Below are 57,671 nucleotides of genomic sequence, written 5' to 3'. Positions count from 1 at the left end.
CAACATATCCGTAGCTGTTGTCAATCGAGCGACAGCGTTGGAACGGTTAAACGAAAATAACGATGACCTCGTGATCATGGGCATGGTGCCGCAGGGCCGCCCACTTACTTCTCTCCCGTTTCTGGACAACGAACTGGTACCTGTGGCTGTGGCTGGCCACCCCTTGCTTAAGCAAAACACTGTCACCGCAGAGGAATTTTTGAATAGCAAGCTCCTGACTAGAGAGCCAGGATCTGGCAGCCGGTTGGCACTGGAAGTCTACTGCCAGCAACACCATTTGAAAATCAATCCAATTATGGAATTGGGCTCCAACGATGCGGTTAAACATGCGGTGTTAGCGGGCTTGGGTATAGCCGTGTTGCCCAAGTTAAGCATTCTTTCTGAGCTAGCCTTGGGCTCCTTGGTTGCTCTTGATATATCAGGCTTCCCGCTGAGGCGGAGCTGGTGTGTGGTCTATCCGCAGGGGCGTTACCCAACGCCTGTGATGAAGGCTTTTGTCGACTACGTTCAGGAGAATATTGCCCAGTTCGAGCAGTTGTTCGGGAGGTTGGCTGGCAAATAGTATTAGCTGAGTTCCGGATGCCAATATGATGGTTTTCAGGAGTTATATTGGTGTTAGACAGGGTGGGTTTGTGGCCCCTTCCCAAAAATCTCGTAGGCCAAGGACGGCCGGAGAGAAGCGCACAAGGATGTGCTCGTAGCGGTTTTTGGGAAGGGGCCACAAACCCGCTCCACCTCAAAACTAACAAGCTTGGGTCGGAGTCAGAAACCCCGACCCAAGCCAATCAACCACCAAGCTTCCGAACAAGAATCTCATTAAACAACTTGGGATTCCCTTGGCCTTTAGAAGCCTTCATTAAAGGCCCCATAAACCCACCCAACATCTTCTTCTGCTTCTTAGGGTCAGCTTCCTCCTGATACTGAGCAACCTGATCCGGCATCCCAGCCAGAACCTCATCCACCATCTGCTCCAAAGCACCGGTATCAGAAACCTGCTTCAAGCCTTGAGCTTCAATAATGGCATCCGCATTATCCGCATCCCCATTCCAAAGCGCTTCAAATACCTTCTTGGCTCCCGAGGACGACACAGTGTTATCGGCAATACGCGCCACCAACTGGCCCAGCTGCGAGCCAGTGATAGGCGCCTGAACCACGGTTTTGTCCTCGGCATTCAGACGTGCAGAAAACTCACCCAACACCCAGTTAGCGGCCAACTTGGCATCTTTACCCTGACCTACAGCCTCTTCAAAAAAGGCTGCAATCCGGGCGTCGTCACTGAGCAAGCGAGCATCATAATCGTTGAGGCCATACTGCTCCTTGAATCGAGCCTTGCGCTCATCGGGCAGTTCCGGCAGTAAGTCGCGAGCGCTTTCAATAAACGCATCGTCGATTACAACGGGCAATAAGTCCGGGCAGGGGAAGTAACGGTAATCGTTGGCTTCCTCTTTGCTGCGCATAGATCGGGATTCGTCGCGATCGCCGTTATAAAGACGGGTCTCCTGAATAATACGACCGCCATCTTCCAGAATATCCATTTGCCGCTCTACTTCATGGGCAATGGCCTGCTCCATAAAACGGAACGAGTTCAGGTTCTTGGTTTCTGTGCGAGTGCCCAGCTCATCCGAGCCTTTCGGTTTGAGAGAGATGTTCACATCGAAACGCAAGGAGCCCTGACTCATATCACCGTCACAGATGCCGATTGATGACACCAAGCTGTGCAGCTTCTTGGCAAAGGCAACGGCTTCTTCCGCACTATTCATATCCGGCTCGGTAACAATCTCAATCAGCGGCGTGCCTGCGCGGTTCAGATCGATGCCCGTCATGCCATCAAAATCTTCGTGCAACGACTTGCCCGCATCTTCTTCCAAATGGGCATGGTGAATGCGCACGCGCTTGCTGCTGCCATCTTCCAGATCAATATCCACAAAGCCGGGTCCGACAATCGGGTGGTCCAATTGTGTGGTTTGATAGCCCTTGGGCAAATCCGGGTAAAAGTAGTTTTTACGATCGAACACCGAACGCCGACCGATCTCGGCGTTCACCGCCAAGCCGAACATGACTGCATAGCGGAAAGCCTGCTCATTCGGAACAGGCAGGGTGCCCGGCATCGCCAGATCAACGGCACTCGCTTGAGTGTTGGGCTCGGCACCAAAGGCGGTACTGGAGCCGGAAAAAATCTTGGTTTTGGTGGCAAGCTGAACATGAATTTCCAGCCCGATCACAATATCCCATTGCATAACTGTTCTCCTGATACGGGCTTACTGGGGAAGCTTCTGGTGCCAGTCGGTAACCTGCTGATACTGGTGCGCAGCGTTCAGCAGACGGGCTTCTTCGAAATAGTTCCCGATAATCTGCAGCCCCACTGGTAGGCCGTCTACAAAGCCTGCTGGCACAGACATAGCAGGCACACCCGCAAGATTCACCGCGATGGTGAAAACATCTTCCAGATACATGGTCACCGGGTCGCTGGTTTTCTCACCTTGCACAAATGCGGGGGAGGGCGTTACCGGGCTCATCAGCACATCCACTTCGTTAAAGGCGTTAACGAAATCCTGCTGAATCAGGCGGCGAACCTTTTGGGCTTTGAGATAGTAGGCGTCAAAATAGCCTGCTGAAAGCGCGTAGGTACCAACCAGAATACGGCGCTTCACCTCGCCTCCGAAGCCTTCTGCCCGAGTGCGGGTATAAAGGTCGTTGAGATCTTTTGGGTTGTCACAGCGGTAGCCATAACGCACGCCGTCAAAGCGCGACAGGTTGGCGGAGGCTTCGGCAGGTGCAATCACGTAATAAGCGGCAATGGCCAGCTTCGCATGGGGCAGTGATACTTCTTTTACCGTAGCGCCGAGCTTCTCGTATTCCTTCACTGCATTGCGAACCTGCTGCTCCATCGCAGGGCTGAGCTGGTCGGAGAAATACTCTTTTGGAAGACCAATGCGAAGACCTTTTAAAGGCTCATTCAGAGTGGCGGTATAGTCCGGCACCGCACGATCAACGCAGGTGGAATCCTTTGGGTCAAATCCGGCCATTACATTCAGCATCAGCGCATTGTCTTCAGCGGTGCGCGCCATAGTGCCGCCCTGATCCAGACTGGAGGCAAAGGCAATCATGCCGTAACGGGATACCCGGCCATAAGTGGGTTTAAGACCAGTGACTCCGCACAAAGCAGCAGGCTGACGGATGGAACCGCCGGTATCCGTAGCCGTGGCTGCAGGCACCAAACGAGCAGCTATGGCTGCTGCAGAACCGCCGGAAGAACCGCCGGGCACGCGCTTTTCGCCATTGCCCAAGCCCCAAGGATTGGTCACTGCGCCGAAAAAGCTGGACTCGTTGGACGAGCCCATGGCGAATTCGTCCATATTGGTTTTGCCAAGACATACTGCGCCAGCAGCGCGAAAGTTGGCGGTTACGGTGGCGTCATAGGGCGGCACAAAGTTGGCCAGCATCTTGGAGCCGCAGGTGGTGGCTACACCATTGGTGCAAAAAATGTCTTTATGGGCAAAGGGTACGCCGGTCCAAACGCTGGCTTTACCCGCAGCACGCTGCTCGTCTGCCGTTTTGGCATCTGCCAGAGCCTGATCTTCGGTAACGGTAATAAAGCTATTGTATTGGCGGTCTTCGGCCTTAATGCGATCGAGGAACTCACGGGTCAGTTCCACGCTTGAAATCTTGCCGCTTTCCAGCTCGCGGGAAAGCTCTGCTACGGATTTGTTATGCATGTTCAATCCTGATAGTGGGCTGATTATGGCTACGACAGATCACTCGATAACGCGTGGCACGAGATAAAGGCCGCTTTCGGTGGCCGGGGCAATAGCCTGAAAGGCTTCCCTTTGATTCGTCTCGGTCACTTCATCGGCCCGCAAACGCTGTACAGCATCAAGCGGATGAGCAAGGGGCTCTACGTTATTGGTATCGGCGGCGCTGAGCTGGTCAACCAGACTGAGGATGTTGCCTAGGTCGTTCTCCAGTGCTGGTATCTGCTCTTCGTCGAGGCGAATACGGGCCAGCACGGCGACTTTTTCAATGTCTTCGCGGGAAATGGTCACGTTGACTCCAAAGTATAAAACAGCGTTTTTAAGAAGGTCGTTATGGTAACAGATTCGTGGCTGGGCGGGAGGGGGGCGAAAACCTACTCAATTGGCCGGGTATCATCCAACAAATCTTCGGCTGCTGTGTCGCTTCGCTCTTCCCGCACTTGCCGGGAAATGTGGGTATCTGGACGCACATCCAGCAACTCTTCAGTTGGTAATTCGGAAGGTGGCGGGGTTTTCGACGGTTCTTGAGTCTGCATTGGCTGTTCGGGAACATCGATGGGCGCCAATGTGGCGGGCGTTTGATCAAAACGTAGCCGGTAGATGGGTTCAGGTAAGGTAAAGCCTTGCGTTTCAAGTGCATTTTTGGCGGCGCGAATCGAAAGGCTGCGGGCTTTACCGTAATCGGATTCGCGTTGATCAATCCACGCCATGAATTTAATCAGAATGTTGGAGTCCCCCACGGATTCGATGATGCCGTTGGGCTCCGGCTCGTCCAACACCCAGTCCAGTTGCTGCAGTGCCACCAAGCCGACTTGTATCGCAAGGGCCGGATCATCCTCCGCGTCGACGCCTAATACGAAGTCAAAACGGCGCTGAGGGTTGCGGGAGTAATTTAGGATGACCGCTTTGAACACGGTGGCGTTTGGGATGCGTAGATGGTTGCCTTCTAACGTCATTAAAACCGTTGAACGGGATGTTAGCCGAACCACAACGCCCTCGTAGTCGTTGATAAGAACATGCTCTTGGGCCCTGAATGGCTGGCGAATGCTCAGCATGATGCTGGAAATGTAGTTTTCCATGGAGTCTTTAACGGCAAAGCTGATGGCTAACCCCAGTACGCCTGCACCCCCGAGTAGAGTGCCCATCAGCGCTGTGGCGCCAAGAATGTTAAGGGCGAGCAGCAAGCCCAGAAGAATCGTTACCAGCCTGACTGCGTGGCCCGCGAGCTCGGCGAGAAAGGGGTTTTTGGTTATTCGTGACCAGAGCGGAGTGTGCCCAGCCAGCCGGTGTCCGGCAAAGGCTACAATAATGAAAATGGCTAGAGCCACCAGTAATAGAGGTAAGGCTCTTATCCATTCCCGCAGGGAATTCTGTAGTGAATCCCAAAGCGGGTTGAGATTGTCTTGTAAATCCAGCGTGCGAACGATTCTATCGTCAACGGCGATGGCGCCTTCAACCCGTTCAGACAGCTTCAGTGCTCTTTGGGCTTGAGCTTCGTTGGCAATTTGGCCTGACAAGGCCACAACACCGCTGTTGACGTCAACCTGTAAGGATTCGAATTGAGGGATCTGTTCGAAAATACTGGTAATGCGTTGAGCAATCAGTTTGTCGCTCTCGGCACCGGGCTCCAGAGTGATGGTGCCGGTTGGCTCACCATTACCCTGCTGAGCCAGTGCCAATGAAGAGGCCCCTGTCGCAAGAAAAAGTGCCAACGCCAGCAATAGATGCAACGGAGTAGTAGATGCGAAAGTGCGTACTGCCACGCTAATCTTTGATGGTGTCAAAGGCAGCCTCGATTCTGGCGGATTTAGTAAAAGGTGTATGGCTTTTTAGGCCGACTTTAGTGTGTAGCAAAGTTCAACTCAATGTCTGCGTCAACCAGCAAATTGAGCGCTTGCGGAATCTGGTGCTGCAAGTGCATGAACAATTGTTCATGCTGGGCAGGATATCATTTGCCTTAACAGCAGGCTGTGCCTTGCCTGAGAGGGGGGGCACTGCTAAAGTTGCCGCATCTTTCTGCAACCGCAACTCTTAGGTTGAAACTACACGAATGTTGATTAAAAGACTCCGAGGCTTATTTTCCAGCGACCTGTCCATCGATCTGGGCACCGCCAACACCCTTATTTTCGTGCGTGACCGCGGGATTGTGCTGAATGAGCCATCCGTAGTAGCCATTCGTACCAGTAATTCCCAAAAAATGGTTGCCGCTGTCGGCGCCGAGGCAAAACGTATGCTGGGCCGCACGCCCGGTAACATCACCGCCATTCGCCCCATGAAAGATGGCGTAATTGCCGATTTTGTGGTGACCGAAAAAATGCTTCAGCACTTTATTCACAAAGTGCATGAAAACAGCTTTATTACCCCAAGCCCACGGGTTCTTGTGTGCGTGCCGAGCAAATCCACCCAAGTAGAGCGCAAAGCCATCCGTGAATCGGCTCTGGGCGCAGGTGCTCGGGAAGTGTTTCTGATTGAAGAGCCCATGGCGGCTGCAATTGGTGCCGGGCTACCGGTAGAAGAAGCCAGTGGTTCAATGATTGTGGATGTTGGGGGTGGTACCTCCGAAATCGCTATTATCTCCCTAAACGGCATTGTTTACGCTGATTCCGTGCGGGTGGGTGGTGATAAGTTTGATGAAGCCATTGTTACCTATGTGCGTCGTAACTACGGCAGCCTGATTGGTGAAACCACCGCCGAGCGCATTAAGCATGAAATCGGGTGCGCGTACGAAGGTTTGGAAATTCTCGAAATCGATGTGCGTGGTCGCAATCTGGCAGAAGGGGTGCCTCGCGCCTTCACACTCAACAGTGAAGAGATTTTGGACGCCCTGCAGGAATCATTGGCTCAGATCGTACAGACGGTTAAGAGCGCGCTGGAGCAGTCACCACCTGAACTGGCTTCTGATATCGCCGAGCGTGGTATTGTTTTGACCGGAGGCGGTGCATTGCTGCGTGGACTAGACAAGCTGATCAGTGAAGAAACCGGGCTGCCGGTGATCATCGCAGAAGATCCGCTGACCTGCGTTGCCCGTGGTGGCGGCAAGGCTCTGGAACTTATTGACCAGGGTGGCATTGGAATGTTCTCCCAGGAGGGATAATCCTTTGGGGAGGGATCGCCATTAAAACCATTTTCGTTCAGGGGCCGGTACCGGGCCTCCGGCTTTTGCTCGTTATTATTGTATCGGCGACGTTAATCGTTGCCGATTATCAGTTTGACCGTGTAACTCCTATCCGCAGCACCTTGGCAACCGGCCTCACGCCAGTCTATTGGCTGGGCAACGCTCCCTATCAATTTAGTGATTGGGTTGCCGGGCTTTTCACCACTCGCGAAGATGTAAAGCAGGAAAACGAAGACCTCAAAGCCCGGCTGCTTATTCTTGAGCGCAGGGCCCTCAAATACGCTGCTTTAGCCTCTGAGAACAACGAACTCCGCCGCTTGATGAATTCCTCGGAACTCCTTGATGACCGGGTTATCGTCAGCGAGGTCGTGGGCGTGTCGCCCGACCCTTATTCCCATGAAATCGTTATCAATAAAGGCCGGAGCGATGGCTTGCAAGTGGGGCAAGCCATACTGGATGCCCACGGCCTGATGGGGCAAGTGGTGCAGACCAGTCAGGTTACCTCCCGCGTACTCCTCGTTTCAGACAGCAGTCACGCTGTGCCGGTTGAGGTTGTGCGCAACGGGCTTCGGGCAATTCTTCTGGGCACCGGCGATTCCGACACTCTTGAACTGGTTCACGTGCCAGACACAGCGGATATCCGGGAAGGAGATTTGTTGGTGAGCTCCGGGCTTGGTGGGCGCTTTCCTAGAGGGTATCCGGTTGCGGAGGTGAGTCTGATCAACAAGGAACCGGGTGAGCCTTTTGTTGATATACGCGCTCGCCCTAAAGCACAGTTAAACCAGAGCCGCCTGGTGCTGGTGGTATTTCCGCCATCAAGTGAATCCCCGGCGGATTCCGAGGCGAATATTGATACGCCTTCTTTTAGTCCGGCATACGAAACGGCGCAGGAGGGGCAGGGCTGATGCTATCCGTTATCAGTTACCCCGTATTTGTTCTGTCTGTAGTCGCATCTTTAGTGCTGAGTATTTCGCTCTTCCCCGCAGGTTGGTTTGAATTTCGTCCCGAATGGCTTGGGCTGGTGGTGTTTTATTGGACCTTCCGCACACCGGCGCAGTTCGGCATAGTGCTAGCTTGGTGTTTAGGGTTGCTTCTCGATGTGCTCGAGGCAACTCCTTTGGGCGTGAATGCACTGGCAATGGGGTTGATCGCATTTCTGGTTCTCACCATTCACCAGCGGTTGCGAATGTATCCAATGCCGCAGCAATGTTTGATGGTGTTTTTGTTGCTGGGTATCAATCAAATGCTGGTGCACTTTCTCAAGCAAATGTTTGGCGGCGAAGATGCCGGGTTCAGCTACCTTTGGCCTGCACTCACCAGCGCTTTGCTATGGCCAATGTTCTGCATACTGATGGATAACATTAACCGGAAGCTGGGGTAGCCATGACTTCGATTATTCTTGCCTCAGCGTCGCCACGCCGCTCGGAGTTGCTTACGCAGATTGGTGTGGCGTTTTCTGTGCAGCCTGCACACATTGACGAAACGCCGCGAGCATCCGAATCACCGGGCGATTACGTGGAGCGGCTTGCCCGAGAGAAAGCTCTGGCGATTTCAGCCGATTTTCCGGGTGATATTGTTCTTGGCTCCGACACTTCTGTGGTTCTGGAAGGCGCCATTTTGGGTAAACCATCTGACGAGGCTGAGGCCACAATTATGCTGACGCGGTTATCTGGCAAAACCCATCAGGTGATGACAGCCATTGCAGTGACCAAAGGCGAACACTGTGAATCCCGCCTAGTGGTTACAGATGTGAGCTTCCGGGTACTGTCGCAAGGCGAGATTGCAGCCTACGTAGCCACAGGTGAGCCGATGGACAAGGCCGGTAGTTATGGAATTCAGGGGCTTGGTGGTATTTTTGTGAAGCAACTGAAAGGGAGTTACAGTGCGGTTGTTGGGCTGCCGTTGCAGGAAACCGCCGCCTTGCTGGCCAACGCTGGCTGTATTGTATGGAAACACTGGCCGAGTAGTAGGGAGAGCCAATCATGAGCGAAGAAATCCTAATCAACGTAACGCCGGTTGAAACCCGGGTCGCCTTGGTTGAGAACGGAATGTTGCAAGAGGCCTACATAGAGCGTGCCAGCCGCAAGGGAATTGTGGGCAATATTTACAAAGGCAAGGTTGTGCGCGTGCTTCCCGGTATGGAGGCGGCGTTTGTTGATATAGGGCTGGAGCGTGCGGCGTTTATTCATGCTTCTGATGTGGTTCCAAACCAGTCCAGCACAGCCGACTCCAGTGATGGCCCAAAAGCCGTTCCCGATATCCGCACCTTGCTGAGGGAAGGGCAATCACTGGTCGTGCAGGTCACCAAAGACCCTATCGGCACAAAAGGCGCACGCCTGACCACGCAGCTTTCAATCCCCTCCCGGTATCTGGTGTTTATGCCAGATGTTAGCCATGTGGGCATTTCACAAAGAATTGAGGATGAAGCCGAGCGCAGCCGATTGAAGGCTCTTGTTGAGGAAGGCGCCGCGGCGCACCCGGATATACAGGGTGGGTACATCATCCGAACGGCGGCTGAGGCGGCAACGTCTGAAGAATTGCTCGCCGATATGAACTACCTGCACCACCTGAGCCAGTCCATCCATGACCGCATTGCCAAGGTGCAGGCGCCTGCAGCCGTCTACAAAGACCTGCCCCTGTTCATTCGCACTATTCGGGATCTTATTCGGCCGCAGACGGAGAAAGTACGCATAGATAGCCGCGAGAGTCACCAGCGGGTTATGGAATTTGTTGATGAATTTGTCACGGAATTTGCCGACAAGGTGGAATACTACCCGGGTGAACGGCCCATTTTTGATCTTTATTCGGTGGAAGATGAAATTCAAAAGGCTCTGAGCCGCAAAGTGCAGCTTAAATCCGGTGGCTACGTGATCATTGATCAAACCGAGGCCATGACCACCATCGACATCAACACCGGTGCTTTTGTGGGGCATCGAAATCTCGAAGAAACGATTTTCAAAACTAACCTTGAGGCTGCCCGGGCAATCAGTCGTCAGCTGCGCCTGCGTAATCTCGGTGGCATCATCATCATCGACTTTATTGATATGGAAGATGTTGAACACCAGCGCCAGGTGCACCGGATGCTGGAAAAGATGCTTGAGCGGGACCACGCCAAAACCAAGATAACCGGCGTGTCTGAGCTGGGATTAGTGGAAATGACGCGAAAGCGAACCACTGAAAGCCTCGGTCAGGTTTTGTGCGAACCCTGTCCAATCTGTGATGGCAGAGGCTTCCTGAAAACCAGCGAAACCGTGTGTTTCGAAATTTTCCGGGAAATTCTTCGGGTAAATCGGGCCTATGATGCCGAGAGCTATCTGGTGATGGCATCGCAGAGCGTGGTAGACCGCCTCGTTGATGAAGAATCTGACAACGTGGCAGATCTCGAAACCTTCATTGCCAAGACTGTCCGCTTTCAGGTGGAGCCGTTTTATAGCCAGGAGCAGTACGATGTGGTTTTGCTCTGACTCCGAGGCGACATATCGGCGTAGGGGGTGATTAAAAGTGACACCCCGGACGCCTTCCTCCGAACGCCCACCGCTTTTGCCGGATAACTGCCCGGACAGTCAACCTGTGCGCTTAATGGCCGTTTTAACCAATGCCGTTTGGTGGCTGTTGCTGGTTGTGCTTGTGCTACTCGCGCTCTACGCGGGCATTGGTCGCCAGCTTACGCAAAATGTGGACGCCTTCCGGGATGACCTTTCCCGAGAACTCTCCACGCGCTTAGGTCACGAGGTCAGCATTGGAAGCCTCTCTTCGCGCTGGTTCTGGCTCGATCCCTCGTTTACCGCACAAAACATAGACGTGACCAACCCGGATTCCGGAGTGCGGGTGGTGAGCTTGCAGCATTTAACCATCCGCTTTGATGCTCTGGCATCGTTATTGCGTTTTCGAATCGTGTTCGAGGACTTTGAGGCCGACGGGCTTGAATTGACGCTGAACCAGATGGATAGCGGTGAAGTGGGGGTTCGGGGTGCTGATTTCCCGGAACCCCTCAACAATCGATTCCGCCATTGGCTCGAAGTTGCCGGGAAATGGCTGTCAGATCCCTATATAAAAGTGACTCGGGTGAACCTAGGCATTCGAGATAATCAAGGTCAGCTTCGCCACCTTGATATACCGCAGCTCGATCTGCGATATCAACAAGGCTTGTTCCGTGCATCGGGGCGTGCCATGCAATCTTCCACAACCCAACAACTTGCCAGCTTTACTCTGGTTGGAAAACACTTCTTCCGCGGCGATTTCAGTGGCCAGCTCTACCTTGATGTGGATTCTGGCCGCCTGTTTGATGGCTTGATTGACGAATACCAATGGCGAGATATCCGTGTTGAAGGGTTTGATCTGGGAGGTGAAGCCTGGCTGACTTTTCGCAAAGGTATCTTGCAACAAGTCAGTGGCACCGTAAGAACGCCCTACTTGCAGCTGGGCGTTGACGGCGAATCCTTGGCTCCCCTAGAAGATATCAGCGCACAATTTGGCTGGCGCCGCCATAGTGCCGTGATGGAAAACCCGGACGAGGATAATGACCGACCAGAGACCATCGGTGAGTGGCACCTTAAACAGCTAGCCTGGACCTGGGATGGGGACGAGGTACCGCCGTTCAGCCTGAAGCTGCTCCCGGAGCCCGACGGCATAACCATCACCGCCGACGCTTTGCCTCTGCGCCCCCTAAGACGCCTAACTGCCAGACTCCCGATCCTGCCCCCATGGGCTATTGACGCGCTTAACGACTATCGCCCAGTGGGTTTTCTGGATGGTATGAAGGTTCGGGTGCCGGGGAGTGGAGACAATACGTTTGAGTTCTCAGGCCGATTACGGGATGCAGGGGTCGCGGCATACGATGGTGCGCCGGCAGCGAGCGGGGTGAACGGCTTTATATATATGGATCAGGTTGCCGGATATGTGCGTGCGCGTTCAGGAGTGCAGCCGGTAACCTTAGGGTTCCCGGAGTTGTTCAGCGGCGAATGGGCTTTTCCCGAGTTGTCTGCCACGGTCGCCTGGCGCTTGGATGGCCCGGTAACCCGGGTTTATGCAGATGACATACGCCTGAGCTATGGGGAACGTACCCGTTTGCGCGGTGCTTTCGATCTCAGGCTAGATGAACAAGGCGAAGACAACCTCGGCCTTCGTGTGGGCGTCGAGAACGGTGAAGCTTCCATGCTATCGGCCTTCGTTCCACAAAAAGTGGTGGATGCAGGGCTCTATGAGTGGCTGACCACAGCCATTACGAAAGCTGATGTAACATCAGGTGTTTACTATGGGCACGGCCAAATTGGCGAAGACTCCCCCTCGGGTTCCTTTGTATCCTCCATGTGGTACGAGTTTGAAAACGCCACCGTTCGCTACGACGACCAATGGCCGGAGGTAACGGACGCAAAAGGACGCGTTGATGTACAGAACGGCGACACGTTGGTGTCTCTGGCAACCGGAACAACCGGTGGCTTGGCATTGGAGCCAAGTACCGTAGCGGTTATCCCTGAAAAAGAGAGTGCGCTGGTGCGCGTGAATGTTTCAGCGCCGGTGCCGGCTAATGCCATCGTGTACTGGATGGCCAACACCCCGTTTGGCGATATGGCTGGCACCGAGGCCGCTAATTTGAAGTATGGCGGTAGCTACAAGCTCGATCTAGCCATTGATCTGCCGCTGCAAGAGAAGGCAATTCCGGTGGTCGAGGCGAATATACGCACAAGAAACGGCTCGATAACCTATCCCGATGCGGATCTGCGTTGGGACAGAATCTCCGGTGGTCTGACTTATCATTCTGTAAAAGGCTTTTCGGGAGCACCCTTGCGAGCAAACTTTCTTGGTGAGCCGGTGACTGTTGCGCTCAGTCAGCCCGGAGCGGCACGTGCGCTACGGATCGAGCAAACCGGCACTCTGTCTGTTCCTAGCGTACTCCGCATGGCAGGTATGGCCGACCAGAAGTCTATTGACGATGATTCCACTAGCGGCCAGTACGGGCTCAAAGGCACGTTTGAATACTCTGCACAACTGGATATTTCGGAGGAAGGGCCCCCGCGTTTGACAGTTCGTTCCAATCTGGAAGGCCTCACTATCGATTGGCCAGAACCTTTTTCCAAAGAGGCAAGCCAGGCCGCACCTCTGGTCGCCGAGATAGATACTGAGGCGGAAAGGGCGCTGGGCATTTCGGGAACATGGGAGAACCGTGGGGCCTTTGATTTGTTGTGGAAAGATTCTGGGGTTGAGCTGACTTTAGAAGAGCTTCACCTAGGGGGGCAAACCCTTACAAACATAGAGTTAGAGGCTCTTGATTTGGGCGACCGTTGGGTTTTAAGTACCATTTCAGAGCGGGCGATTGGCCGGGTTGTTATTCCTGACGATCGAAGCCTGATTACCGCTGATTTTGCTGTAGTGCGTTTGGTGCGGGACGAGACAGCAGCAAAGGAAGCCCCTGAACTGTTAACTATAGAGCAGCAACTGGAAGCCTTTCGTTCTATGGATATCGGAAGCTGGCCAGATGTGGATATCGCGATCTCCGATCTGCGCCTTAACGATGAAAGCCTTGGGCGCTGGTCTTTCCACATACGGCCCGAGCACCAGAGGCTCAACATAACCGGCATCGAAGGTCGCCTCAAATCGATTAGGCTACTGGGCGATATGTCGTGGAGTGTGGTGGATAATCGAGAGACCAGTCAGTTTGCCGGTTCGATTACGGGTGGCGCTCTGGCAGATCTTGGCGAGCTGTTTGATGCCGAAGTGCCTCTCTCCAACAAACAGACCAATATTGAATTGGATTTGGCTTGGCCCGGGCGCCCGGATGAGTTTGAGCTTGCGAGCCTGAGCGGAAATGTCAGCTTTCGCTTAGATGACGGCGTTATTCTGGAGAGCAACAATAGCGCGCAAGTGTTTAGGATATTCAATCTGCTTAATGCCGATACGCTTTGGCGCAGGCTCAAGTTGGATTTCTCTGATTTGTATGAACGGGGTGTCGCTTTCGATGCCATCTCGGGTCATGCCCGCCTTGAAGATGGCCTGCTGACGATGAACCCGGAGCTGCAGGTGGTGGGGCCTTCAGGTGCTTTCAAGCTCAGCGGTAGCACCAGTCTCGCCCACGAGGTATTTGATATGCGGCTGGTTGTGGTATTGCCGCTAACCCAAAACCTGCCCTTGGCCGCCTTGCTGATGGGAGCCAGCGCACCCATTGGAGGCGCGCTGTTTGTGTTGGACAAGGTGCTGGGTGATCCCCTAAGCAGGCTTACAAGCGCCACCTATAACGTGACGGGAACCTGGGACGACCCTTTGGTGGATCTACGCAGCGTATTCGATACGGGTGACTAACCGTACGACGCTGGCAGAATCAGGCCTCCGCTTCGTCAACGCACTCTCGCAAGTAGCGGAATAGCTTGCGGGCTTGCCCGGTATTTTTCTGTTTTTCCATATCCTTGCGCGCATTGCGAACAAGATTGCGTAGGTGCTGTATGTCTGCACCTGGGCAGTAATTGAAGAATTCCCCAGCGACCGAGTCGCCCTCAGCAATCATGCGGTCGCGCCAGCGCTCAGCCAAGTGGTGGCGGCGCGTGTGTTCCTCGCTCCCCGAATCGAAAGCATCAATAGCTCGCTCCACCGCCTCGGGATCATCTTCTTGCCGGATAATTTTACCAATGTACTGCAGGTGGCGGCGCTTGGCCTCGTTTTGCTTGATCCTTCGGGACTCTTCAATAGCGCTTCGAAGCGTGTCACTGATGGTCAAGGTATCAAGCTGTTCGTTACTCAGCTCCAGCATGCGCTTGCCAATACCTTGGAGTGCATGCATATCCCGTTTAAGCTGAGACTTGCTTGGCCCCGAGTATTGCGGTGCCTCGTCGTCTTGGTGGTCGTCGATCATGATTTCATCCAAATTTGCCGATTCAGGCGTAAAAAATGGTCGCAAGGCCGAGAAAAGACATAAACCCGACCACATCTGTGACGGTTGTCAGTATAACGCTGCCTGCCAGTGCGGGGTCGATGTTACGGGATTTTAGGAACAGTGGCAGCACTGTACCCACCAGTGCCGCTGCAACCAGATTAATAATCAGTGCAGCGGCAATAATGGCGCCTATTAATAAATCCTGAAACCACATGGTGGCCGCCGCTGCCACCACGCCAGCCCAGAGCATGCCGTTGAGAATACCGGAAAGAAACTCTCGGTTCAGCAGCCAGCCGACGTTGGTGCCGCTGATTTGGCCAACCGCCATGCCTCTAATCACCAGTGTTAAGGTCTGGCTACCTGCGATTCCGCCCATGCTCGCCACAATGGGCATGAGCACCGCTAGCGCAACCACCTTCTCAATCGTGTCTTCAAACAGACCAATCACGCCAGAAGCAATAAAGGCGGTAAGCAGGTTAACGCCCAACCAGACTGCCCTACGGCGGGTTGTTTTCCATACTGGCGCAAAGGTATCTTCGTCGTCATCAAGACCGGCCATACTCATCAACGAATGGTCTGCGTCTTCCCGGATAACATCTACCACGTCATCGATGGTGATTCGGCCCAGCAGGTGCCCCTCCTGATTCACTACCGGCGCGGAGATCAGGTCATAGCGCTCAAACAGAGTGGCTACCTTGGTGTCCGAAAGTGTGACGGGTATAGGTTCAATGTCGGTATCCATTACCTCGCGAACGGTGGCCGCTTGATTGGATACAAGCATTTTGGTGATAGACAGCATACCGATGAACTCGTCGCGCCGGCTTACCACAATCAGGCTGTCGGTCATCGGGGGCAGCGCACGGTGGCGGCGCAGGTAACGTAAGACAACGTCGATACTGATATCAGGGCGGACAGTGATGGTGTCCGTATTCATCAGACCGCCAGCGGTGTCCTCCGGGTAGGATAGGACTTCCTCAACCCGCTGCCGGTCCTGATCATCCATGGTGTCCAGAACTTCTTGGATGACTTTGTCTGGCAGCTGTTGCAGAAGGTCGGCGAGATCGTCCGACTCGAAGTCTTCAATGATATCCGCCAGTTCCTGAGCGTTCAGTCGGCTCAGGTATTCGGCCCGAATATCCTCGTTAAGATACTGAAGAACGTCGCCTTCCAACTGCTTGTCGACCAGATTCCAGAGCAGGGCTCTCTGGCGCGGTGGCGATGATTCCAGTAGGTGAGCAATATCGCTGGGGCTTAGACCGCCGTTGAGAATGCGGGCAACCTGCTTTAGCGCACCACTATCTAGCGCTTCACTCAGTGAGCGTAAACGTTGGCGGGCTTGGCTTTTTTCCAGAATATCGGACATGAATCACCTACAGTCAGAAAACGCCTGCATTATAACGGAGTTAGCCGGTGCACGTGAGAAAGAGTTAGAGGAATGTATCGGAGAAAAGGGGCAGGTTGCTGCGAAAAAGAGCGGTTTACTCGCCTTCGCCAAAATAGTCATTAATCAATTCGGACAAGGCCTCAATCGCTTTTTGCTCATCCGGCCCATCGGCCACCAATTCCACTTCGGTACCTTTGCTGGCGGCGAGCATCATCACCTGCATGATATTTTTTGCGTCCACCTCGCGGCCTTTGCCACAAACTTTAACGGAGCTGTCGAACTGCGAAGCTGTGGCCACCAATTTCGCAGTAGCCCGAGCGTGTAGGCCAAGCTTGTTAATAATAACAATGGGGTGACGTATCACGGTGAATCAGACCTCGTTCCTGTCCTGCAGGTGGGGCAATTCGGTATGGCGTACTTGCACATTGCTGGAGTGCTCGCGGAAGTGCTGCCCCAACTGCTCGCAGATATACACAGACCGGTGTTGGCCGCCAGTACAGCCGATAGAAATGGTCATGTAACTGCGGTTGCTGTCGGCGAAGGACGGTATCCAGTTTTCCAGAAACGCAATCAGATCATTCACCATTTTACGGCTAGCGGATTCGTTCTCGAGAAACTCGATAACCGGCTGATCCAGCCCCGTGAACTTGCGCAGGCTGGTATCCCAGTAGGGGTTGGGCAAACACCGCACATCAAATACGTAATCCGAATCCAGAGGCACGCCGTGTTTAAACCCGAAAGACTGGAACAGTAGCGCCAGCTCCTGATCTTTCCGGCCTGCAACCCGTTGCTTCACCATATCCCGAAGCTCATACATCGACAGGCCGGTGGTGTTGATGTACAAATCTGAAAGTTTCGAAAGCGGTTCGAGCAGGTCTTTTTCGTTGGTAATGGCTTCTCTTAGGGAGGTCTTGTCGTCGCTCAACGGGTGTTTGCGCCGTGTGGCGTGGAATCGTTGCAGAAGAGACTGCTCGTCGGCGTCAAGGTAGATGATCTCTACCTGAATCTCTTCTTTGCGGAGCTTGCGGTAGATCTCCTCAAAATTAGCCAGCTCGCCAGACAGATTCCGGGCATCAATGCTGACAGCCATCTTGTCGAGCCGCCCTGGGGCGCTCTGGTTTGCAGCTTCCCGTGTAAGAGGGAACAGAAGCCCGATAGGTAGGTTATCAATGCAGTAGAATCCCAGATCTTCCAGCACGTGAAGAGCGGTACTCTTGCCGGAGCCAGACCGGCCACTGACGATGATCAGCTTCATGATGAAACAGCCTGTTGCCAGAGTGAATATCAGCCGCTTGTTGCGGTCATGCGTTGGTAAAGCGTTTGCGCATCTTCGCACTGCCGAAGACTGTCGCAGAACGTGCGCTCGTTGAATTTTTCGGCGAGCTGGCTCAGTAACTCAAGGTGTTCGCTGGTGGCTTCTTTGGGCACAACAAGTGCAAACACAAGATCCACCGGCTGGTTATCGATTGCATCAAAATCAACGGCCTCTTCCAAAGTCATCAGTACGCCGATGACTTGCTCAAGCCCCTCCAGACGACAGTGGGGAATCGCAATCCCCTGGCCGATTCCGGTGCTACCAAGCCGCTCGCGAGCAATCAGATTGTTGAAAATCTGGCCTTCGCTAACAACATCGTTGTGCTGGCGAATCTGCTCGGCAATGAATTCCAGAACCCGTTTTTTGCTGGATGCGGGCACCTTGCATAGCGTCAGTTCCGGCGCAAGGATGTTGTCTATTGTTAGGGATGTGTCGCTCATGAATCGACCGCGCTTCTGTTAAAAAAAGCTGCGACACGTTGCCCGCGCCGCAGCCTGATTAGATGACATGCCTGAAAACTATCGCCTAGCGGGCGGTGTTTCCCTGCATCCTGTCCAAATTCTTCTCTTTATGCTTGATGATCTGTCGGTCAAGCTTGTCGACTAGACCATCGATTGCCGCATACATATCTTCACTTTCAGCTTTTGCGTGGATTTCACCACCCACCACGTGGAGCGTCGCATCCGCAATCTGTCGAACCTTATCCACTTCCAGAGTTACCTGGCAGTTACTAATGTGGTCGAAGTGCCGCTCAAGTCTTTCAAATTTTTCAGCTACATAGTCTTTCAGGGCTGGAGTCAATTCTACGTGATGGCCTGAAATGTTGAGTTGCATAGACGTCTCCTATTGTCATCCGTTCCGGCACTAGTGGCCGGCCTGAGTGCCGGAGCATGGCTGCACCAGCGAAAAATCCACGTAAATCTATTTTCGGTGCCGAGTTTAAACCAGTCGCTTGCGCTCATTCGAAGGCGGAATGTGCATCGCCTCGCGGTATTTTGCAACCGTGCGACGCGCCACCTTAATACCCTGTTCCCCCAGCATGGCTGCAATTTTGCTATCACTCAATGGCTTTTTCGGTGTTTCTGCCGCGATCAACTTTTTGATCATTGCACGGATAGCCGTTGATGAGCATTCTCCACCTTCATCGGTACTGACGTGGCTGGAGAAAAAGTACTTCAGCTCGAATACTCCCCTGGGTGTGTGCATGTATTTCTGTGTGGTTACACGGGAAATAGTCGATTCATGCATCTCCACAAGTTGGGCGATATCCGAGAGAATCAACGGCTTCATTGCTTCTTCGCCGTGATCCAAAAAACCTTGTTGATATTCAACGATTCGGGTTGCAACTTTCAACAAGGTTTCGTTGCGGCTTTGCAGGCTTTTGATAAACCATTTTGCCTCCTGAAGCTGATCGCGCAGGTAAGTGTTGTCAGCACTGCTGTCTGCACGCTTTATTAATGAAGCATAGCTGGCATTTACGCGTATGCGTGGTGCAATTTCAGGATTTAGCTCGACTCGCCAGCGGCCATTGTGCTTGCGCACAATAACATCCGGAATGACGTAGTCCGGCTCAGTGCGGTCAATGATGTCTCCCGGGCGAGGGTTGAGGCTGGTTATCAGCGCGAGTACATCGCGTAGCTGGTCTTCTTTTAGGCGGCTGCGGCGCAGTAGTTGGGCGTAGTCTCGGTTGCCTAGAAGGTTTATGTAATGAGTGATGACCAGTCGCGCCTGAGCGAGCCAAGGGGTTTCTGGCGGCAGTTGGTTCAGCTGAATCAGCAGGCAGTCCTGGAGGTCTCGGGCGAAGACCCCGGGTGGATCAAAGTACTGCAGCCTGCGTAATACGGCCTCTACCTCATCCAGCTCCAGTGGGTCTGCATCTGTATCGTCCGACAACCCGCTGTAGATTTCCTCTACCGAGCTGGTGAGGTAGCCTTGCTCGTCTACGGCGTCCATGAGCGCATGGGCAATGGCTTGATCTCGTTCGCTCAAAGGCGTGAGGTTCAGTTGCCACTCAAGATGGTCTCTAAGGGTTTCGCTAGGGGAGTTCCGGGTTTCGAAATCGTGATCGCTTTCGTCTTCGTTGCGCGCCGCCGGGGCAGGGGCAGACTGATAAATATCGTCCCAGGCCGTATCAACGGGAAGGTCGTCAGGAATTGTGTCGGGAATGTCGTTTTCAGATTGCCAGTCAGGACCGTTTTCGCTCTCATCCCAGTCCGAGCCGGATGCATCTGTTACCGGCTCAGGTGAGCTCTCGTCCGAGGCTTGGTCCTGATTCTGCTCGCCGTCGGCAGCAGGCATATCGACTTGATCGTCGTCTTCTTGGGATTCCAGCAGGGGATTGGATTCCAGAGCCTGCTGGATTTCCTGCTGGAGGTCGAGTGTCGATAACTGTAGAAGCCTGATCGCCTGCTGCAGCTGGGGCGTCATTGTCAGGCTCTGACCCAGCTTTAATTGTAATGAGGCTTTCATAACCATTGCTCAGGATCCGTCACTTATACCCGCTCCGAATTTCTTGCATCGGCAAAAAATCTTTGTATGTCGGCTACTTGCCGCCACCTAAGTATACCCTAGCAAGTTCTCTGCCGAGTTTACTTGCTCCGGGTCAGCAAAACAATCGAGCGGTCGGTCTGGCGTAGCGAAAACCAAGTCTAAAGACGAAACTCGTTGCCAAGATAGACCTCTTTAACCAGTTGGTTGGCAAGAATGGTTTCGGAGTTCCCAGAGGCGATAATGTGCCCGCCAGAGACAATATAGGCGTTCTCACAAATATCCAGCGTTTCCCGAACGTTGTGGTCGGTTATCAATACACCAATGCCTTTGTCTCGCAAGTGGCGGATAATCTGTTTGATGTCACTTACGGAGATGGGATCTACGCCTGCGAATGGTTCATCCAGCAGAATAAAAGCAGGCTCCATTGCCAAGGCCCGGGCAATCTCTACACGGCGCCGTTCACCGCCAGAGAGTGCCATGCCTAGACTGTCGCGGATGTGGGTAATGTGGAACTCTTCCAGTAGTTGTTCAAGCTTGCTTAAACGCTCGGCCCGAGTGAGTTTTTTGCGGGTTTCCAGAATCGCCATAATGTTGTCCCGCACCGACAGCTTTCGGAACACCGACGCCTCTTGCGGCAGATAGCCAATCCCTTTGCGTGCCCGGCCATGCATGGGGAGAGGTGTAATGTCTTGGCTGTCGATGGTTATACGGCCATTATCAGCGTTTACTAGCCCTACGATCATGTAGAAACATGTGGTTTTGCCCGCACCGTTGGGGCCAAGCAGGCCGACGATTTCACCGCTGCGAATTTCCAGCGAAACGTCGATAACCACCTTTTTTTGCTTGTAGCTTTTCGCCAGATTGCTCGCTCTGAGAACTGCCATCGGATTCCTGTTTACTGTGATCAGCTGTTATTGGGTGGAGCCGGAACTGTTGCCGCGGGGCTGGATAATCATCTCGACCCGGCCCGAGCCGCCACCGGTATCCTCACCGCCCTCTGCGGTAACCACGCGTTGCTCGGTGTCATAGCGAATAATATCGCCTCGGAATATATTGCCATTCTGCTCAATGACTGCATCTCGTTCAAAGATGAGCTCCTTGTCAGTGGCGGACCAGACAATGTTTCGGGCTCTGGCATCGGTTTCACCTTCGCCGCCGGCAACCGGTTGCTGGTAACGGGCAGGGGAACCGTTGGCTTCGATGCGGTTGAGGCCTTCAGCGCTGCGGTACAGCACGACCCGCTCAGCAGTTAGCCGGGTGTTGCCTTGTGCCAGTTCAACCGCCCCGGTGTAGGTGGCAATGCCCTGACCGTCGTCCAACCGGGCGCTGTCGGCGCTGACCGTGATTGGCTGATCGGAATCAAGATCAAAAGCCATTGCAGGGCTGGCAAGGCCTACAGCCAAAAAGGCCGCCAGAAGCTTGCGCATAAGATTATTGAGCGGTTTCATAGCGTCCTTTTACCTGAGAGTTGAGCTCCAGAATTCGTTCGTTGATCCACGCTTTCATCCCCGTCGCACTCGTAGTGCCAACACTGTCTGTAATTTCAACCGGATCGCCGGTGTAAACGGTGCCTTTTTTGTTGTCTAAAGTAAGGCTTTCGGTTTTGAGTGTGGCTTCCCGGTCTCCAATTGTTCGCACGACACTAACCTTACCGGTGAGATACAGCTGGTCTTCGTTTTGTCGAAGCTTGCCGTTATCCGCATTCAGAATCCAGGGTCCTTCTCCGGTGGTGCCAAACAGTTCTGCTTTGGGGAATTCCATAGTGGCCACATTGCCCTCTTCAAACTGCTCTATGCGCGGGCTTGTAAAAACGATCTTGCGGTTGCCAGCTTCATCGTAAGATGTGTAGCTGCCATTAATGACAAAGCCGTCTGGCTCTGCATCACCCCGGAGCTTTTTTGCGTCACTGTAGCTACTAAGCGGTGGTTCATCGCCTTGCCAAAGCAGAAAAAAAGTGGCGGCAATGGTTATTGCCAAGCCTAGCATGCGCAGTCTTGGCTTATTTGCCAGAGCCAGTTTTGACAGGCGGCTACTTTTGGCACTTTCTGCCATGCTTACGGCTCCAAATACGGTGTCAGGGCCGCACTTAGGTGCCCCCCTGCTGTCAGCAACAGATCGCAGAGTTCGCGAACTGCACCATGGCCTCCGCTGGCCTGAGTGCAGTAATCCGCATGCTCTTTGATCAGCCAATATCCGTTGGGTACCGTCACACCTAAGCTGGCGTAACGAATGGCGGGCAAATCCGGTAGGTCGTCACCCATGTAAGCAATGGCGTTCGGTGTAATGTTTAAAGCGCTGGCCAGCTCTTCCAGTGCGACCTTCTTGTCTTCACGCCCTTGCATTAAATGGGGGATTTTAAGGTCAGTCATGCGCTTTTCAGTCAATGGCGAACTGCGGCCAGTAATGACCGCTACGGTAATTCCGGCGGCCATCAGCTGCTTCAGGCCAAGTCCATCCAGAATATTGAAGCCTTTAAGTTCGTCGCCTGTCGCGCTGAAGTAGACCGTGCCATCACTCATGATGCCGTCAACGTCTAAGGCAAGCAGCTTGATGCCTACCGCTTTTGCAAGAAGCGGTTCTGGCCAGATATCTTTCAGCGGGCTTTTCAGTTCTGCCATGGAGTTGCCCTTATGATGTGTATTGCTCAAATAACACCGGCGCGCAGCAGGTCATGCATGTTGATAGCTCCAACAAGCGCACCGCTTCCGTCAGTAACGGGGAGCGCGCTGATTTTTAAGCCTTCCATAATATTAAGCGCTTCGGCAGCCAGTTGATCCGCTTGAATGGTTTTGCCATTTGGCGTCATTACATCCCGTATGGGGGTAGTGTGAACGTCAATGGATTTATCCAGCGTGCGGCGAAGATCGCCGTCTGTGAAAATTCCGGTCATAGTGCCGGTGGCGTTCACCACCGTGGTCATGCCCAGGCCCTTTCGGGATATCTCCAGCAAAGCGCCGCTGAGGGTAGTGTCTTCATCAACCATGGGAATGCGGTCGCCAACGTGCATGATGTCTGATACCCGTAGAAGAAGCTTCCGCCCCAGACTACCGCCCGGGTGCGAGAACGCAAAGTCTTCTGCGCTGAACCCCCGGGCTTCAAGCAAAGCTACCGCTAAAGCATCGCCCATTACCAGTGTAGCAGTGGTGCTGGATGTCGGCGCCAGGCCAAGCGGGCAAGCCTCTGTTTTAACGCTGACATCCAAATTCGCCACCGCTTCTTTCGCCAGTGTGGACTCCGGGTTGCCTGTCATGCTGATTAAGGGGGCGCCCATTCGTTTAATAAGTGGCAAAATGGTAACCACTTCGCTGGTGTTGCCGCTGTTCGAAATGGCAATAACCACGTCTTGGCTGGTAATCATCCCCATGTCGCCGTGACTGGCTTCCCCTGGGTGAACAAAAAAAGACGGGGTGCCGGTGCTGGCAAGTGTGGCTGCAATCTTATGGCCAATGTGGCCGGATTTTCCCATGCCCGTCACAACAACCCGGCCTCTGCATGCCATGATAACTTCACAGGCACGTACAAAATGATGGTCTACGCGGTTCTCTAGGGCGCTAATGGCATCACGCTCAATGCGTATGGCCTGAAGTGCGGAGTTCCGGAAATCCTGTGCTTTGAGTTCAGTCATTGGGCGAAGAGCCTACTTTCTCGTTAATGCTTTCTATTTGAAAGACGGGGGCGCGAGTCGGTTGAAGGAGTATAACATTTCCCGCGGGTTGAGCAGTTCGGTTACGGCAAGTTCAGCGAAATTGATCATTGCTATCAATTCATTTTGGGAACCTTAGATTGAGCTTGAAGGCTCCTTGGCATAATGTAGCCGCTCCCCCGAAGCGAAGCATTATCGATTCAATAGGGCGTTATGGGGTGAAAGCTAAGGGCTTATAAGGTAAGAGCTATGGGTTTGGGTTCGTACATATCATTAAAGGACGTCGTGTTTTCCCGCTCCGGGCGCCGGATTTTTAACGGTGTGTCTGTGGACATTCCCCGTGGAAAAATCACCGCTATTATGGGGCCAAGCGGTAGCGGAAAAACCACCCTGTTGCGCCTGATAGGTGGCCAACTGCGGCAAGATTCCGGGAGCTTGACGGTGGATGGCCACGCGATCTCCGAACTCCGCCGCAAGGAGCTTTATAAGTTTCGGGAAAAAATGGGCATGCTGTTTCAAAGTGGTGCGCTGTTTACCGATCTGAGCGTGTACGAGAACGTGGCCTTCCCGATGCGGGTGCATACTAAACTGCCGGAAGACATGATAAACGACATAGTGTTGATGAAGCTGGAAGCCGTTGGCCTGCGCGGTGCCCGCAAACTGATGCCGTCGGAGCTCTCCGGCGGTATGAACCGGCGCGTGGCGCTTGCCCGCAGTATTGCGCTGGACCCTGAACTCATTATGTACGACGAGCCCTTTGCCGGGCAGGACCCGATTGGGATGGGTGTGCTGGTGAAGCTGATTCGCGATCTCAATAGTTCCATGGGGTTGACCAGCGTTTTGGTCTCCCACGATGTTAAAGAATCTCTCAGTATCTGCCACTACGCTTGCATCATTGCAGACGGCAAAGTAATCGGAACCGGAACGCCCGAAGAGCTTCAGGCGCACCCGTCAGAGCAGGTGCAGCAGTTTTTGAACGGACATCCTGACGGCCCGGTGCCGTTCCATTACCCATCTTCGGCAGCCACCGAAGACTTCGGGCTTGCCGGAGGTGCTTCGTGATTGACAAAATCGCGTCCTTCGGGCGCAGCGGCATAGACCTTGTTATATCGATTGGGCGCGCAGGCCGGTTTCTAGGGGGCGTGCTTTCAGGCGTGCCTCGCCCTGTAACGGGCTTCCCGCTTTTGTTGAAACAGTTGTATTCGGTTGGCGTGCTTTCTCTGGCCATCATTGTTGTGTCCGGCTTATTTATCGGTATGGTGCTGGGCCTTCAGGGCTACACCATACTCAGTGATTTTGGCTCCGAAGCCGCCATTGGGCAGATGATTGCGCTTACCTTGGTGCGGGAGCTCGGGCCCGTGGTAACGGCGCTGCTATTTGCAGGCCGTGCAGGTTCTGCACTCACAGCTGAAATCGGCCTAATGAAAGCCACAGAGCAGCTCTCCAGTATGGAAATGATGGGCGTGGATCCACTGCGCCGGGTTATCGCCCCAAGACTCTGGGCGGGTTTCATAGCCATGCCAGTATTGGCTATCATTTTTTCAATGGTAGGCATTTGGGGTGGAATGTTGGTTGGCGTGGAGTGGCTTGGTGTTTTTGAAGGCTCTTACTGGGGCAACATGCAGGCCTCCGTGGATTTCCGGGATGACGTTATAAATGGCGTAATAAAAAGCGTTGTATTCGGTTTTGTCTGTGCCTGGATTGCTGTTTACCAAGGCTACGACTGTGTGCCCACCTCTGCAGGAATTAGCTCGGCCACCACAAAAACTGTGGTCTATTCCTCGCTGGCTGTGTTGGGTCTGGATTTTGTGCTGACTGCCGTAATGTTCGGCAACTTCTGATTAACGATTGACGAGATAACACCGGGAGCCGGTAATGACACAAAGAACAACGGATATCGCAGTTGGGCTATTTATGCTTGCCGGGTTGGCTGCGCTGCTGTTTTTGGCGCTGCAGGTAAGTGGGTTGTCACCCAAGTCGGCCAAAAGTACCTACACCGTTTATGCTGACTTTAACGACACCGGCGGTATAACGCCCCGTGGCAGGGTTTCTATGGCGGGTGTAACGGTAGGTAGTATCGACTCCATTACCCTCAACAAAGAAACCTTTCAGGCGCGGGTTGCCATGTCTATTCATGGCGAAGTGGACAATATTCCGGCAGACAGCGCTGCAGTAATACGTACATCCGGTTTGTTGGGCGAACAGTACATTGATATATCCATTGGCGGCGACATGGACTCCCTCAAACCGGGCGATACCTTTTACGCCACTCAGTCTGCTATGAACATTGAGCGACTGATCAGCAATTTTGCGTCTGGCAAATAAGCCAGTTGAGCACCAGAGCAGGAGAAGCCAGATGATTGCATTAACACAACGAATGTTTCTCGCCCTGACACTGATGGCGTTTTGTGTGGCATCAGTTCAGGCCGGTCCAGAAGAAGATTTACAGCAGTACGTAGACGAAAATACCCAACGGTTGGTGGAAAAGCTCATGGCTGAGCGCGGCCTTTATGAGCGAGACCCCGAAGCGTTTTACCAAAATATGGATGACGCGCTGGAAGGTTTTGTTGACTTTCGCCGAATCGCGGCCAGAGTTATGGGTCGTTATGCGCGTCAAACGACCCCTGAGCAGCGGGATGAGTTTGTGGCTAAATTTAAGCGCAGCCTGTTCGACAGCTACGCACAGGCATTAGTGAGTGCTGAAAATTTTAAGATTAATGTGAATAGCGCCACGATTAACCCTCAGGACGAGAACCGCGCATCTGTGGCCATGGAAGTGGTCACCGCTTCCGGAAACCGCCATGCCGTTACCTATTCCATGTACCGCAAGGAAGATAGTAAGTGGATGATGGAAAATGTGATTGTTGAAGGGGTGAATATCGGGCTTGCCTTCCGGGACCGCTTTACCCAAGAGATGGAGGCCAATCGAGGACAGGTTCAGGTTGTGATTGATGGGTGGAGCGATGCCGTGAAATCACTCAACCTGGAAGATGAAGTGAATAAGTCATGAGCACTGAATACCCAAGTGTGCAGCTGGAGGCTGGCGTGCTGTCTGTCTCCGGCGCAATCGATGCCCATAATGTCGCGCCACTGCGCGCAGAGGGCGAACGCTTGATTGCAGCCACCAGCGAGGGGGTGGTGGTGGATCTTGCGGGCTTGGCTACGACCCACAGCGTTATCCTTTCAATGCTACTTTGCTGGGCTCGGCTGGCGGAAAAGCAGGGCGTTTCTCTATCGTTCACTGGCGCTCCTGATCGTCTCGTTTCGCTTGCCGCTTTGAGCAACCTCGCGGATTGGTTACAATCCCGCCCCTGATTTCTTAAATACCTGAGGATTTACTATGGACGCCACCGAAGTCACCCAGTTGGTCAAACAAGCACTGCCCGATTGCGAAGTGCAGGTGCAGATCGACGGTAACCATTACATGGTGGTTGTTATAGGTGAGGTTTTTGAAGGCCTGTCGAGCATAAAGCGGCAGCAACTGATCAACAAGGCGCTATTCCAGCAAATTATGGATGGCACTATTCACGCCCTTCACCCGAAACCTTTTACACCGGCTGAATGGGCTGCGCGCCAGGGCTGAGCTGCTCGCACACGACAGGATTACTATTGTGGATAAACTTTTAATCCGGGGCCGTAAGCCTCTGGACGGCGAGATCCGAATTTCGGGTGCAAAAAACGCCGCGCTTCCGATCCTTGCTGCAACCTTGCTGGCAGATGAGCCGGTAACGGTTGGCAACCTGCCGCATCTGCACGACGTCACCACCATGATCGAGCTGCTGGGCCGCATGGGCGTGGATCTGATGATTGATGAAAAAATGAGCGTGGAGATTCACGCCAATACCATCACCCATTTCCACGCACCCTACGAACTCGTCAAGACCATGCGTGCCTCTATTCTGGTTCTTGGCCCGCTGGTGGCGCACTTCGGAGAAGCGGAAGTATCTTTGCCAGGCGGCTGTGCCATCGGCAGTCGTCCGGTAAATCTGCACATCCAAGGCCTTGAGCAAATGGGTGCACAGATCAAGGTAGAGAACGGCTATATCAAGGCAAAGACCAACGGTCGCTTGAAGGGTGCGCACATCTTCATGGATGTGGTGACGGTAACCGGCACTGAAAACCTATTAATGGCTGCAACCCTCGCCGATGGCAAAACCATTCTTGAGAATGCTGCCCGCGAGCCAGAAGTGGTGGATTTGGCCGAGTGCTTGATTGCCATGGGTGCGAAGATCACCGGTCACGGCACTTCGACCATTGAAATTGAAGGCGTTGAGCGTCTGCACGGGTGTCACTACAACGTGTTGCCAGACCGCATCGAAACCGGGACCTATCTTGTGGCAGCGGCAGCAACGGGTGGCCGAGTAAAATTGAAAGATACGCGCGCGGATCTTTTGGACGCAGTGCTGCTCAAACTGGAAGAGGCTGGCGCTCATATCACTTCCGGTCCGGACTGGATTGAGCTGGATATGAAAGGCCAACGGCCAAAGGCAGTCAACATTCGTACCGCGCCTTACCCGGCTTTTCCAACCGATATGCAGGCTCAGTTTGCTGCCATGAACGCCATAGCAGAGGGCACAGGCACTATCATAGAGACCGTATTCGAGAACCGCTTCATGCATTTGCAAGAGCTGACTCGAATGGGTGCTGATATTACTCTTGAGGGTAACGCAGCCATTATTAAGGGTGTTGAGCACCTTACAGGCGCGCCGGTTATGGCGACGGATTTGCGCGCTTCCGCTAGCCTTGTTATCGCAGGCCTATTGGCGGACGGAGATACGATTATTGACCGTATCTACCATATTGACCGCGGTTATGAGTGCATTGAAGAGAAACTGCAACTGCTGGGTGGAAGCATCCGCCGTTTGCCAGCGTGACAGACACAAACGGGAAACCGGAAGGACGCATGACAGATTCCATTACCATCGCCTTGTCGAAGGGGCGAATCCTGGAAGAAACTCTGCCATTACTGGCGGAAGCCGGGATTGAGCTAGTTGATGATATTAAAAAATCCCGCAAACTGGTGTTTCCCACCACAGATCCGAGTGTGCGGGTACTTATTCTGCGCGCAACCGATGTGCCCACTTATGTGCAGTACGGTGGTGCGGATTTAGGTGTAACGGGTAAAGATGTGCTGATGGAGCATGGCGGTGAAGGGCTTTATGAGCCACTGGATCTGAATATTGCCCGTTGTCGTTTGATGACGGCTGGGCCTAAGGGCGAAACGCCCCCTGCCGGGCGCATCCGTGTAGCAACCAAGTTTGTTAATATGGCGCGCCGATATTATGCGGCGCAGGGGCGGCAGGCGGACATCATCAAGCTTTATGGTGCGATGGAGTTGGCACCGATTTTGGGTTTGGCTGATGAGATTGTTGATATCGTAGATACCGGCAATACGCTGAAAGCAAATGGTCTTGAAGCCCGTGAGCTGATTGATCACATTAGCACGAGGCTTGTGGTGAATCGTGCTTCGATGAAGATGAAGCATCAGCAGATTAATCCCATCATTGAGAAGATGGCGGCTGCCGTCGATAAACGCAGATAAAGTTAATAATCCAAAGCAGGATTTGAGAAATGACCGTTAACATCAAACGATTAAACGCCTCCCAAAATGACTTCGATAGCCAGTTAGCCATGCTGCTGGCTTGGGATGACAGTGTTGATCATCAGGTGAACGAGTCAGTGCGTCATATTCTGCATCAAGTGAAAACTCGCGGTGATCAGGCGGTTCTGGAGTTTACGGAGAAGTTTGATCGGCTGAATGTGAGCAGCGTTGCGGAACTGGAAATGAGCCAGAGCCGTTTGCAGCAGGCTTTGAAGGCCATTCCGGAAGATCAGCGTGTGGCGCTGGAGCAGGCTGCGGATCGGGTGCGGGATTATCACGAGCGCCAGAACCAGAAGTCGTGGCAGTATCAAGACGAAGACGGCACTGTTCTGGGCCAGAAGGTGACGCCGTTGGATCGTGCCGGGCTGTATGTGCCGGGCGGTAAAGCGGCCTATCCTTCTTCCGTTTTGATGAACGCTATTCCCGCCAAGGTGGCTGGTGTAGGCGAAGTCATTATGGTTGTGCCCACTCCGGATGGTGTGGTGAACGACTTGGTTCTTGCCGCCGCCGCTATCGCAGGTGTTGATCGTGTATTCACCGTAGGTGGTGCGCAGGCTGTTGGAGCTCTAGCCTACGGCACGGAAACCATCCCTGCTGTCGATAAAATCGTTGGGCCTGGGAACATCTTTGTTGCCACAGCGAAGCGGGAGGTCTTTGGCACCGTGGGCATCGACATGATCGCTGGCCCTTCGGAAATTCTTGTGATCTGCGACGGCAAAACCGACCCGGATTGGATCGCGATGGATCTGTTTTCTCAGGCTGAGCACGATGAGCAAGCTCAGTCCATATTGATCAGCCCGGACGCCGATTTTTTGGATGCCGTCGAAGCCAGTATCAACAAATTGCTACCCACCATGGAGCGAGCTGACATTATCCGCACCTCCATGACTGACCGAGCGGCATTGATACAGGTTGCAGACCTGAGCGAAGCGGCCAAGGTTTCCAACCGCATCGCTCCCGAACACTTGGAGCTATCGGTAGAAGCTCCAGAAGCCTTATTGGATGAAATCCGTCACGCTGGCGCTATCTTTATGGGCCGTTACACTGCTGAAGCTTTGGGCGATTACTGTGCTGGCCCGAACCACGTTTTGCCCACCAGCGGAACAGCCCGGTTCTCCTCACCGCTGGGTGTATACGACTTCCAGAAGCGTTCATCTATTATAGGTTTCAGCGCCAAGGGCGCTGACCGGATGGGCCGTGTTGCGTCGGTTTTGGCGCGAGGTGAGGGGCTTACTGCCCATGCTCGTTCAGCTGAGTACAGGATTAAAAACGATGAGTAAATTCTGGAGTCCAATGGTGGAAGGTCTGGTTCCTTATGTGCCAGGCGAACAGCCAAAAATGGCCAATCTGGTAAAGCTTAATACCAACGAAAACCCTTACGGGCCATCACCGAAAGTTATAGAAGCCATTCAAGCCGAGCTCAATGACAGCCTGCGCCTCTATCCGGATCCCGAAGGCGAAAGCTTGCGTCAAACCATCGCTGACTATCACAGCGTAAAACCCGGGCAAGTATTTCTCGGCAATGGCTCAGACGAAGTGCTGGCTCACATATTTTATGCTCTCTTCCAGCACGGCCAACCCATCCTGTTCCCGGATGTAACCTACAGCTTCTACCCGGTGTACTGCGGTCTTTATAATATTAAAGGCACCAAAGTACCCCTCACAGACAGCTTCGAAATCAATCCGGACGACTACAAACAGCCCAACGGTGGGATCATCTTCCCCAACCCCAATGCGCCCACGGGCCGTTATCTTGGGCTGGAGCATGTAGAGACTATCCTGCGGGCCAACTCTGAACGTGTTGTCGTGGTCGATGAAGCTTATGTGGATTTTGGCGGCGAATCCGCCATCAAGCTTGTGGATCAATACCCCAATCTGCTTGTTTGCCAAACGCTTTCCAAAGCCCGTTCATTGGCTGGCTTGCGAGTTGGGTTTGCTATCGGTCACCCGGGTCTGATCGAAGCGCTAAATCGCGTTAAAGACAGCTTCAATAGCTACCCGTTGGACAGACTGGCGCAGGCTGGAGCAAAAGCCGCTTATGAAGATCAAGAGTGGTTCCAGAAGTCCTGCGAAGGTGTAATCTCCGAGCGGGAGCGCGTGACTAAGGCTCTGGAAAGTCTGAACTTTGAAGTGTTGCCCTCCAAAGCCAATTTTGTGTTCGCCCGCCACAAAGAAAAGTCCGGTGAAAGTCTGGCGAAAGCGCTCCGAGAGCAGGGCATCATTGTTCGCCATTTCAACAAGCCAAGAATCAGCGAGTTTTTGCGGATTACCATTGGTACCTCAGAGCAAAATGACGCATTGATCTCTGCTCTTCGTTTACCCTAGCCTTAAGGTTCACGGTAAGAGCGAGGCGCAGCGAGGCTTCCAGGAACCGCTACGAGCACATCCATGTGCGCTTGTCGTCGGCCATCCTTGGCCGCCGGCATTCCCGGAAGCCTCGCTGCGCCCCGCTCGCCTGAATTTCGGTGATATACGCGGAGAAAACGCATGACAACACGCGAAAGCATTCTTGCGGTTCTGAATGAATGGCTGCAGCCTGAGAACTTTCAGGACTATTGCCCCAACGGCCTGCAAGTCGAAGGCAAAAGTGAGATAAACACCATAGTCACCGGCGTAACCGCCTCCCGTGATCTTATAGAAGCTGCCATAGCAGCCAATGCCGACATGCTGATCGTTCACCACGGTTACTTCTGGAAAGGTGAGGATCAAAGAATTCGAGGTATGAAGCGTGAACGTTTAAAGCGCCTGTTGGACAACGACATCAACCTTGTTGCCTACCACCTACCGCTGGATGATCACCCAGAATATGGCAACAACCGCCAATTGGCAGATATCCTCGGTATTGAGAACCCCCGCCCGTTAAATGGACTGGTGTGGGAAGGCGAGCTGCCGGAAGCTATGAGCCCCGAAAAGTTTTCCCTTCATATTGCCCGAGCGCTCCACCGCGAGCCGCTAAAAGTCGGAGCCGGGAAGGCCGACATTAAACGGGTGGGGTGGTGCACCGGCGCTGCTCAAGGTTTCATCAATGCAGCCATTGATGCTGACCTCGACGCCTATCTCAGTGGCGAGATTTCCGAACCCACCACTCATACTGCCCGCGAGTGCGGAATCCATTATTACGCCGCAGGTCATCACGCCACAGAGCGCTATGGAGTGAAAGCACTGGGAGAGGCGCTAGAAAAAGAATTTGGAGTCAAACACCGTTTTATCGACTGCGATAATCCAGTTTAGATAGCTGCCCTTACTCAGGCCTCGGCAGCCTTATCACCCTTCTTTAAACCAAAGTCCTCAGAAAGCGTCCCGGAAGTCTTGGGCGCGTAATCTCTGGGTGGCTCAAGACCATCTTCACTGACCTCCTCCAAGCGCTTGCGGGAAGTCTGCTCAGCAAGCTCGGCCATCCAGTCTTCATCGTTGCAAAGACGATTAGCCCCGCGAGCCATATGCTGGTTCACATCCCGGTAAACATCATTGAACCGGCGCAGCAAATCCGCGGACTCCATAAAATGCTCGTTTACCTGAGCCTGATAGCGGGTGTACTCGTTACGCAACTCTTCTGCCTGTTGTTCCGCACGGCGCTGCCGAAGCGAAGAACCTTGTCCCGAACGGCCAAAAACCACTCCGATGACAATGCCAACAATCAATGCGGCAATCGCTGCCAGAATCAGGTTTGTCATATGCTGTGTCGTCCTGTTGCCTTAAAAATGAGCCAATCCGTACCAATGAGTATAACGCCCGCAGCCCCATCAGCCCATGCCTGAATGCTGCGCCAATCGTCGTATTGCCCAGCGGCCCGCCAGCGTGGCGAAAAAAGCGTAAATACGCGATAATGCGCCGCCAAAATCAACGATCAGACCCCGGGAATTCCTGATGACAGATTCTATGCCTTCTGAAAGCACTGCAAACCAGACACCTTGGCAGCGTTACCAAAAGGATCTTGAGCGCCCGGAGTTTCACAAAGACCCTGCACAGGCCGATGCCGTCCAACGCCTGCAGACACTGTACGACAAACTGGTGGAAGCGGAAAGCGAACGCAGCAAACCCGTAACCAAATTGCGGCGCAAGTTTAAAAAAGGGAAAGAAGAGCCCGTTAAAGGCCTTTACTTCTGGGGTGGTGTAGGCCGTGGCAAAACCTACTTAATGGACACTTTTTACGAGTCCCTCCCGTTTAAGCGCAAGATGCGCGTGCATTTCCATCGCTTTATGCAGCGTGTTCATCAAGAGCTGAAAAGCTTTAAAGGCGAAAAAAACCCCTTGGATTTGGTGGCCAAAAAATTTGCCGATGAAGTCCGTGTAATCTGCTTTGATGAGTTTTTTGTTTCCGATATCGGCGATGCCATGATCCTCGCAACCCTGATGGAGGGGCTGTTCAAGCGGGGTGTAACACTGGTGTGTACGTCCAACATTATTCCCGATGGCCTATATAAAGATGGGTTGCAAAGGGCGCGCTTCTTGCCAGCCATTGCGCTTGTAAATAAATACACAGATGTGGTGAATGTAGACGGCGGCGTAGACTATCGTCTGCGAACGCTGGAGCAAGCCGAACTCTATTACTCGCCGCTGGGTGCCGATGCTGACGCCAGCTTGCGACAAAGTTTTGAAGCGCTGGCGGTTGAAGCCGGCAAGCACAGTAAAAGCATGGAAATTAATGGCCGTAAGATTCCGGCCCAAGCGCACGCGGATGATGTGGTTTGGTTTGATTTCAAAGACGTGTGTGACGGGCCGCGCAGCCAGAATGATTACATTGAAATGGCTCGCCAGTTTCATGCAATCCTTATCAGTAATGTGCCTGTGCTCGGAGGTGACAAAGATGACCAATCTCGTCGCTTCGTAAACATGATTGACGAGTTTTATGATCGCAATGTGAAAGTCATTATCTCCGCTGCAGCACCTATCACAGAGCTATACTCCGGCGGACGCTTGAGCTTCGAGTTTGAACGCACGGAATCGCGCCTTCTGGAAATGCAGTCTCAGGAGTATCTGGAAGCACCGCATAAGCCCTAACCGTGGAAAAAACCATCAAAAGCAAAGTGGTTGCATCCGGAATTCTTGTCTATAGTGAATGCGTGCGAGTAAACCCGACACTGATCGGAGCGGTGAGCAGGTAGTGAGAGCAAAATCATACTTTTGACTGATCAAAGCACTGGACAGCGTTAGCTATAGTGCCTACATCACGAGCACTGTGCATGAAGCCTCCAATACTTCGTGAATACCAATAATCAGAGCAGCGACTCAGAACAACAATGGAGTAGCCTTCCAATGACAAGAAAAACACATCAATGGCAGCGTTGGACAAGATTACCGCTTGCCGTGGCAGTGGCGGCCGGTATGTCCGGCCACGCATCTGCATACTCTTTTTACATCGGGGATGTGGAAGCGCAGTTCAACACCACGCTCTCTGCTGGCGCAGGGTGGCGAGTTGCCGAACGCGATCAGCGCCTGATAGCACAGGGTAACTTGGGCCCGCAGTTTGCTAACACCACTCAGGGTGCATCAACAAACAACTACGATGACGGTAACCTGAACTTTGATAAAGGTGATACCTACTCCAAGATTGTTAAAGGTAACAGTGAGCTGTTCCTTGATTATGCAGTCGATAGCCAGTACCTGACTCGTGTCGGTGGTTTGATTCGCGGTCGTTACTGGTATGACTTTGAACTAAAAGATGAAAGAAGAGCAGTTGATGATGTTGGTCAGCGCCGTGAACTCAACAGCTCTGCCAAAGGCAACGCATCGGGTGGTGAAATTCTCGACGCTTATGTGTTTACCGACTGGTATCTGGGTGATGTTCCCCTGAGCGTACGTTACGGTAAGCAAGTGCTGAGCTGGGGTGAGAGTACCTTTATTCAGGGAGGGATAAACACGATCAACCCTGTTGATATACCCGCTTTCCGTGCACCTGGCTCTGAGCTCAAAGATGCTCTTCTACCTGTTGAGATGTTCTACATGTCAGCAGGTGTTACAGAGAACGTCACACTGGAAACGTTTGTACAGACAGATTGGGCGCCTGTCCGCCCGGATGACTGCGGAACATTTTTCTCTACTAATGACTTTGCAGCCGACGGCTGTGGCCCGGTATTGCTTGCAGGTCAGCTGCCAGACTCTCAGGCTCTTGCTCAAGGGTTTATAGCCCCGCGTCTTGCTGATGAGGAAGCCGGCTCAAAAGACCAGTTTGGTGTGGCAATGCGCTGGTATGTGCCTGCGCTGAACGATTCGGAACTGGGCTTCTACTACATCAAGTACAACAGCCGTCTACCTTATGTAAGCGGTACTATCAAAGATACCGGCGAACAGTTTCCGAGCTACTTTATTGAATATCCGGAAGATATTAACCTTTACGGTATCAGTATCAACACCAACACTCCGGGTGGTTGGTCATTGGGCGCGGAGTACTCCTATCGCGACAAAATGCCTCTGCAATGGAACGCGTTTGAGCTGATATACGGTGGTATTAGATTACAAAACCCAGTCGACGGCAGCCCAGTCAGTAAGTTGGAGCAGCAACGCCTTGAAGAAGCGGGTGGTACGCTTTTGCCAGGATCCAAAGTCTCGGGTAACGACCGGTTTGGCGTTTCTCAGGTCCAGTTCACACTGATTAAGTTCTTTGATCAGATTATGGGCGCAAGCCGTGTGTCGCTGATTACAGAGTTTGGCGCCACTTACATTCATGACTTCCCAGGTCTTGATGAGGCTCGTTACGGCCGTTCAGGTACCTTCGGCCTTGGCACATTGCCAACGGATGATGGCAGTGGAAACATGGTTGACGTTTGTGCGGCAGGCATCAACATCAACGCAAGCTACTGCACGAATGACGGGTTCACCACAGACTTTTCCTGGGGCTACCGTTCCCGTCTGGTATGGAGCTACCCGAATGCCTTTGCGGGTATCAACCTATCGCCGCAGTTGGCTTGGAGTCATGATGTAGAAGGTTATGGCCCGCAGCCCGGTGGTGCCTTTAACGAAGGTAACAAGGCGATTGGCTTGTCCGTTGAAGCGGTTTACCAGAACAAAATTACCGGTAACATCGGTTACACAAACTTTTTCGGTGGCAAGCCGTATAACGAGTTGACTGACCGGGATTTCGTGAGTGCTAGCGTTTCCTACTCATTCTAAACCGTCAAGAATTCGTTTAACGAGGTATTTTAAATGAAACTAAACAAGAAACTACTGGCCACGGGTGTTCTGGCGGCGAGTCTGTTTGCAGGTCAGGCTTGGGGTGCAGTTTCTGCCGAAGAAGCGGCTAAGCTGGGTGACACGCTAACGCCCATGGGTGCAGAAAAGGCAGGTAATGGCGGTGCTATTCCTGCGTGGGATGGCGGCCTTACAACACCACCAGCCGGGTACAAGGGCGACGGCATTTATGTAAACCCGTTCCCGAACGAGAAGCCACAGTTCACCATTGATCAGAGCAACGTTGCAGACTATGCCGACAAACTGTCCCCCGGGCAGGTAGCGATGATCAAGCAGTATTCAGACTACGTCCTCCCCGTATACGAGACGCACCGTACAGGTGCCTATCCGGAAGACGTAATGGACGAGACCATTAAAAACGCGACCAAAACGGAATTGATCAAGAATGGTAACGGCATGGCTAACTACCAGAGCGCGACGCCATTCCCGATTCCCCAGAACGGATTGGAAGTGATCTGGAACCACATCACCCGTTACCGTGGTGGCTCTGTTCAGCGTAATGTTGGGCAAGCAACGCCTACAGCAAACGGTGCTTACTCCATCGTAAAGTTTCAGGATGAGCTAAGCTGGAGAACCTACCTGCAAGATTACGAGCCTGGCGAAGATGCCAACGTGTTGTTCTACTTCAAGCAGGCTATTACTGCTCCAGCACGTTTGGCTGGTAACGTATTGCTGGTTCACGAAACGCTTGATCAGGTTTCAGAACCACGCCGTGCATGGGTATATAACGCTGGACAGCGCCGTGTTCGCCGTGCACCTCAGGTTGCGTACGACGGACCGGGCACGGCCTCTGATGGTATGCGTACCTCGGATAACTTCGATATGTTTAACGGCGCCCCAGACCGTTATGACTGGGAACTGCTTGGCAAAAAGGAAATGTACATTCCATACAACTCCTACAAGCTTGTTGACCGTGACTTAACTTATGACCAGATCGTTAAAGCGGGGCACATAAATCAAGATTTGACCCGTTACGAGCTCCACCGTGTATGGCATGTACGCGCAACCCTTAAAGATGGTGAGCGTCACATATATGGCCAGAGAGACTTCTTTTTTGATGAAGATACCTGGCAGGCTGCCGTTATCGACCATTACGATGGCCGTGGTGAGCTCTGGCGTGTGGCGGAAGCCCACTCCATGCAGTTCTATGATCAGGTTGTGCCCTGGTATGCGGTTGAGACCCTGTACGACCTTCTGTCCGGTCGCTACTTAGTGCTAGGCCTGACAAACGAAGAGGTGGATCCGTACCAGTTTGGTGTTCAGCGCCAATCACGAGATTACACGCCAGCGGCATTGCGCCGTGCGGGCACCCGCTAAGGGTAAAGTGGATCTTTCAGAAACGGCGGGCCTTGGCCCGCCGTTTCTGTTTCTGCGATAAAAAATTGCCGCCAAATTAATAGCTTCCACGTCAAAACTTTGCAGCCGGACCCTTAGTTGGTTTAACCTTCTAACACTACTAAAGTTGTATTCGGGGCAGCGTGTGAAATCATTCCGTGATGGCTATGCAGCCAATGACGAGTTCCAATCTGCAAACAGTGGGCTGCAGCGAGGCGAGCTTGTAAGAGACTTGCTTAGGCAAAGACTGCAGGCGCCGGTTTTGCCTGAACATTCTTTGGAGCGTCCCCATCTGGATGCTTTGGTTAAGGATGCCCTAGCCCCGCAGGGCGTGCTTTTTGTTGAGGCCCCCTGTGGCTATGGTAAATCCCACACGGTTGCAACGGCTGTTAAGGCAGCTGGCATACCGGAAGGTTGTGTGCGGTGGCTGCCGCTTAACTGTCAAGACAACGCGCCCACCCGCTTTCTAAACCTTCTGTCTGTGGCTTTGGATGTTCCCGAATCTTGCGATATTAGTCTGCAGGGGGGCACCACTTTTCACGATGTTCTGGCCATAATGCTGCTGGCGTTAAAAAGAGAGCCATCAGAGCAACGCTCTGTTCTGGTTCTGGATGGCCTGCACCAGATTACAAACCCCGCGGTCATTGTTTTGCTGCAACAACTAGTTGCAGATATTCCGTTACACTTTTCTGTTGTCATGCTCTCCCGGCAGGCATTGCCTTATGAAACCCACGCTTTAGAGCTGGAAAACCGGTTCACCCGTATAGGGCCTGAAAAACTGGAGTTCAGTCGGGGTGAAACGTTTGAGCTTTTCCGCGATGTGCTGAACACTCAACAACTGACCAGTGTAGCTATAGATCACTTATACGACCTGACAGAAGGCTGGCCCACGCCCCTTGCTCTGTACCGCCGCGATATTCTTCAAAGCGCCGACAGGCACGCGGTTTCAGAAGCGCCCGGCGTGGAGAGATTCTTAAAGGAGTCTGTATTGGGCAGCTTGGCTCATGGTCAGGTTCGCTCTTTAAAAGCCATGTCAGAGCTTGGGCTTTGCTCGGATGAGTTGCTTTTGGCTTTGGAGCCACTCATTCCAGACGGTTTTCTGCTGCCATCCGAGGCTTATGAACGTGGCTTACCGATAAAGGTTATGCCCGGCTGGGGACGTTGGTACCGGCTCAACCCGCTGTTGATGGAGTGGCTAAAGGCCCCTGTAATGGCTGGCCACAGCGATAGAATGCTCGCTGCGAGCCGGTGGTTTGGCAGTCGCGACCAGTTTCCCGAAGCCTTGAAATACTCGCTGTTAGCCGGGGACTCGGATGAAGTCATTCGCATTGCATCTGAAGGATCCGAAGCGCTACTTCTGGGGCAGGACACTGCCTCATTACTGCGCTTGCGTAAGAGCCTTCCCGCCCAGTTGTTAGAACGCAGCCCAAGATTGAGAATTGTGTACAGTTGGGTGCATGCGATCGGGGGGCAGTTCAGGCAGGCAAAAATGCTGCTGGATGGCATGGATAAGCAGAGCTATCAGGAATACGAAACACGGATCTGTGCACTTAAGGCGTTTATTCTGCGTGGCGAAGGGCAGGTGACTCCAGCACTGGAAATGGCAGACCTTGCTCTTTCCGGCGGCGAGCTATCACCTCAGGGCCAGCTTGTTACGCAAATGGTTCGTGCCAGTGCGTTATGCGCCTCTGGCCGGTTTTCGGATGCTCGCGAGGCTAACCGGGCGGCGTCCCGTTTGGCCAGAGAGGCGGGTGACTCTGGCTCAGAAGCCTTGGCAGTTTACGCTCATGCCCGAATTGAGTTGGGGAAAGGTGCATTGAAGCATGCGGAACAATTGCTGCGAACTGCACTGGATACGGTGATTCAGGAACAAGCGCGGCCAGCGCGCATTGGTGAAACCAGACTTCAGCTGAATCTGGTGCTCGTGCTCTGGCATCAGGGGCGTGACGCAGAGGCAGACCGTTTGCTGGTGTCCTGCGGTCGCCACGCGGAACAGACACGCGATCTCGGCTTGTTGTTGGCTATGGCTATTCGAGTGCTGATGTGTCGCTCTCAAGGTCGCTTAGAAGAGGCTTTCACCTGGGTCGGCAGGGCTGAGCGCACCATGCATACCTGGCAAGTGGATGAATCTCTGTACGTACCAGTGCTCGAAGCCCTCAAAGCGAGTTGTTGGCTGGCCCAGAACCAGCTAGAGAGCGTTGCACAGGCACTTAAAAAGCTACAGCCATATAGGGAAGCTGGTTGTGTGCCAGAGCTTTTCCCGATGATGCCGGGCCTGCTCGATTGCCTTCAGGTGCGGCTGGACCTCGCGAAAGGTGAAACTCTTAACGCCCGTGGGACTCTTTCCAACACGCGCAAGCGCCATGGCGAAGCCATTCCCTGGGGTGTAGACCTGCACATGCGTTTGTTGGAAGCCATACTGGTCAACCAAGACAAGAGCTTTGCAGCTGCGCAGAATATACTCGTGGCGGTGGTATCCGAAGCCGCCAAGGAGCACTTCATAAGCCCGTTTGCCGAACTGAAACTGGAATTGAGTGAGCTCATGGCAAAAGCCTACAGCCAGTTACCGAAAACGCCGTTCCGGGACGCTCTGGGTCGCCTGTTTGGTTTAGCAGCAGGGGAGTCACCGGCTTCACTGGCCGAGCCCATCAGCGAGCGGGAGTTGGTTGTTCTGGAGCTGATTGCCAAGGGGCTGTCGAATCAGGAGATTGCCGACACCTTGCACATCTCGCTACATACGGTCAAAACCCATGCTCGCCGACTGAACGCAAAGCTGGAAGTGCGTTCCCGAACTCAGGCAACGGTTCGAGCCAGAGAGCTCGGGCTGCTGTAGCAAACCCGCTGATTGTGGGTTATGGGGTTTGGGTTATAGGTTTTGAGAACTCTCGTTTTTCAGGGCTTCAATGCGAGCGTCTTTTTCAGCCCAGAGTGCACTGACCCAGCGCTGAAATTCCACCCGGATTTCACGGTTGTTCTCGTAGTCCATTCCTAAAAACTGCGGCGGAATCTCTCGCACCTTAATATCAATAGTGATTTTTTGAATGCGTCCGCTGAGATAATCCCAAATTCCGACAGGTTGTTCTGTAGGGTAAACGATGGTCACATCCAGCATGGTATGCAGCATCTCGCCCATCGCCCCCAAAACAAAGGCTGTACCGCCAGCGCGTGGCTTGAGCAGGTGTTTGTATGGTGAGTTCTGGCGCTGATGCTTGGCAGGTGTGAAGCGGGTGCCTTCCATAAAGTTGAAAATAGTCACAGGTGTATAACGAAATTTTTCGCACGCTGCTTCGGTTGCGGCTATATCTTTGCCTTTCAGCTCCGGCCTCTTAGCAATCTGTTCTTTGGTGTGACGATGCATAAACGGAAAATCCAGCGCCCACCAAGCTACCCCTAGCAGTGGTACCCAAATCAACTCCTTCTTTAGGAAGAACTTGAGCAGCGGAATCTTGCTGTTAAGAACATACTGTATGGCCGGTATGTCGGCCCAACTCTGGTGGTTGCAGGTCACAAAGTACCAATGCTCCTGACTGAGATGCTGCGCGCCTCGTACATCCCACTCAATCTTGTGTAGGAGATCCATCACCAGATTGTTGAACCCTATCCATAGCCGGGCAATGCCGTTCAATACCACTGTGCAGCCTTTGCGAATAACTGTAATCGGTAGCACCAGTTTCAGCAGTGCAAAAACCATCAGAAACGGAAAAAGTACAAGGGTACTCGATATTACAAGCAGAACCGCCAGAGCGCCTTTTAGCGGTGCAGGTAAAAAATAAAGCATTCGAAAACGTCTCTGTTATTTGAAAGCAATAATGTTTAAAGGTGAGTTGGCTGTTAGCCCTCAGCAGAAGAGCCACTAATCTGCCCGGGCAGCAAAATCTGCTCAGCGCTTGCCGATGCCAGACTCTTCAAATGCAAGGGGCTGCGATCGCTTAGAATCTTTCGGAATTCGGTATCGTAGAATTCAAGGTTGTTATAACGAATCATCGACCGAATTTCATCAACATATTCCTCCCCGCGCTCGGAATAGCTCACCAACCCCCGTGCCAGAGCAAGCCCGGAGAGCGGATCGCCTGCGGCTCTGTCATCAAGGCGAGTGTTGCGTAAACCCTGATAGCTCGCATGCCGGTTGAGGTTCTGAATGTAAGCCCGAACGGAGTGATATGGCGAAGGAAAGGCGGCTACTTCATGGCTGGCGCCCTCTACACGGTTTAGTGGAACTAAGCCGCAGCCTTTCGAGAAGCACCATTGGCCGAACAGATTATTACCGCGAAGGGCAAAGCGCGACGTGCCCCAGGCGGACTCATTGGCTGCCTGAGCCAAAATAAGCGAGGGCGGGATAACGTCCAGCCGCTTTCGCAGAAGATTGAACTGCTCTGGCGTGCCGGGTTCTTCGTCCACACGCAATCGCTTGGCTTGAGCTGCAAGCCAGGTGTGCTCTTTTTTGGATAAGGTCTCTTTGCGGGCGAGACTGTCAAGATAGTCCCGCTCAATTAATATGCGGGAGTTGGCAAGCACAATGCGCGGATAAAGAAACGAGAAAAAAGCGACTTTCTTTTCGGTGGTATCCCGGTAGCTAGAAAAATCTGGTAAATCGGCGCGAGCCCAAGCGGGCAAAGGCGGAAGCGAATCCAGAGTTGGCTCTGAGCCCGCGTTGTTCCCTGAGGGATCCGACGGTGTATAAAGTCCACCTGCGATGGCAAAAACCGCTAAGGGGATTACCAGCATCAACGCACGCGTTGCGGGGAACATAAAACCTCTCGTTACAACCTGTTTTTGTGGTCGGCAAGCTTATAACCACCGAGCATTATGATTAACATTATAACAGGTTGTACGAGCTAGGTTGCCAGAGGGTTCACGGCAGTTTGGTTGCCATAAGAAGGCCTCGCTGCTCTTCGCCGTTAACCGTGTTGCGGAATAACAAGAAGAACTGGGTTTGATCAGCCGTTACAAAACCGGTGAGCGACAGATCACCGGCAGTAAAGCTCACTTCGCCATTGCCTTTGTCGCTGTACTCCAAGGTTGTAGACAGTTGCCCGGAGGAGGGCGCAGCAACGGTTGCATTATCAACCGAGTGAACAACGTTTAAGGTGTTGCTGTTCAGGCTTGCGGTGCTACCGGATAGATTCAGAGTGCCGTCGTTCAGGTGAGCCAGCCTATTGAGCCCATCTCCCATGCCCATAGCAAAACCTTGAACCCGGTACCGGCCGGATTGTGGTGCAGGTGACGGGCGCCGTTCTGCGGCGATGAGCAGACCATCACCAATGATGCCGCTAGACGACGCAGCATTGACCAGATTAAACGCCAACAGAGAACCGTCAGGCACGCTAGCGCCTACGCCCAGATCCGGCTGTCCGAAGGGCCCTGCCGGGTTATTTACATCTAGATTGAGCCGCCCGATGTTTTTATCTCCCGTACTCAGGCGTGCGGTGCGGGGCGTGATGATCCAATTATCCGAACGGCTGCCGTCACCCCCCACCAAAACGGCTCCCGAGCTGTCCCGGTTTAGGGTGCTATAGGTTTTTGTTTGCGTGATGGCGCTGTTGTCGCCGTTTGCGCGCACCTGCCATAACCCGTTTCCTGACTCAACTTGTAGCGGCGTTGTGGACTCTGAAAACCGAGTGGCAAAATAAACGAGGTTGTAATCCCTGCCGTTCAGAGTGTTCGCATCAAAGCCTTCCTGCCGTAATAGGTTTAGCTGAAGTGAAGATACGTACTGGGTTTCCAGCGTCTGTTTACGTGCAAGTTTGCCATTCTCTGATTCCAATTGAATGGCTTTGCCTGCGCTAAAATAGCCTGCCAGAGCACGGTCTGGACCAAGGTTGTCGCCGCCCGCTTCGCCAACGTAAGCGTCTAGAAAGTAAGGGTTGCGGGTCCAACCTATGGTTCTCGAGCTGTTTCTGCCGGTAATGCTTTGATAAAGGGCGCGCACGGCCAGCAAACGAGTATCTCTATCGAGTGTAGCGCCACCGGGGGAGGTTGAATGGGAATTCAAAGCCCAGGTATCCGTACCCCGGGTAAAAAACTCGTTGCCTTGTTTATGAATCAACGTTTTTCGGTCGTAAGGAATTTGCGAGGCAAGGGAGGTAACGTTGATATTGAAAACATCAAGGCTGGCCAAGGTTAGCCCTGGGTATGTGTAGGCTGTTTCGGCACTGGGGCTGGTGGACTCCTCACGCCCGGTGCGAATACCCCACTGGCCAGAGCCGGTTAAGCTACTTTCGAGAAACGTCTGGCCCAGCTCTATTCCCATAAAAATAGAGTTGTATTCCGCTGAGCTCGCAGAAATGCTGTCTGAGGACTGGTTATCCAGCAACGGATAACTTGCCGCTGAAACAACATAGCTGGCAAAGTCTGCCCGCTGGGCGAGCAGGTCTAGTGCCCCTGCAATGCTAGCTCCGGTTGGGATATCAATTTCGAAATCGTGAACCTGATCAGCCAACGCGGGCCAAACGTATTTGTTGATGCACAGAGTGTCGCTGGTTTCATCTGCGCAATCCAGAATGCGCTGGAACTCGCTGGCGGAGTATTGCGTAAGTGTGTTGCGCACGAGGTATTCGGAAAACGGGTTAACCTTGATATCGCGGTCAGCGTCGGCTGCTAACGCCCGTAAAACAGCATTGCCATATTGGGCCTCAATGACAACGTCTGGAGCTAGGGGTTGCCCGTTCTCAAAGGTGATCACAGTTACGCCGTTGCTATCCTCCCGGGTGGTGTATTCCGGGGCGCCAAGTACCTGCAGGTTTCTATTGGTTTGGTACACCCGAACCGTATCGGGTTTCACAATGCGAAGATTGCGACGTGTTGGTTCACCATCTGGCGCAAGGCCACCGGGCAATTCCATGGTTACGCGAACTTCATTGGCTGCGAGACCGCTGTTATCTCCAGAGTCTCCGGTGCTACCGGGGCTAAAATCGTTCGCTGGATTTTTCTCACCCGCAAACGAATTGGGCTGCTCTCTTGCCCCGTCAATAGCGGAATCACCGCTGCATCCTGTTGTTAGCGTAATCGCAGAGAAAAGAAGTAGCCCCAGTGTCAGTCGCATATCAGGTTGCCCCCGCAAAAGCGGTGTTAGAAGAAAATTTTCATGCCAGCCATAACACCTTCATCGAGGTTTACGTCAGGGTTGGATGGAAATTCCAGCTCAGTATTCAGGTAACGGTAACCCGCAAACACCTCGGCATTACGAATAACTCGATAACTGGCGCGCAGTTCAAGGCTTGTCATATCGTCAGAGTCACCAAACGAGAGAATGCTTGGCGCATAATGCAGGCCGCCAGTGAATGATAGGCCGGGCGCTTTAGGGATATTCACCGTTGCAAAGCCACCCAGCCCTACTGCGCCACCGTCGGCACGGTCCTGATCCCACACAATGCCGCGCATGCCAATGCCAGCCGTTGTGGGTAAGTTGCCCAAAGCCGTGCGACCTTGGGCATGAAAGTCGATATTACCAATGTGACGACTGCCTTCATGGTAGGTGTAGCCAGCACCCAGTTGAAGATCGCTATTGTTTCCGAAAAAATTAACCTGCCCCTTTACGGAGTCGTTAGTTAGGCTCAGGTCCAAATCGCTTGCGAACACAGGGGCCGCAGCCAGAGAAAGAACCAATACGGAAACGCGGGATACTTTCATACTTTTACCTTATAAATTTGCGGTGCGAGTAACACGCCGGAATCTGCCGACATTAACGATAGATATCACAGTCAGAATGGTAACGGGCTACCTGCTGCACCACAACTTACAAGCGTGTAAGCCCATTATAGGCAGGGGGTAAAATCAATACGATCTTTGGTCTGAGGGGTTAGTGGCGCGTTGTATCGCCGCCTTGATCCAGATCTTCCGGAGACGCTGTCTCTGCGGGAACCCGATATTCCTCATTGGCCCAAGCGCCGAAATCAATCAGTTTGCACCGCTCCGAGCAGAATGGGCGCCAAGGGTTGGTGTCTTTCCATTCCACGGATTTCTTGCAGGTAGGGCAGTTTACGTTCATTTCGAAGCTCCACGGGCGTATTGGTCCAGCACTGCCCGCAGCGTTTCAATGTTAACAGGCTTGGCAACAAAAGAGTCCATGCCTGCCCGGCGGCAGCGTTCTTCATCTTCTTCCATGGCGCTGGCTGTTAGCGCCACCACAGGCACTCTGGTGCGCTTGTGGGTTGCTTCCCAAGCGCGGAGGCGCCGGGTTGCTTCAAAGCCGTCAACTTTGGGCATTATGCAGTCCATAAAAATAAGGTCAAATGCATGCAGCTGCCACAGGCTGTTTGCCGCCTCGCCGTCATTGGCCGTCATCACTTCACACCCAAGCTTCTCTAATAGCCTGCGGGTGAGGGTACGGTTTACCGGGTTGTCTTCTACCAACAACACCCTCATGCGGCGCAAATCCAGTTTCTGATGTTTGCCCGTTTCATGGGTAGCCTGAAGGGAAAACCGAGTACGGAAGCGCCGCTTATCCTTTGATAAATCTTCAAAAAGCTTGTTGAGAATAGGCGTTAGGCAAGACTCCCGCAGAGACTTGCTGAGAAACGCATCTGCACCCGCTTGGCGGAAGTGCTCGGCATCGCCGCGCTGGGGGTTTGAAGAGAGAATGAGAAGCCGTGTATCGGCCCACAGGGAATTGTCTCGCACCTGCTTGCAAAGCAAATCACTGTCCATATCCGGCAAAAAGCCATCCAAAATGATGGCATCAAACGGCTCCTGATTGTCGAACGCCAAGCGTAACGATGTGAGAGCTTCCCCAGCGGACTTCACCGCCTCTATGTGAACCTCATGGCGCGACAGCATTTCCAGTGTGATTTTACGGGACAGCTCGTAGGAATCCGCCACAAGAACACGCTTACCCCGAATCATACGTGCATCCGGGCGCACCCTTGCTGTGCTCTCGGGTGCCGTCGGTAGGGTTAGCTCAACCCAAAATGTAGAGCCTTCTCCGGGCCTGCTTTCCACATCCAAAGAACCATTCATTAGAGTAACGAGTTGGCGGCAAATCGTTAGCCCCAGCCCGGCACCGGGAAGTTGGCGCTGAAATCTCTGGCCTAGCTGAACATAGGGCTCGTACACCAGCGGCACATCTTCCGGGTTGATACCAACCCCCGTATCTTCCACAGCCAAACGCAGGCGAACCTTATCGTCGCGCCGCCCCAGCACCTCAATGCTAATGAGCACATGCCCTGAATCTGTAAATTTAATCGCATTGGACACCAGATTGATGAGCACCTGCCGAATGCGTACAGGATCGCCCCGCAAGGCCCAGGGTAGCTCTTCCTCAATGCGTAGTTCCAGTGCGAGCCCTTTTTCGCGGGCGCGCCCCCCGAGCATGTGCACCAAGTCGTTTAGAGTCTCCCGCAAGTCGAAGGGAATCTTCTCAAGCACCAGTTTTTGGGCTTCCATGCTGGATATGTCGAGAAGGTCGTTAATAATGGCAGAGAGGCTTTCAGAGGCGTTGAGCAGCGTGTGTACGTAGTCTCGTTGTTCCTGATCTAGCGGTGTATCTGTCAGCAGGTTGGCGTAGCCGAGCACTGACTGCAAAGGCGTGCGCAGCTCATGGCTCACGTTGGCCAGAAATTGGTTTTTCGCACGGTTGGCCTGAATAGCCTCATCTCGCTCACCTTGCGACTGCAGAGTGGCTTGCCGGAGTGAGCGGGTATCTTCAAGAATTTGCAGGCGCATTTTATTAAGCGCGTGTTCAAGCTCAGACAGCTCATCCGGGGTTCGGGGCGGTTTGCGCTTGAGTTGCAGTGGATCGACCAACGCGTCTAAATTAAGCTTGGCCGCGTAATCAGCCATCGATTCCAAGTGGCGGGAAAGCATAAGACGAACGATCACCACTAGCCCCAGAGTACCCAGCATCACCACGATTGACTGGAACAAAAGATTGATCAGCGCGCGATTGCGAAGGTCTGAATACACTTGTTCTACGGAAGAGGTGAGGGTTAGAGTGCCCACATCTTCCGGGCCTCGAAAGGCGGATCGGTTGAACACCAGCGGGAACGTTTGGGAAATGACCCGGCCTTCCGGGTAGCTGCCTGTGGTGAACTGCTCGCCGGTTGAGGTGACAACTCTCGCGTAGTGGATGGCTTCTACCGCCCGCATGTCATCCAAGCTGTTGGCCACTTCGCTGAAATTCATCAACCAAATATTATTGCTCATGGCCCCTGAAACTAGGCCAGCGGCGCGTTTCTGAGTCTCTTGAAGGTCCGATTTTCGGCGTTCGAACTCACCAATCATCTGCACGCCGGTGGCTACCAGCGAGATGACCAGGCTGAACAGCAATACGTATGCAAGCAGCCGCATTGCGAGCGGCCGAATACCCAAACGCGAGAAAAACCGGGTTGAAGGCAAGGCACAAATTCCCTGTGTCGACTGAAAAATCGTCAACGCGAGTTTAACAGACCGTCAGCACTTCGACACGCTTGTGTGAATCATCATTTACAAACCGAAACCTAACGTTCAAATCGTAAAGGTGTGCGCCGTATATCCGTTCCTCGTCGCGGCCCCGCCGGAACGACGGGCGAGGGTCGTAGCTCACCACATCGGTAATCAACAACTTCAAATCGGGGTAGTGCGTTTGCGAAAGCTCTGCAAGCTGGGCCTCTGCCTCTGGCAGAAACACAACGTCCAGCCTTTCTGTAGGTGCAGATTCGGCCCAACCAAGGCTCGCGTTGGGTATTGAGTCTGCAAATGGCAGGTAGGGTTTAATGTCGAGAATTGGCGTACCATCAATCAGATCGTGGTCGCTGATCTGTAGGGCCAGTTTGCCGTTTTTGCGCACAAGCCCTTCGTTGCGCACCACAGACAGCCCCAGACTGTTCGGCCGAAAGGGGGACCGGCTGGCGAATACGCCCATCTTTTGATTGCCACCAAGGCGAGGAGGCCGAACTACCGGCCGCCACTCTGCCCGCACGGCTTCGTGAAACTGAAAAATTAACCAAAGGTGGCTGGAAGTCTCCAAGCCCCGGAATGCATCCTCACGATCATAAGGTGTTTGGATGACCAGATCTGCTCTGGCATAGCGGGTAAGCCCGGGTTGCCTTGGAACCCCGAACTTATCCTTAAAACAAGAGCGGGTGATGGCAATGGGATTCAAAGCCAAGGCTTCTGCTGCTGGGATGGCATGGTGTCGGGACATGGGCGTTAGAAGTCTGGGTTAATGCTACCGGAAAAAAACATCTCGATACGAAAGAGCACCGAACCTTGGTCTTTAAAATTGCGTTCTCTAGGAAAAGTTAACGCCGGAATCAGCTCAGCGAACAACCAATCGCTGTGCAACCTGTAGCGCCAAGTGAGATCAGCAAAGGCTGAAGTGGTACGCCAGCTCGGCTGGCTTTCACCAAGAACACCCACCCGGGGCGTGATAATCGAGCGGTTGCTGAGCCGCTTGCGAACACTAAAAATTTGCGCTGCCTCAAACTTTCTTTTGCGATGAACCCATTCCAGTTCAGCGGTAGACCCGAAAAACCAGTCATTACCAACATTTCGGGCCGCACGGATCATAGAGCGGGCGCCCCAACCGTCTTGATGGTAATAGTAAAACCTCTGCTGGGCTCGCAGCCCCCAATCCTCATCCAGCTTCCAGCGCTTCTCTGCCGTTGCCCTCCAGAACGCGTCCGGTGGAAAACGTAAACGCGCACCCACGTCATTAGAGAGATTGATGGCATCGCCAATTTCCGAGATGTACCGCAAAGCACCGGTGGTTTGTGTTTCAGAACGGTCTGGCTCGGTAAGCTGGCGGTCGCGCTGGCGCTCTTCCAAAGGAATGAGCTCGTCGCTTTCACTTTCGATTACCAGTCGCAATTTGCGCTTGGTTGTGGGTATATCCAGCCGGAACCGAACTTCCGGCTCGAATTGCGCCGGGTCGCCGTATTCGGATTCTGTAGCGAAGCCTACGCGCAAGTAACTGTCGTTGGTTGGCAATCTGTGGGCTTCGCCGGAAAGTGTCCTATCTGCCCACTGGCCAAGAGCCTGAACCTTTGGCCCTTGTATACGCTCTTGGCGCAAAATAAAGTTACTGAAATCCAGCCAATAAGAATCCTCAGGCTCAGCCCAATACTCGTCTGGATCAAACGTATAGAAAGCTAGGGGCAGCTTTTCCGGCAACAAGGTGCTTGAAATAGAGCGCTCTTGCATCTCAAACACCGGCTCCACGCCATAGCTGTTTGCACTGATTAAGAAGAGTAGGATGGTTATTGACCCAGCAAAAGTGAGGCCGATACCGTTCCTGATGCTGCTCTTCATACCACGCACGAAGTAATGCCGATCAGCCAAAGTCCACCATGAATGCTTCATGTAATGCACGAACCTCGGCTGCAACCTTGTTGGAAGATTGGTTATTATTAATGACAACATCTGCACGGGCAAGCCGTTGCTCGCGGGGCATCTGAGCGGCAATGATGCGCTCCACCTGCTCCCGGGAATTGGTGTCGCGGCCCATGGTACGCTCTATCTGCACCTCCACCGGCACATCCACCACCAGCACCTGCTCCACCAAATTATGTTGGTCGGTTTCTAACAGTAGAGGCGATACCAGAAGAACATAAGGCAACTTATAGTCTTGCGGGTGGAGCTGGCGAATCAACTCCTCGCGGATAACCGGGTGCAATAGGCCTTCCAACCACACACGCTGCTCTGGCTGCTCAAACACGATTTGCCGCAGGCGCGCTCTATCCAGAGTGCCCTTATCCGTAAGAATGCCTGCCCCGAAGTGCTCGGCAATAGAGGCCAGCGCCGGAGTGCCCGGTTCAACCACCTCCCGGGCCACATCGTCTGCATCTACCCAGTGCACTCCCAAGCTGCCGAACTGCCGTGCAACCGTAGATTTGCCGGAACCAATGCCCCCTGTTAGCCCTATAACCACCGGTTCAGCCGTCATGCTCCCAGCAGCCCGAACCAAAGCGCTTGAATTTCCGCGCCGAACCACAAGCACAGCAATCCGGCCGCCGCCAAATAAGGCCCAAACGGAATGGGCACCTCGCGCCCGTGCTTCTTAAAGACCATTAAGCTAATACCCACCACTGCACCCACGAGTGATGACAGCAAAATAATCGCGGGCAGCAACTCCCAGCCCAGCCAGGCACCCAAAGCGGCAAGCAACTTGAAATCCCCATGCCCCATGCCCTCTTTACCGGTGGCAAGCTTAAATAGCCAGTAAACAGACCAGAGAGAAAGGTAACCAACCACCGCACCCCAAAAAGCGCTGGTGAACTCACCAAGAAAACCAAAATAACTCAAAACCAACCCCAGCCACATCAAGGGCAGAGTGATGCTGTCTGGCAGCAGCTGAGTATCGAAATCAATCACCGTAAGCGCAACCAACGCCCAAACCAACAGCAGCGCCCACAAAGCAGTGACCGAAGGGCCAAGAATCACAATCGTCAACACCGAAAATAGCGCCGTAACTGCTTCTATTAACGGGTAACGAATAGAAATGTGCGACTTACAACCGCTGCACTTACCCCCAAGAAGCAGATAACTGATAACTGGAATGTTCTCCCAAGCACGAATCTTATGTCCGCAAGAAGGGCAGGCAGAGGCAGGGCTGGAAAGCGTAACCCGGTCTTCCTGCTTGCGCTCACCCTCGGCCACCTCCAAAAAGGCTTCGCACTGGCAACGCCACTCTTGCTGCATCATCTTTGGTAAGCGGAGAATCACAACATTTAAAAAACTACCGATGCACAGAGAAACGAAAGTGACGACAAAGTACAAAAGCCAAGGTGTCGAGAGGAGGAGATCTAAGGTAGCCATTCAAAAGCTCAAACGTTGCAGTTTTAAAGCCCCTCTCCCCTCGCGGGAGAGGGGTTGGGGAGAGGGGGTGTCTTTCAAACTCCCTCTCCCCCTTGCGGGAGAGGGGCCGGGGCGGTCCGACGTATCGGAGAGGGGGCGCTCTTACCCCACAACCGCACCCATCTGAAATATCGGCAGATACATAGCAACAATCAACCCACCCACAAGCACGCCCAGCACGGCCATAATCATAGGCTCCATCAGCGCCGTCAGGTTGTCCACCATGTCATCAACCACGCCTTCATAGTGCACCGCTACTTTTTCGAGCATCTCGTCCAGATTACCGGACTCCTCACCAATAGCCGTTAACTGCACGGCCATCACGGGGAAAACATCCTGCTGGCGCATAGAAGCCTGTAGTTGGGTGCCACTGGAAACATCGTTCTTGATGCGGTTAACAGCATCCCGGTAAACCGCATTGCCGGTCGCACCCGAGACGGAGTCCAGCGCGTCTACCAGTGGCACGCCCGCCGCGAAGGTCGTAGACAAAACCCTGCCAAATTTAGCAACTGCAGATTTGTCGAGAATTTCGCCAATAACCGGTAGCTTAAGAACGTATTTATCTACGATATCCGAAAACATCTGTGAGCGACGTTTGGCTTCTTTAAATAAGAAGATTGTACCCACAATGCTAATCAAAACCACAAACCACCAAGTCTGCATCCAATCGGAAAGTCGTACGACCATCTGGGTGAATACAGGAAGTTCTGCCCCGAAACCCTGAAATAGACTTTCAAATTGCGGTACGACTTTTACCAGTAGAATAGCGGTAACAATGATGGCCACGACGATAATTGCAATGGGATAGGTCATTGCCTTTTTAACTTTTTTCTTCAGGAGCTCTGTTTTTTCGAGGTAAAGAGCAATTCGGTCCAACATCTGCTCTAAAGCACCAGCCTTCTCACCAGAATCCACCAAATTGCAGTAAAGATTGTCAAAGTACTTCGGGTGCTTACGAAGCGATCCCGCAAAACTGGTACCGGAAGAAATGTCATTCCGGATTGACATAACAAGTTCCTGTAACCCTTTGTTCTCGAGGCCATCGGCAACGATGTCGAAGCTTTGAACCAAGGGCACGCCCGCTTTCATCATGGTCGCTAGTTGGCGGGTGAGCATGGCGATGTCGAAGGGGGTGATTTTCTTGCTACCCCCAAACAATGGTTTTGGTTTCTTCTTTACCTTGTCTGGTATTATGCCCTGCTTGCGTAGCTGGGCTTTTACCAGAGCCAAGCTGGAGCCAGCAATCTCGCCCTTAGCATTGTTGCCTTTTCGATCTTTACCTTCCCAAAGGTACGATTCCAGCTTTTGTGATTTCTCTGCCATGGTTAATCCTTCGTCACGCGGTTAGCTTCCTCAAGGCTGGTTACGCCCTCAATCACTTTCAAAAGTGCTGACTGGCGCAAATTCCGGAAGCCCTCGGCCTCGGCCTGCTTTGCAATTTTAATGGAGCTGGCCTCTTCCATAATCATGTTAGCCAATTGCTCCGTAACTTTAACCACCTCGTAAATACCGACGCGGCCTTTATACCCACCATTGCATTTATCACAGCCCTTGGGGCGGTACAACGTGAACCCTGTATCAATTTGTTCCTGTGTGAAGCCTTCGGCCAAAAGCACGTCTTTGGGGACATCGCCCGGTTGCTTGCAGGCACTGCAAAGTCGGCGGCCTAGACGCTGGGCAATGATCAGGCTTACAGACGTTGCTATGTTGAAAGCCGGCACGCCCATATTCATCATTCGCGTGAGGGTTTCTGCCGCGCTATTAGTGTGCAGTGTGGACAGAACCAAGTGCCCGGTTTGGGCTGCCTTGATCGCAATGTTCGCGGTTTCAAGGTCTCGAATCTCACCAACCATGATTACATCTGGGTCTTGTCGTAGAAATGCTCGCAAAGCTTCGGCAAAGCCCAAACCGACCCGGTTGTTTACGTTTACTTGGTTAATGCCTTCCAGGTTGATTTCTGCCGGGTCCTCTGCAGTGGAAATATTAATATCCACCGTGTTGAGAATGTTCAGGCCAGTATATAGAGACACGGTTTTGCCAGAGCCGGTTGGGCCGGTGACTAGAATCATACCTTGGGGTTGAGATAGAGCGTCCATGTACAGCTGTTTCTGGTCATCTTCATAACCCAGTGCATCAATACCAAGTTTTGCCTGACTGGGGTCAAGAATCCGCAGCACTATTTTCTCACCCCACAGGGTTGGCAGGGTGTTGACCCGAAAGTCGATGGCCTTGGTTTTAGACAGCTTCATTTTAATTCGGCCATCTTGAGGAACTCGGCGCTCGGATATGTCCATTTGCGACATAATCTTTACGCGAGCAGATATTTTGGGTGCCAGCTTAATAGAGGGTCGTGAAACCTCTTTGAGCATGCCATCTGTTCTATACCTTACCCGATAGACCTTTTCATAAGGCTCGAAATGGATGTCTGAGGCGCCAATGCGTATCGCATCCAAAAGCATCTTGTTCACATACTTAACAATAGGGGCGTCATCAACATCGCTTTGCGCAGAGACGCCATCATCATCCTGATCGTCGCCTTCGGTCTCGACGCCCTCCAAATCCGTATCGTCCAGATCACCCATGGTGGTGTCTTGAGACTCAAGATGTTTATCTATCGCATCTCTAAGCTTTGCGTCATCCACCAGAATCGCATCGGTGCTCAGCCCGGTATTGAACTTTATCTCGTCTAGAGCCTGAAGGTTGGTAGGGTCTGAGACGGCAATGAAAAGACGGTTGCCTCGCTTATAGAGAGGAAGCGCGTTGTGTTTGCGCACCAGTTTCTCGTCTACCACCCCCTCTGGCATCATTTCCGGAAGGTAGGAGGAAAGATCCAGCACCGACACCCCGAACTCCATAGCTGCTGAAAAGGCAAGCTTGGCGCTATCAGCCAGTTGGTTCTGGGTGAGATAGGTGATTAAGGGAATACGATTTTGAGATGCTTGTAAAAAGGCATCTTTTGCGGTTGCTTCATCAAGCAGTCCGTCGTCTACAAAGCGCCGGGCTAGGCCGGTTAGCGTGATATTGCTTTTGTTGGTAGCCATAAACTGAGTAAAGAATGCTGCCTAAGTGGTTGAAAAGGGTATTTCGATAATTGCACAGAGTTTAGATGGCTGGCTTGGGTTTGGAAAGGTATCGGGACAACTTAGGCTAAACCTAAGCTGGGTGGGCGTGGTTGGCTGCATTGCAAGTGGGTGACAAAAAATGTCACTGAGTGACGGTGCTGGGCGTTACTTGATTTTTTGCATCTGTAGTATTTAGCGCAAGTGTTCAGCTTACCGGTTGATTAGCATGGTTTTGTGTCTACCTTTTAAATCTTGGCATGGGAGGTGCTTTGATTACGTTAGGCTCAATGAAACCGGTTGCGGGGCAAAGCTCCACCGGCCCCGAGCCAAAATGAGTAACTAAACGACAAAGCTGAGGTCGAAATTATGAGAAAAATGCAGATCAACCATGCTCAGAAAGGTTTTACGCTGATTGAATTGATGATCGTTGTTGCGATTATTGGTATTTTGGCTGCTGTAGCTATCCCGCAGTACCAGAACTACATCGCGAAATCTCAGGTTAGCCGCGTTATGGGCGAGACTGGTGCTATGCGAACTGCAATTGAGAGCTGCATGATGAATGGCATTGCCGAGGCTGATTGCGAACTGGGCTGGTCTAACAGCAACTTGCTTGGCTCCACTGTTGCTGCTCCAGGTCAAGCTGGTCTTACTGCCACGTACGATTTGGCTGCCGGTACTTCTGAGCTTGAAGGTACGTTCGGAGGGAATGCGTCTTCAGCTATTTCCGGCGAAACCCTTACTTGGACCCGTGCAGATACTGGTGCTTGGACGTGTGCTACGTCTGTCGAAAGCAAATACAAGCCTGCCGGTTGTGACGGCTAAGATATAGAGATTCGCTTCCGCTCAAAGGCAGAAGCGATTCTGGATAGTTAGTGGGCGGCCCGTTGATTTCGATTTTCGGGCCGCTCTTCTTTTCAATGTACATTTATTTTTGTGGCCGGTTGTTGGGAAGAACTGACATCCCATCTCCGCGAACGATGTCTTGCCGAAGCTAAATGTTCTGTTTTCAGCTCTCGGTACAATTCTCTGTTTACTAATGCCTGATTGCGATTTTAGTGTGCGTTTGCTTCTTAATTTAGCATCCGTTCAGATGCTCCTTTGGATAAGTGTCGACCGGCTCCGATGCCTGTTCGCAGTTATCAACTTCCCTCAAACGGTTCGTGCCCTAATTTTGCAGATTCAGTACCATAAGGTCGACTGCGAACTATCTGTCCACGAGGTCTTTGGCACAGTGAGTCGAGTGGGTGGCCCCTACAGGAAGCGCAGATCGGAAAGTAGCAGTGGAGGTCGTAGTAGGTGTTAAGGAGCTTGCCGGCTAGAGATTTGGTCTCGCTAGCCACGGCCTGAAAGGTCTAATTAACACGCAGTTATTCGTGTTCGTTTGAGTCGTTTCACTCGACCGCCTTACTATAGACCCGAATGTCGTATGATGATTTGAGTCTTGTCGCAAACAAGGGCCGAATTCCGGGTGGAGGTGGTGATAGTGTTTTTCCCTGACAACACGGTGGTCTATTGTAGAGTATTTCGCTTTTTTGGTGGGGCTGCCAAGAGCTAAGGATAGAGATGTCTGCGATTCGAAGAAAGGGAGGTTATGTGAGCAAAAAGAACCCTCGCTTGAAGGACCTCTTGCTAATTTGCGTTCTCGTAACTGTTGTTGGAGGGATATCCCATTATACAATAACTAATCCCCTTGGTCTGTCGCGTTTACTCTATTATTTTCAAGCTCCACTGATCCAGCTATCCAATTCTTGTAAACCCGATACTCCAGATTGGATGGAAGATATTCAGGGTTACGCCGTAAAAAATATGGGGACTCCAGCGAGCCAACTCGCATACATAAATGTTGAGGGTGATGCTTTTCATTGTGAGACTGGTTGGAAGGATGGGGTCTTTGGTGATGAACCGCTGCAGCCTGATACTCGATTTCGGTTTGCCAGCACGACGAAAACAGTTACAGCCGTCGCTATTCTTGATTTGATTAATCGGAAGCTGTTGTCTCTTGATGACAGAGTTGTTGATTTGCTGCTGGGCGATGAAACCCCAGCTTCTGCGCTCAAAGATTCCCGTGTAGGCGAAATTACAATTGCACACTTGCTGTCCCATAGGGGGGGGTGGGATAGAGAGCGTAGCCAAGACCCGATGTTTACACGAAATGTTAAGCCTTGGTGTCCTTATAAGCCCGAAGAGCTTACTAAAACCAGCTTGTTCTATGATCCCGGGAGCGTAGAGGCATACTCAAATTTGGGATATTGTTTGCTGGGTTTGGTTATTGAAAAAATCACAGATAAGCCATTCAGAGATTATATTCGTAGCCATTTTGACCTTAGTGAAAACACTCTTGAGTTCGTCGATGGCGCCTACTTGAAGGATGAGGTCTTTTACGATTTTCGCAATGAAGATTTTTATACCCAGAATTATTTTGAGGCTATGGATTTTTATGCGCTTTCTTCATCTGCAGGCCTCTCGGGGAGTGCGTTGGATTTGGCTGTTTTAGTGAAGAAATCTCTTGAAAATGAGCCTCTGACAATTCTTGCTGGCGTGAAAAAGAATTGTGCCTCCGTAGCGGTTCAGGAGTGTTTTGGGTATGGCACCTTTCGCTATCAGCCGTCCCCTGATGTTATACCGCTGCATATCCACGGAGGAAAGCTTCCAGGAGCCTCTTCAGCTATCATCCTTGACCCTTATGGGGGGGTGTTGGTTTGGATGGGCGCCGGAGCTCATCCACCGCAAGATAATTCTCTACAAGAGTTCTATGACTATATTCGAGAGGCTTTGGAGCGTTCAAGCCCTCATTAGGTAATTTCCTTGATGCTGACTCGACAAGGTCTGATCTTGTGCTCGAATCACGAACTACACCGAGAACCTTCTATTCGGGTGTGAAAATACCCCTCATGAATAAACCTGAAACGACAAAATAGGCGCAGCGCTTCGAGCATTGTCTGACTTGACTCTTGGAAGCCTCTGCTTGCTCCCTACATGGCTGCGTTTTGTTTGTTTGCGAGAGGAATTCTTCGAGGATAGGCACTGAAGTTGCTTGTTTATCGGTAAACAAGTCATCGATAACTGGCAACGATATGACGAAAAGCAACGGTTTTACCCTTATTGAATTGATGATTGTTGTTGCGCTCATCGGCATTCTTGCCGCAGTGGC

Annotated in this window: 54 protein-coding genes (2 of these 54 running past the window's edge); 25 read left to right on the top strand and 29 right to left on the bottom strand. The window is 52.7% G+C overall.

The features are described 5' to 3' along the window. Positions 1–562 carry the 3' portion of a LysR family transcriptional regulator gene (locus FE845_RS12455; protein ID WP_200365085.1) on the top strand. It extends 389 nt beyond the left edge of the window, so the window shows 562 of its 951 coding nt (coding positions 390–951); its start codon lies off the left edge, out of view; it ends in the stop codon at positions 560–562. Between the two features lie 223 nt (positions 563–785). On the opposite strand, the gene gatB is transcribed toward FE845_RS12455, so the two are convergent. From gatB to FE845_RS12435, 4 genes are all read right to left on the bottom strand, one after another. Further along, entirely contained in the window at positions 786–2,252 is a 1,467-nt protein-coding gene (gatB, locus tag FE845_RS12450) for an Asp-tRNA(Asn)/Glu-tRNA(Gln) amidotransferase subunit GatB (RefSeq protein WP_320159694.1), read from the bottom strand. A gap of 6 nt (positions 2,253–2,258) precedes the next feature. After that, positions 2,259–3,716 (bottom strand): Asp-tRNA(Asn)/Glu-tRNA(Gln) amidotransferase subunit GatA, encoded by a 1,458-nt coding sequence (gene gatA, locus FE845_RS12445; protein ID WP_200365081.1) that lies wholly within the window; start codon positions 3,714–3,716, stop codon positions 2,259–2,261. 39 nt (positions 3,717–3,755) lie between these two features. Then, entirely contained in the window at positions 3,756–4,043 is a 288-nt protein-coding gene (gene gatC, locus FE845_RS12440; protein WP_200365079.1) for an Asp-tRNA(Asn)/Glu-tRNA(Gln) amidotransferase subunit GatC, read from the bottom strand. A gap of 83 nt (positions 4,044–4,126) precedes the next feature. Then, positions 4,127–5,515: a mechanosensitive ion channel family protein gene (locus FE845_RS12435; protein ID WP_200365077.1), complete on the bottom strand. Its 1,389-nt coding sequence runs from the start codon at positions 5,513–5,515 to the stop codon at positions 4,127–4,129. Positions 5,516–5,805: 290 nt separating this feature from the next. Between FE845_RS12435 and FE845_RS12430 the strand changes: the two genes are divergently transcribed. The 6 genes from FE845_RS12430 (at position 5,806) to FE845_RS12405 (ending at position 14,163) form a co-directional block, all read left to right on the top strand. After that, positions 5,806–6,846: a rod shape-determining protein gene (locus FE845_RS12430; protein WP_200365451.1), complete on the top strand. Its 1,041-nt coding sequence runs from the start codon at positions 5,806–5,808 to the stop codon at positions 6,844–6,846. A 65-nt stretch (positions 6,847–6,911) separates the two neighbouring features. Continuing rightward, positions 6,912–7,772 (top strand): rod shape-determining protein MreC, encoded by an 861-nt coding sequence (mreC, locus tag FE845_RS12425; RefSeq protein WP_227714309.1) that lies wholly within the window; start codon positions 6,912–6,914, stop codon positions 7,770–7,772. After that, on the top strand, positions 7,772–8,248 hold the full coding sequence (gene mreD / locus FE845_RS12420) for a rod shape-determining protein MreD (RefSeq protein ID WP_200365074.1): 477 nt from the start codon (positions 7,772–7,774) through the stop codon (positions 8,246–8,248). Before mreC ends, mreD begins: the two co-directional genes overlap by 1 nt. Before the next feature lie 2 nt (positions 8,249–8,250). Then, positions 8,251–8,853 carry a Maf family protein gene (locus FE845_RS12415; protein ID WP_200365072.1) on the top strand — a complete coding sequence of 201 codons (603 nt, stop codon included), beginning with the start codon at positions 8,251–8,253 and terminating at the stop codon, positions 8,851–8,853. Continuing rightward, complete coding sequence (rng, locus tag FE845_RS12410) at positions 8,850–10,331, top strand: ribonuclease G (protein WP_200365070.1); 1,482 nt, start codon at positions 8,850–8,852, stop codon at positions 10,329–10,331. The genes FE845_RS12415 and rng overlap by 4 nt, the downstream gene beginning before the upstream one ends. 37 nt (positions 10,332–10,368) lie before the next feature. Further along, a complete protein-coding gene (locus FE845_RS12405) occupies positions 10,369–14,163 on the top strand; it encodes a YhdP family protein (RefSeq protein WP_320159691.1) in 3,795 nt (1,264 codons plus the stop codon). 19 nt (positions 14,164–14,182) lie between these two features. Here the strand turns inward: FE845_RS12405 and yjgA are convergent, their stop codons facing one another. From yjgA to FE845_RS12345, 12 genes are all read right to left on the bottom strand, one after another. After that, a complete protein-coding gene (gene yjgA, locus FE845_RS12400; protein ID WP_200365445.1) occupies positions 14,183–14,707 on the bottom strand; it encodes a ribosome biogenesis factor YjgA in 525 nt (174 codons plus the stop codon). A 25-nt stretch (positions 14,708–14,732) separates the two neighbouring features. Continuing rightward, positions 14,733–16,094: a magnesium transporter gene (gene mgtE, locus FE845_RS12395; protein WP_200365068.1), complete on the bottom strand. Its 1,362-nt coding sequence runs from the start codon at positions 16,092–16,094 to the stop codon at positions 14,733–14,735. Between the two features lie 115 nt (positions 16,095–16,209). Continuing rightward, on the bottom strand, positions 16,210–16,479 hold the full coding sequence (locus FE845_RS12390) for an HPr family phosphocarrier protein (RefSeq protein ID WP_200365066.1): 270 nt from the start codon (positions 16,477–16,479) through the stop codon (positions 16,210–16,212). A 6-nt stretch (positions 16,480–16,485) separates the two neighbouring features. Continuing rightward, positions 16,486–17,370, bottom strand: a complete 885-nt coding sequence (gene rapZ, locus FE845_RS12385) for an RNase adapter RapZ (protein WP_200365064.1) — start codon at positions 17,368–17,370, stop codon at positions 16,486–16,488. Positions 17,371–17,399: 29 nt separating this feature from the next. Further along, positions 17,400–17,870 (bottom strand): PTS IIA-like nitrogen regulatory protein PtsN, encoded by a 471-nt coding sequence (gene ptsN, locus FE845_RS12380; protein WP_200365061.1) that lies wholly within the window; start codon positions 17,868–17,870, stop codon positions 17,400–17,402. Between the two features lie 85 nt (positions 17,871–17,955). Further along, complete coding sequence (gene hpf, locus FE845_RS12375; protein ID WP_200365059.1) at positions 17,956–18,264, bottom strand: ribosome hibernation promoting factor; 309 nt, start codon at positions 18,262–18,264, stop codon at positions 17,956–17,958. A 105-nt stretch (positions 18,265–18,369) separates the two neighbouring features. Next, the gene (locus tag FE845_RS12370; protein WP_200365057.1) at positions 18,370–19,899 is read right to left on the bottom strand and encodes an RNA polymerase factor sigma-54; all 1,530 of its coding nucleotides are present in this window, start codon (positions 19,897–19,899) and stop codon (positions 18,370–18,372) included. Positions 19,900–20,078: 179 nt separating this feature from the next. Further along, positions 20,079–20,804, bottom strand: coding sequence for an LPS export ABC transporter ATP-binding protein (gene lptB / locus FE845_RS12365; protein ID WP_200365055.1), 726 nt, complete (start codon positions 20,802–20,804; stop codon positions 20,079–20,081). Between the two features lie 27 nt (positions 20,805–20,831). Further along, a complete protein-coding gene (lptA, locus tag FE845_RS12360) occupies positions 20,832–21,368 on the bottom strand; it encodes a lipopolysaccharide transport periplasmic protein LptA (protein ID WP_200365052.1) in 537 nt (178 codons plus the stop codon). Continuing rightward, on the bottom strand, positions 21,352–21,972 hold the full coding sequence (gene lptC, locus FE845_RS12355; RefSeq protein ID WP_200365050.1) for an LPS export ABC transporter periplasmic protein LptC: 621 nt from the start codon (positions 21,970–21,972) through the stop codon (positions 21,352–21,354). The genes lptA and lptC overlap by 17 nt, the downstream gene beginning before the upstream one ends. Before the next feature lie 2 nt (positions 21,973–21,974). Next, positions 21,975–22,538 carry a KdsC family phosphatase gene (locus tag FE845_RS12350; protein WP_200365047.1) on the bottom strand — a complete coding sequence of 188 codons (564 nt, stop codon included), beginning with the start codon at positions 22,536–22,538 and terminating at the stop codon, positions 21,975–21,977. 26 nt (positions 22,539–22,564) lie between these two features. Further along, the gene (locus tag FE845_RS12345; protein WP_200365045.1) at positions 22,565–23,545 is read right to left on the bottom strand and encodes a KpsF/GutQ family sugar-phosphate isomerase; all 981 of its coding nucleotides are present in this window, start codon (positions 23,543–23,545) and stop codon (positions 22,565–22,567) included. Positions 23,546–23,812: 267 nt separating this feature from the next. On the opposite strand from FE845_RS12345, the gene FE845_RS12340 reads away from it, so the two are divergent. The 11 genes from FE845_RS12340 to FE845_RS12290 all read left to right on the top strand — a co-directional run bounded on the left by FE845_RS12340 (position 23,813) and on the right by FE845_RS12290 (position 32,396). Further along, positions 23,813–24,625 (top strand): ABC transporter ATP-binding protein, encoded by an 813-nt coding sequence (locus tag FE845_RS12340; RefSeq protein ID WP_200365043.1) that lies wholly within the window; start codon positions 23,813–23,815, stop codon positions 24,623–24,625. Continuing rightward, positions 24,622–25,404 (top strand): lipid asymmetry maintenance ABC transporter permease subunit MlaE, encoded by a 783-nt coding sequence (gene mlaE / locus FE845_RS12335; protein WP_200365041.1) that lies wholly within the window; start codon positions 24,622–24,624, stop codon positions 25,402–25,404. Before FE845_RS12340 ends, mlaE begins: the two co-directional genes overlap by 4 nt. Positions 25,405–25,438: 34 nt before the next feature. Further along, positions 25,439–25,888 carry an outer membrane lipid asymmetry maintenance protein MlaD gene (gene mlaD, locus FE845_RS12330; RefSeq protein WP_200365039.1) on the top strand — a complete coding sequence of 150 codons (450 nt, stop codon included), beginning with the start codon at positions 25,439–25,441 and terminating at the stop codon, positions 25,886–25,888. Positions 25,889–25,919: 31 nt separating this feature from the next. Beyond that, entirely contained in the window at positions 25,920–26,573 is a 654-nt protein-coding gene (locus tag FE845_RS12325; protein ID WP_200365037.1) for a phospholipid-binding protein MlaC, read from the top strand. Further along, complete coding sequence (locus tag FE845_RS12320) at positions 26,570–26,878, top strand: lipid asymmetry maintenance protein MlaB (protein ID WP_200365035.1); 309 nt, start codon at positions 26,570–26,572, stop codon at positions 26,876–26,878. Before FE845_RS12325 ends, FE845_RS12320 begins: the two co-directional genes overlap by 4 nt. 25 nt (positions 26,879–26,903) lie before the next feature. Further along, a complete protein-coding gene (locus tag FE845_RS12315; RefSeq protein ID WP_200365033.1) occupies positions 26,904–27,146 on the top strand; it encodes a BolA family protein in 243 nt (80 codons plus the stop codon). A 28-nt stretch (positions 27,147–27,174) separates the two neighbouring features. Next, a complete protein-coding gene (gene murA, locus FE845_RS12310; protein ID WP_200365031.1) occupies positions 27,175–28,437 on the top strand; it encodes a UDP-N-acetylglucosamine 1-carboxyvinyltransferase in 1,263 nt (420 codons plus the stop codon). A 29-nt stretch (positions 28,438–28,466) separates the two neighbouring features. Then, a complete protein-coding gene (gene hisG, locus FE845_RS12305; RefSeq protein WP_200365029.1) occupies positions 28,467–29,105 on the top strand; it encodes an ATP phosphoribosyltransferase in 639 nt (212 codons plus the stop codon). Between the two features lie 29 nt (positions 29,106–29,134). Then, on the top strand, positions 29,135–30,445 hold the full coding sequence (gene hisD, locus FE845_RS12300; protein ID WP_200365027.1) for a histidinol dehydrogenase: 1,311 nt from the start codon (positions 29,135–29,137) through the stop codon (positions 30,443–30,445). Next, positions 30,438–31,490, top strand: a complete 1,053-nt coding sequence (gene hisC, locus FE845_RS12295) for a histidinol-phosphate transaminase (RefSeq protein WP_200365025.1) — start codon at positions 30,438–30,440, stop codon at positions 31,488–31,490. The genes hisD and hisC overlap by 8 nt, the downstream gene beginning before the upstream one ends. A 162-nt stretch (positions 31,491–31,652) precedes the next feature. Beyond that, positions 31,653–32,396: a Nif3-like dinuclear metal center hexameric protein gene (locus FE845_RS12290; protein ID WP_200365022.1), complete on the top strand. Its 744-nt coding sequence runs from the start codon at positions 31,653–31,655 to the stop codon at positions 32,394–32,396. Positions 32,397–32,410: 14 nt separating this feature from the next. Here FE845_RS12290 and FE845_RS12285 read toward each other — a convergent pair whose 3' ends face one another. After that, positions 32,411–32,839, bottom strand: a complete 429-nt coding sequence (locus FE845_RS12285; protein ID WP_200365020.1) for a YhcB family protein — start codon at positions 32,837–32,839, stop codon at positions 32,411–32,413. Positions 32,840–33,032: 193 nt separating this feature from the next. On the opposite strand from FE845_RS12285, the gene zapE reads away from it, so the two are divergent. The 4 genes from zapE to FE845_RS18840 all read left to right on the top strand — a co-directional run bounded on the left by zapE (position 33,033) and on the right by FE845_RS18840 (position 40,521). Next, complete coding sequence (gene zapE / locus FE845_RS12280) at positions 33,033–34,166, top strand: cell division protein ZapE (RefSeq protein ID WP_200365018.1); 1,134 nt, start codon at positions 33,033–33,035, stop codon at positions 34,164–34,166. Positions 34,167–34,421: 255 nt separating this feature from the next. After that, positions 34,422–36,275, top strand: a complete 1,854-nt coding sequence (locus FE845_RS12275) for a DUF1302 domain-containing protein (protein ID WP_200365016.1) — start codon at positions 34,422–34,424, stop codon at positions 36,273–36,275. A gap of 33 nt (positions 36,276–36,308) precedes the next feature. Further along, on the top strand, positions 36,309–37,670 hold the full coding sequence (locus tag FE845_RS12270) for a DUF1329 domain-containing protein (RefSeq protein WP_200365014.1): 1,362 nt from the start codon (positions 36,309–36,311) through the stop codon (positions 37,668–37,670). A gap of 163 nt (positions 37,671–37,833) precedes the next feature. Beyond that, positions 37,834–40,521 carry a LuxR C-terminal-related transcriptional regulator gene (locus FE845_RS18840; RefSeq protein ID WP_200365012.1) on the top strand — a complete coding sequence of 896 codons (2,688 nt, stop codon included), beginning with the start codon at positions 37,834–37,836 and terminating at the stop codon, positions 40,519–40,521. Positions 40,522–40,554: 33 nt separating this feature from the next. Here the strand turns inward: FE845_RS18840 and FE845_RS12260 are convergent, their stop codons facing one another. The 12 genes from FE845_RS12260 to pilB form a co-directional block, all read right to left on the bottom strand. Further along, on the bottom strand, positions 40,555–41,466 hold the full coding sequence (locus tag FE845_RS12260) for an acyltransferase (protein WP_200365010.1): 912 nt from the start codon (positions 41,464–41,466) through the stop codon (positions 40,555–40,557). A 53-nt stretch (positions 41,467–41,519) separates the two neighbouring features. Continuing rightward, a complete protein-coding gene (locus FE845_RS12255; RefSeq protein ID WP_200365008.1) occupies positions 41,520–42,437 on the bottom strand; it encodes a glucosaminidase domain-containing protein in 918 nt (305 codons plus the stop codon). 103 nt (positions 42,438–42,540) lie between these two features. Next, positions 42,541–44,730 (bottom strand): hypothetical protein, encoded by a 2,190-nt coding sequence (locus tag FE845_RS12250; RefSeq protein ID WP_200365006.1) that lies wholly within the window; start codon positions 44,728–44,730, stop codon positions 42,541–42,543. 26 nt (positions 44,731–44,756) lie between these two features. Next, positions 44,757–45,317: a YfaZ family outer membrane protein gene (locus tag FE845_RS12245; RefSeq protein ID WP_200365004.1), complete on the bottom strand. Its 561-nt coding sequence runs from the start codon at positions 45,315–45,317 to the stop codon at positions 44,757–44,759. A gap of 169 nt (positions 45,318–45,486) precedes the next feature. Next, a complete protein-coding gene (gene yacG / locus FE845_RS12240; protein ID WP_200365002.1) occupies positions 45,487–45,675 on the bottom strand; it encodes a DNA gyrase inhibitor YacG in 189 nt (62 codons plus the stop codon). Next, on the bottom strand, positions 45,672–47,972 hold the full coding sequence (locus tag FE845_RS12235; RefSeq protein ID WP_227714307.1) for a response regulator: 2,301 nt from the start codon (positions 47,970–47,972) through the stop codon (positions 45,672–45,674). Before FE845_RS12235 ends, yacG begins: the two co-directional genes overlap by 4 nt. 91 nt (positions 47,973–48,063) lie before the next feature. Beyond that, positions 48,064–48,807: a tRNA (N6-threonylcarbamoyladenosine(37)-N6)-methyltransferase TrmO gene (tsaA, locus tag FE845_RS12230; RefSeq protein WP_200364998.1), complete on the bottom strand. Its 744-nt coding sequence runs from the start codon at positions 48,805–48,807 to the stop codon at positions 48,064–48,066. A gap of 5 nt (positions 48,808–48,812) precedes the next feature. Further along, positions 48,813–49,805 carry a hypothetical protein gene (locus FE845_RS12225; protein ID WP_265092037.1) on the bottom strand — a complete coding sequence of 331 codons (993 nt, stop codon included), beginning with the start codon at positions 49,803–49,805 and terminating at the stop codon, positions 48,813–48,815. Positions 49,806–49,935: 130 nt separating this feature from the next. Beyond that, a complete protein-coding gene (gene coaE / locus FE845_RS12220) occupies positions 49,936–50,547 on the bottom strand; it encodes a dephospho-CoA kinase (RefSeq protein WP_200364996.1) in 612 nt (203 codons plus the stop codon). Beyond that, complete coding sequence (locus tag FE845_RS12215) at positions 50,544–51,419, bottom strand: prepilin peptidase (protein WP_200364994.1); 876 nt, start codon at positions 51,417–51,419, stop codon at positions 50,544–50,546. Before FE845_RS12215 ends, coaE begins: the two co-directional genes overlap by 4 nt. Before the next feature lie 141 nt (positions 51,420–51,560). After that, a complete protein-coding gene (locus tag FE845_RS12210; protein WP_200364992.1) occupies positions 51,561–52,781 on the bottom strand; it encodes a type II secretion system F family protein in 1,221 nt (406 codons plus the stop codon). 2 nt (positions 52,782–52,783) lie between these two features. After that, positions 52,784–54,499: a type IV-A pilus assembly ATPase PilB gene (gene pilB, locus FE845_RS12205; protein ID WP_200364990.1), complete on the bottom strand. Its 1,716-nt coding sequence runs from the start codon at positions 54,497–54,499 to the stop codon at positions 52,784–52,786. Between the two features lie 396 nt (positions 54,500–54,895). On the opposite strand from pilB, the gene FE845_RS12200 reads away from it, so the two are divergent. The 3 genes from FE845_RS12200 to FE845_RS12190 all read left to right on the top strand — a co-directional run. Then, a complete protein-coding gene (locus FE845_RS12200; RefSeq protein ID WP_227714328.1) occupies positions 54,896–55,342 on the top strand; it encodes a pilin in 447 nt (148 codons plus the stop codon). Positions 55,343–56,113: 771 nt separating this feature from the next. Beyond that, complete coding sequence (locus FE845_RS12195; protein WP_200364986.1) at positions 56,114–57,316, top strand: serine hydrolase domain-containing protein; 1,203 nt, start codon at positions 56,114–56,116, stop codon at positions 57,314–57,316. A 278-nt stretch (positions 57,317–57,594) separates the two neighbouring features. Then, positions 57,595–57,671: the beginning of a pilin gene (locus FE845_RS12190; protein ID WP_200364984.1), read on the top strand. The gene runs 358 nt beyond the window's last position; 77 of the gene's 435 nt are visible here — the first part of the coding sequence; the start codon lies at positions 57,595–57,597; its stop codon lies off the right edge, out of view.

The organism is Marinobacter sp. 1-4A, assembly GCF_016597725.1.
Taxonomy (GTDB): Bacteria; Pseudomonadota; Gammaproteobacteria; order Pseudomonadales; family Oleiphilaceae; genus Marinobacter.
The sequence above is the reverse complement of the archived record's forward strand: the minus strand, read 5'-3'. Positions and strand labels throughout refer to the sequence as shown.

What these genes read in the sequence shown, in the direction of transcription:
- gatA (WP_200365081.1), bottom strand. Translation starts at nt 3,716, where the DNA reads ATGCATAACAAATCCGTAGCAGAGCTTTCCCGCGAGCTGGAAAGCGGC.
- mreD (WP_200365074.1), top strand. Translation starts at nt 7,772, where the DNA reads ATGCTATCCGTTATCAGTTACCCCGTATTTGTTCTGTCTGTAGTCGCA.
- FE845_RS12415 (WP_200365072.1), top strand. Translation starts at nt 8,251, where the DNA reads ATGACTTCGATTATTCTTGCCTCAGCGTCGCCACGCCGCTCGGAGTTG.
- rng (WP_200365070.1), top strand. Translation starts at nt 8,850, where the DNA reads ATGAGCGAAGAAATCCTAATCAACGTAACGCCGGTTGAAACCCGGGTC.
- mgtE (WP_200365068.1), bottom strand. Translation starts at nt 16,094, where the DNA reads ATGTCCGATATTCTGGAAAAAAGCCAAGCCCGCCAACGTTTACGCTCA.
- rapZ (WP_200365064.1), bottom strand. Translation starts at nt 17,370, where the DNA reads ATGAAGCTGATCATCGTCAGTGGCCGGTCTGGCTCCGGCAAGAGTACC.
- ptsN (WP_200365061.1), bottom strand. Translation starts at nt 17,870, where the DNA reads ATGAGCGACACATCCCTAACAATAGACAACATCCTTGCGCCGGAACTG.
- hpf (WP_200365059.1), bottom strand. Translation starts at nt 18,264, where the DNA reads ATGCAACTCAACATTTCAGGCCATCACGTAGAATTGACTCCAGCCCTG.
- FE845_RS12370 (WP_200365057.1), bottom strand. Translation starts at nt 19,899, where the DNA reads ATGAAAGCCTCATTACAATTAAAGCTGGGTCAGAGCCTGACAATGACG.
- lptB (WP_200365055.1), bottom strand. Translation starts at nt 20,804, where the DNA reads ATGGCAGTTCTCAGAGCGAGCAATCTGGCGAAAAGCTACAAGCAAAAA.
- lptA (WP_200365052.1), bottom strand. Translation starts at nt 21,368, where the DNA reads ATGAAACCGCTCAATAATCTTATGCGCAAGCTTCTGGCGGCCTTTTTG.
- lptC (WP_200365050.1), bottom strand. Translation starts at nt 21,972, where the DNA reads ATGGCAGAAAGTGCCAAAAGTAGCCGCCTGTCAAAACTGGCTCTGGCA.
- FE845_RS12350 (WP_200365047.1), bottom strand. Translation starts at nt 22,538, where the DNA reads ATGGCAGAACTGAAAAGCCCGCTGAAAGATATCTGGCCAGAACCGCTT.
- FE845_RS12345 (WP_200365045.1), bottom strand. Translation starts at nt 23,545, where the DNA reads ATGACTGAACTCAAAGCACAGGATTTCCGGAACTCCGCACTTCAGGCC.
- FE845_RS12340 (WP_200365043.1), top strand. Translation starts at nt 23,813, where the DNA reads ATGGGTTTGGGTTCGTACATATCATTAAAGGACGTCGTGTTTTCCCGC.
- mlaD (WP_200365039.1), top strand. Translation starts at nt 25,439, where the DNA reads ATGACACAAAGAACAACGGATATCGCAGTTGGGCTATTTATGCTTGCC.
- FE845_RS12325 (WP_200365037.1), top strand. Translation starts at nt 25,920, where the DNA reads ATGATTGCATTAACACAACGAATGTTTCTCGCCCTGACACTGATGGCG.
- FE845_RS12320 (WP_200365035.1), top strand. Translation starts at nt 26,570, where the DNA reads ATGAGCACTGAATACCCAAGTGTGCAGCTGGAGGCTGGCGTGCTGTCT.
- FE845_RS12315 (WP_200365033.1), top strand. Translation starts at nt 26,904, where the DNA reads ATGGACGCCACCGAAGTCACCCAGTTGGTCAAACAAGCACTGCCCGAT.
- hisG (WP_200365029.1), top strand. Translation starts at nt 28,467, where the DNA reads ATGACAGATTCCATTACCATCGCCTTGTCGAAGGGGCGAATCCTGGAA.
- hisD (WP_200365027.1), top strand. Translation starts at nt 29,135, where the DNA reads ATGACCGTTAACATCAAACGATTAAACGCCTCCCAAAATGACTTCGAT.
- hisC (WP_200365025.1), top strand. Translation starts at nt 30,438, where the DNA reads ATGAGTAAATTCTGGAGTCCAATGGTGGAAGGTCTGGTTCCTTATGTG.
- FE845_RS12290 (WP_200365022.1), top strand. Translation starts at nt 31,653, where the DNA reads ATGACAACACGCGAAAGCATTCTTGCGGTTCTGAATGAATGGCTGCAG.
- FE845_RS12285 (WP_200365020.1), bottom strand. Translation starts at nt 32,839, where the DNA reads ATGACAAACCTGATTCTGGCAGCGATTGCCGCATTGATTGTTGGCATT.
- zapE (WP_200365018.1), top strand. Translation starts at nt 33,033, where the DNA reads ATGACAGATTCTATGCCTTCTGAAAGCACTGCAAACCAGACACCTTGG.
- FE845_RS12275 (WP_200365016.1), top strand. Translation starts at nt 34,422, where the DNA reads ATGACAAGAAAAACACATCAATGGCAGCGTTGGACAAGATTACCGCTT.
- FE845_RS12270 (WP_200365014.1), top strand. Translation starts at nt 36,309, where the DNA reads ATGAAACTAAACAAGAAACTACTGGCCACGGGTGTTCTGGCGGCGAGT.
- FE845_RS12260 (WP_200365010.1), bottom strand. Translation starts at nt 41,466, where the DNA reads ATGCTTTATTTTTTACCTGCACCGCTAAAAGGCGCTCTGGCGGTTCTG.
- FE845_RS12255 (WP_200365008.1), bottom strand. Translation starts at nt 42,437, where the DNA reads ATGTTCCCCGCAACGCGTGCGTTGATGCTGGTAATCCCCTTAGCGGTT.
- FE845_RS12250 (WP_200365006.1), bottom strand. Translation starts at nt 44,730, where the DNA reads ATGCGACTGACACTGGGGCTACTTCTTTTCTCTGCGATTACGCTAACA.
- FE845_RS12245 (WP_200365004.1), bottom strand. Translation starts at nt 45,317, where the DNA reads ATGAAAGTATCCCGCGTTTCCGTATTGGTTCTTTCTCTGGCTGCGGCC.
- yacG (WP_200365002.1), bottom strand. Translation starts at nt 45,675, where the DNA reads ATGAACGTAAACTGCCCTACCTGCAAGAAATCCGTGGAATGGAAAGAC.
- FE845_RS12235 (WP_227714307.1), bottom strand. Translation starts at nt 47,972, where the DNA reads ATGCGGCTGCTTGCATACGTATTGCTGTTCAGCCTGGTCATCTCGCTG.
- tsaA (WP_200364998.1), bottom strand. Translation starts at nt 48,807, where the DNA reads ATGTCCCGACACCATGCCATCCCAGCAGCAGAAGCCTTGGCTTTGAAT.
- FE845_RS12225 (WP_265092037.1), bottom strand. Translation starts at nt 49,805, where the DNA reads ATGCAAGAGCGCTCTATTTCAAGCACCTTGTTGCCGGAAAAGCTGCCC.
- coaE (WP_200364996.1), bottom strand. Translation starts at nt 50,547, where the DNA reads ATGACGGCTGAACCGGTGGTTATAGGGCTAACAGGGGGCATTGGTTCC.
- FE845_RS12215 (WP_200364994.1), bottom strand. Translation starts at nt 51,419, where the DNA reads ATGGCTACCTTAGATCTCCTCCTCTCGACACCTTGGCTTTTGTACTTT.
- FE845_RS12210 (WP_200364992.1), bottom strand. Translation starts at nt 52,781, where the DNA reads ATGGCAGAGAAATCACAAAAGCTGGAATCGTACCTTTGGGAAGGTAAA.
- pilB (WP_200364990.1), bottom strand. Translation starts at nt 54,499, where the DNA reads ATGGCTACCAACAAAAGCAATATCACGCTAACCGGCCTAGCCCGGCGC.
- FE845_RS12200 (WP_227714328.1), top strand. Translation starts at nt 54,896, where the DNA reads ATGCAGATCAACCATGCTCAGAAAGGTTTTACGCTGATTGAATTGATG.